Below are 53118 nucleotides of genomic sequence, written 5' to 3'. Positions count from 1 at the left end.
GGGTCATGAGCGCAAATGGCGTGCTGTCGTCGTCGATTTCGGCAAGCGACTGATCGACATATCCGGCCACCAGCGAAGGCGTGACCTTTATGCCGTCCTGTATTTGGCCTTCATCCATCATCGCCGCTTTCAGAAGCGAGATCAGCCGCGTCTTGCCGACGCCGTTGCGGCCGAGAATGACGATGCGGTCGCCCTGGTGGACAAATTGCCGGCCGGTGCGAAACAGCAATGTCCCGTCCGGCGTCGAGACTGGCACATCCTCCAGAGTGACCAGAACCTTGGCATGGGTACCGCGATTGGCGAGCCGGATCTTGCCGGCGGAGCGCTCGCTATGTGCTGGGCGCGCATTCTCCTCCAGTTTCTCGGCACGCTGGCGCAATTGCTTGGTCTTGACGGTCAGAAGATCGCTGCCCGAATTGATGCCGATATTGTTGAGCTTGGCGGCCTGCCGGCGCAATTGCTGCGCGGTTTTCATGTCGCGCTGGAAACGCCGCTCATCGGCGGCATCCTCCTCTTCGAGTGCCGCACGCGCATGGCCGTAAGGCAGCCGGAACAGCGCCGAATTTTCCGGCCGCAGGAACAGCGTGGTCTTCGTGACATTGTCGAGAAAGGCGCGGTCATGGCTGACGATGACGACCGCCGTGTCGCGCGGCAATTGACCGAGCCAGCTTTCCAGCACGTTGATTTTTTCGAGGTCGAGATGGTTGGTCGGCTCATCGAGCAGGAGAACGTCAGGCTCGGTGATCCACGCCCGCGCCAGCATGGCAAGTCGCTGCCAGCCACCGCTCAGCTCTTTCAAATGGCGATGACGATAGGGTTCCGGCACCAGCATGGCATCAAAAATAATGTCGGCGCGCCAGCTCTCATTGTCGATCTCATCCACCGGCAGGGCGGAAAGCACGGCGTCCCGCATCGTCTTTTCCAGAAGCGGGGAGGGCAGGTGCTGGTGGACGATGGACTGCGTCAGCCCGCGCAGCCGGGTGATATCACCGCTGGTAGCGTCCAGTTCACCGGCAAGGCAATTCAGCAGGGTGGATTTGCCGTGGCCATTCGCGGCGACGATGCCGATGCGGTCTCCGGCATTCACGGTGAGGCCAAGATTGGAAAAAAGCGGCTTTCCCAGAATGATTCCGAGGTTTCGAAGCGTGATAAGGGTCATGAAATTGTCTCTGGCAAAACGGATCTGTGACGAACCGTGGTCTGCGACAATGCAGTACGGGATATCGGTTCGAGGTGATCCGTCGTGAAAACATGCGCAACGGCAGACAAGCTGCATTCTGCGCGGCCTTTTGGGCAAACCAGAGTTTTGGTGTTCCGGTCAGCCCTGCAAACGCGTCTGCAGGGCAAAAAGGTGGCAGATCTGGCGGTTGCGCCAGAAGCAGGAAATATCCATGCGAAGCCTCCTTTCTTGATACGTGTTCAACCGTTCAACAATTAACAGCGGCAGGGGTTCGAGGCAATGGCTTTTGAAGAGGCGGGTGGTGCCGGAGAATACGGCGACCCGCATTCTCCAGCCCTCAAGCGCGGCGCCCTTACTGTTTTGCCACGCGCTCGCGCAGTTTTTCCACATGTTCGGCGATTTCAGGTGTCACCGCGTCGCCGAAATCCTCCATTTCGAACATCGGGCGGATTTCGATTTCGCTGCGCTCCAGCATCGGGTTGGGGCAACGCTTCACCCACTCCACGGCCTCATCCATGTCCTTCACCTTCCAGAGCCAGAAGCCGGCAACCAGCTCGTTGGTGTGCGGGAAGGGGCCGTCGATCACGCTGCGGCTGTCACCATCGAAAACAACTCTTTTGCCTTTGGAGGAAGGGTGGAGGCCATCACCGGAAAGCATGATGCCGGCATTGACCAGTTCCTCGTTGAACTTGCCCATGGCTTCCATCAGTTCGGTGGTCGGCATTATGCCATCCTCGCTGCTGCGGGTGGCCTTTACGAAAACGATAACACGCATGGTTTCCTCCCTTGTTGCGTCTTCCTCGTTAGTTTCGCCGCCCGGCACGACGGGTAGATGACATTTTCACGGGTAAAAGTGGCAATACGCCGCTTTCCCGTCAGCCGAGATCAATGAGGTCGCGGCGCAGCCGGTCGGGGTCGCCGCTGCCGATGCGGGCCTCGATTTCGGCGTGGGTCTGTTGCCAGATAGGGAAGGCCGCGGTGAGTACGGCCATGCCTTCCACTGTCAGCCGCAGCCGCTTGCCGCGCTTGTCCTTTGGGTCTTGCTCGATACTGACCAGCCCACGCCGCTCCAGTGGCTTCAGCGCTGCCGTCAGCGTCGTGCGGTCCATCGCCAGAAGATTGGCGACCGGCCCCATCGGCGGCGGCTCCGGCCGGTTGAGCGACATCAGCAGGGAAAATTGGCCGTTGTTGATGCCCACGGGCTTCAATGCGTTATCGAACAGCCGCGCCAGCGCCCGCGCTGCACGTTGCGCATGCAGGCAAAGACAGGAGTCCCGCACTAAAAGAGTTGCCGAAAAAGGAATCACGCTGGCGTTTGACATGGACTATATATGTTGATATCAACGTAATTAGTCAAGCGGAACCTGTAGCCTTGCTGACGGTTTCCTGGCTTTCAATGCAGACACAGGCGGCGCCCACCATGGAGGCGGAGCGGTGCCGTGGTGAAAGACGGATCCAAGGAGGAAAGATCATGTCTCATCCCGTCGTTTCTAATGAGGAGTGGCTTGCGGCCCGCCGCGATCTGCTGGTGAAGGAAAAGGAATTGACCCGCGCGCGCGACAGGCTGAACGAGGCGCGCCGCGCATTGCCATGGGAAGAGGTGACGAAAGATTATATTTTCGACGCGCCGTCCGGCCCGAAATCGCTGAAGGAACTCTTCGGCAATTGCAGCCAGCTCATCGTATACCACTTCATGCTGGCACCCGACTGGGAGGAGGGCTGCACCGGCTGTTCCTTTTTCGCCGACCATGTCGATGGTGCGATGGTTCACCTGAAGCACGGCGATGCGGGTTTCGTTGCGGTCTCGCGCGCACCGCTCGAAAAGATCGAGGCCTATAAAAAACGCATGGGCTGGAAATTCCCTTGGGTCTCGGCCAACGGCAGCGACTTCAACTATGATTATCAGGCCTCCTTCCGTGATGAGGATATCGAGAGCGGGGCGATCACCTACAATTACCGTGAGATCGAGCCGATGGGCGACCTGAAGGACCTGCACGGCGTCAGCATTTTCGCCAAGGGCGAGGACGGCAGGATTTACCATAGCTATTCCGCCTATGCCCGCGGCATGGAAGAGACGCTCGGTACATTGATGCTGCTCGATCTGGTGCCAAAAGGCCGTAATGAAGACGGTGTAATGGATTGGGTGCGCCGGCACGACCAGTACGAGGACGAGCCCAAGGCCGCGTCTTGCTGCCACTGAAATAGGACGAGGAGGAGGAGACGACAATGGAAAATGCCAAGCCGCAGAAGGAACACGCGTTCCTGGGCAGGATCGTCGGCGACTGGGTCATGACCGCCAGTTCCGGGCATGAGGGATACGATCCCGATGACCCCGCCCAGCGGTTCACCGAAACCGTCAGCTCCATCGGCGGGCTGTGGATCATCGGGCACGGCACCGGCAAGATGCCTGACGGGACGGAGATGACGGCTGTCATCACCGTGGGTTTCGACCCTGCCAAGGGCCATTTCGTCGGCACCTGGGTGGGGTCGATGATGACCAATCTCTGGGTCTACAAGGGCTGGCTGGAAGACGACGGCAAGACCCTGACACTCGAAGCGGAAGGACCGGCCTTTGACGGTTCCGGCCGCATCGATACCTATCGCGACGTGCTGGTGCTGCACGACGACAATAACCGCAGCTTTTCCGGCAGCGTCCGGCAGCCGGATGGCAGTTTCAAGACCTTCATGACATCGGAGTTCCAGCGCAAGGCGTGACGCCCCGCCGGAATTTGCCCGATCGCGCCGAATAATGCGCTGCCGCGTCCTGCGGCGGCCGATCGCCAGAAAAATGACGCCATAACCCCGGAGAGATTCAATGTCCGATAGACACGGAAAATTCATATGGGTTGAACTGATGACGCCTGACATGGAGCAGGGTGCCCGCTTCTATGGTCATGTCGCCGGCTGGCAGACCAAGGATTTCGGTTCGCCGGAAATGCCCTATCTGGTGCTGGAGGCCGATGGTAAAGGCATGGGCGGCATCATGGAACTGACCGAAGAACACAAGAGCCAGGGCATTCCTCCCAACTGGACCGGTTATGTCGGCGTTGACGATGTGGACGCCACGGCAAAACTTTTCGCGGAAAAGGGCGGTTCGGTCAGGCGCCCGCCGCAGGATATCCCGGAGATCGGTCGTTTCGCCGTGGTGGCTGATCCTTCCGGTGCGGTTCTGTGCATCATGACGCCGCTGCCGATGGAAACCGGCGGTTTTCCGCAGGAGACGCAGAACCTGCCGGGTCACGTCGGCTGGTACGAACTTGCCACCAACAATGTCGACGACGCCATAGCCTTTTACGGTGAGGTCTTCGGCTGGACCAAGGACCATGATTTTGACATGGGCGCAGAAATGGGCCCGTATCGCATCTTCGCCCATAACGGCAAGGTCGTCGGCGGCATGATGAAATGTATGGCGGGTGCGCCCACCTGTTATTGGGGTTATTATTTCAACGTCGACGGCATCGATGACGCCATCACCCGGGTCAGCACCGGTGGCGGCAAGGTCGTCAACGGCCCGATGGAGGTTCCCGGCGAGAGCTGGATCGTCAATTGCCAGGACCCGCAGGGCGCTTTCTTCTCGCTGCTGTCGCAGAAGAAGTAACCCTTCTGGGCTGATATACCGATCTGCCGGAGGCTGCTCCGGCAGATTACCGGTTTCTCGGTAGCCGAACGTGATCGATAAAGGCGCGGAGCTTCGGCGCAAGATGACGTCGATTCGGATAATAGAGATAAAAACCCGCAAAAGTCGGAGAATGGTCCTCCAGCATGGAAACAAGTTGGCCGCTCTCCAGGTAGGGACGGAAGGTCTCTTCCATGCCGAATGTGATGCCGGCGCCGGCACAGGCCAGCTTTATCATCAACTGCATGTCGTTGGTGGTGAAGTCCGGCTGGACAGCGACCGCGAATTCCCGGCCGTTTTCGGCAAATTCCCACCGATATGGCGCCACGTCCGGACGAGGCCGCCAGCCGATACATTTGTGATGGATCAGTTCGCGCGGCTGCGTCGGTAAGGTGACGCGATCTCGATATTGCGGGGAACAGACGGCGAGCTGCCGCTGCGGCCCGGAAACCGGAACGGCAATCATATCCTGCGCGATCAGCTCCCCCAGACGCACGCCGGCATCGTAGTGTTCGGCGACGATATCGAATTCCTCGTCCGTCACGACAATATCGAGTTGCACTTCCGGATGGATTTCAGCAAAGCGCGCCAGCAATGGCCCGGACAAGAAGCGCTCCGCTATCGAGGAAACAGCAAGCCGCAATTGCCCCCGAGGCGTTCCACTCAGGGAAGAGGCGGCCTGTGTCGCTTGCATGAGGTTGGAGATGGATGGCGAAACATCGGCGTAAAGCTGTTGCCCCGCTTCCGTCAGGCTGACGCTGCGCGTTGTGCGCTGAACGAGCGCTATCCCCATCGTTTCTTCAAGCCTGCGGATGGTCTGGCTGACGGCTGACCGTGTTACGCCGAGCCTGTCCGCCGTAGCCCGAAAATTGCGTTCCTCGGCAACCATGCAGAAGGTGGAAAGCGCGTTGAGATCAACATTCATTGGTTAGTAAATCTATCCATGGAGGTTATCATTGAGGTAATTATCACGACAATGGCAAAGCTTTATCTTTCCTGCAACGGCCTCCTCTCGAAAAAGCGGGCCGTAAAGCCAAGGAGAAAGCCATGACATTGAACAAAGTTATTCTCATAACAGGTGCGTCGAGCGGGATAGGTGAGGGTATCGCCAGAGAACTTGCCGCTGCAGGCGCGAAACTGGTTCTGGGTGCGCGCCGCATGGACCGTTTGCAGGCTTTGGCCGACGAACTGCGCCAAACGGGCGCTGAGGTTGTCGTGCATCCCCTTAACGTCACGGAAAGGCAGAGTGTCGAGGATTTTGCCGAGGCGGGACGCAAGGCGTTCGGACGGATCGACGTTATCGTCAACAATGCCGGCATCATGCCGCTATCGTTGATGTCGTCCCTCAAGGTCGATGAATGGGACCGCATGATCGACGTCAACATCAAGGGCGTGCTTTATGGCGTCGCCGCCGTTCTGCCTGAGATGACCGCCCGCGCATCCGGCCACATCGTCAACATCGCTTCCATCGGCGCACTGGCCGTTTCGCCCACCGCTGCCGTCTATTGCGCGACGAAATTTGCGGTGCGGGCGATTTCGGACGGGCTGCGACAGGAAAACCGCGACCTGCGGGTCACCTGCATTCATCCCGGCGTGGTGGAAAGCGAACTTGCCGACACCATCACCGATCCGGCCGCTGCGGAGCTGATGCAAAGCTACCGAGCCATAGCATTGAAGCCGGACGCCATTGGCCGCGCAGTCCGCTATGCCATCGAACAACCCGACGACGTGGACGTCAATGAAATCGTCGTCCGCCCGACCGCCTCATAGGGAGGATCGGGCCAATGAAGATTGTTTCGACATCGCTTGCCCTTGTACTCGCAACGGCCGCCGCCGATACCGGCCACCATCAGGAGGATCGTGCCTTGAAAGGGAATATGGACAAGATGGCCCAGACCGAAAGCCACCCCTATATCGGCATGTGGGTCACCGGCGACGGCCATATCCGTCAGGAGCTTTTGCCTGATGGCCGCTACGACGAGGCGCGCGGCCAACGCAAAAGCGCCTATCAGGGGCGTTACGAGGTGAGGGGCAACCATATCGACTATTGGGATGATACCGGCTTTACCGCCGATGGCGAGTTCATCGACGATGTGCTCTACCACGGCGGCATGATTTTCTATCGTGAGCCGTGAACCGGCACGCTAACAGGAAAAAATCCGCCCGGCTGATCGAGGCCGGGCGGCTTATCTGTTTTAACGCTTCAGGCTTCCCAGTATGCCGCGCACGATGGCGCGGCCCACAGATGTGGCAACCGAGCGGGCGGCACTTTTCATTGCCGCCTCGATCACGGTTTCGCGCTGATAACCGCTCGTCTTGCGGGCGCCGGTGGTGGAGGCCTTTGTGGGTTCCTCGTCGCCGAAACCGGGCAGGCGCCAGCGTCCCGAGGCACTGTCGGACTGGCTGGAGGCATTTTCCTCTTCCGCGCGCTTGGCGGCTTCGGCTTCCGCAGCCTTCTGGGCGCGTGCGTTGAGGATTTCAAAGGCCGATTCCCGGTCCACATCCCTGTCGTATTGACCGGCAAGCGGGCCGGTATCCATCAGCAATTTGCGCTCGGCATCGGTGAGCGGCCCGACGCGGCCCGAGGGCGGCCGCACAAGGGTGCGCTCGACGATGGAGGGCGCGCCCTTGTCATGCAGGGTCGAAATCAGAGCCTCGCCCGTACCGAGCGTGGTGATGATGTCGGCTGTGTCGAAGGCGGGGTTCTGGCGGAACGTATCGGCTGCGGTGCGCACAGCCTTCTGCTCGCGCGGCGTATAGGCGCGAAGCGCATGCTGCACGCGGTTGCCCAGCTGCGCAAGAACGGTTTCCGGCACGTCCAGCGGGTTCTGCGTCACGAAGTAGACGCCCACACCCTTGGAGCGGATAAGCCGCACCACCTGCTCCACGCGCTCGACGAGCACCCTTGGCGCGTCGTTGAACAGCAGATGCGCCTCATCGAAAAAGAACACCAGACGCGGCTTCTCCGGGTCGCCCACTTCCGGCAGTTCCTCGAAGAGTTCGGAGAGCATCCACAACAGGAAGGTGGCGTAAAGGCGCGGGTTCATCATCAGCTTGTCGGCGGCGAGAACGGAAACCGTGCCACGCCCGTCCGTGCCGACGCGCATGATGTCGGCAATATTCAGCGCCGGCTCGCCGAAGAAGTTTGCGGCACCCTGCTGTTCGAGAACCAGCAGCCCGCGTTGCAGCGAACCGACAGAGGTCTTGGAAATCAGGCCGAACTGGCTGGACAGCGCACTTGCATTCTCGCCCATGTAGTTCAGCAGCGATTGCAGGTCTTTGAGATCGAGCAGCGGCAACCCGCCCTGATCGGCGATCTTGAAGGCAATGTTGAGCACGCCTTCCTGGGCTTCCGAAGCATCCATCAGTCGCGCCAGCAGCAGCGGGCCCATTTCGGCAATGGTGGCGCGCACGCGATGGCCTTTTTCACCGTAGAGATCCCAGAAGATCACCGGCGATTTGCCGTAGGAAAAATCCGTGAAACCGATCTGTTCGGCACGTTTCTGCACCCAGTCCTTGGCTTCGCCCTGGGCGGCGATGCCGGAAAGGTCGCCCTTGATATCGGCGCAGAAAACGGGAACGCCGGCTTGCGAGAAACCTTCGGCAAGAACCTGCAGGGTCACGGTCTTGCCCGTGCCCGTTGCGCCGGTGATCAGGCCGTGGCGGTTGCCGAATTTCAGCTCCAGATATTCACCCTTGTTCAGGCTGTCGTCCGGATTGCGGCTGGTCCCGATATAGATCTGTCCGTCCTGCAACATCGACCATTTTCTCCTGCGACTGATGCATGCCCCTTAAATCGCGATCGATTTGAAGATGGTCATGTCCGAATTGAACTTTTACGGCACCCTCTAGCCGCTACTGCCAAAGCGGCCTTTTCATAGTATGGTTGTGATGATCTTATAAGGACAGTTTCAAGGCGCAACAACTGCTTGATGGCGATGAAGAAAAACCGCTTCATGAAAGTTGTCGCACCCGCCTGCCGCCCGCTTGAATGCGGCATGAGATTGTTTTACGTTGACGTTAACGTCAGTTATTCGGTGTTGGCGTCGTTTTTCAACAGGAGGCAAGAATGAACGAAGTCGTTGACCAGATCGCCGCAAAGGCGGGCATAGACCCTGCGCTGGCCGAAAAGGCTGTTGGCATGATTCTGGGTTTTCTCCAGCGCGAGGCGGCAGATGGTCCGATCGCCCGCATGATCGAAGCCATTCCGGGTGCCAGCGATCTCGTGGCACAGTATAATGGCGAGGGCGCTGGTGGCGGCGGTCTGCTGGGCGGATTGATGAGCGCGATCGGCGGCGGCGGCATCATGGGTCTCGGCCAGCAATTGATGAGCCAGGGCATCGGCATGAGCGAAATCACCACGCTCGCCAAGGAAACCATCGCCGTTGCTCGCCAGCACGCGGGCGATGAGACTGTCGATCAGGTGATCGCTTCGGTTCCGGGCCTCAGCCAGTTCGCGTAAGGCGACATTTTATTCGATAGCGGGGCGCGGCGGCTGTTCATTGAACCGGCGCCGCGCCTCTTCTATTTCCGCATGGTGGGTTTCCGCCCATATCCAAACGCCGCAAAAGGCGCTGCCAAGGGTCTCTCCGAGAGACGTGAGGCCATAATCCACATGCGGTGGAATGACGGGGTGCACGGTGCGGCGCACCAGTCCGTCGCTTTCCATCTGCCTCAGCGTTTTCGTCAGCATCTTCTGGCTGATGGTGCCGACCAGCCTGCCGATCTGCGTAAAGCGAAGCGTGCCATGCTCTTCCAGCACCTCAAGGATCAGCATCGTCCATTTGTCCGCCACTTTCGCGATGATATCCTCGACCAGCGCCTCGATGACCGGATCGGTTTCCGTGGGCGGCGGAGACTTGCGCCTGTTCTCGATCATGGGATCGGCGGCATACCGTTTCATCTAACACTCTCCTTTGGGTAAGTATAATTCTTTTGGGTGCCTACTTACGAATAGAGAGTATAGCCGCTAATTTCCCGTCATCCAACAGGCAAAGGATTTTTCGATGAAAACGACAGGCAACACCATTCTCATCACCGGTGGCGGCTCCGGCATCGGCCGGGCGCTGGCGGAAGCGTTTCACCGGCTGGGAAACAAGGTCGTCATTTCCGGCCGCCGTCAGAATGTGCTGGATGAGGTAACGGCCGCCAATCCCGGCATGGCCGCGATGGTCATGGACGCGACCGACGCCGAAGGCATCCGCTCTTTCGCCGACAATCTCATCAAGACACATCCGACGCTCAACGCCGTCATCAACAATGCCGGCATCATGCGGCCGGAGGACATCGCCTCGGCCCCGGACTATCTGGACACGGCAGAGGAAACCATCGCCACCAACCTTCTGGCGCCCATCCGCCTGACGGCGGCGCTGCTGCCGCATTTCCTCAAGCAGCCTGAAGCGACAGTGCTGACGGTATCCTCCGGCTTGGCCTTCGTGCCCATGGTAGTCACCCCAACCTACAGCGCCACCAAATCGGCCATCCATGCCTACTCGGTCGCACTTCGCGAACAGCTGAAAGAAACCTCAGTTGAGGTCATCGAAATCGTGCCGCCCTATGTGCAGACGACGCTGATGGGGGAAGGCCAGGCAAGCGACGAAAGAGCCATGCCGCTCGAGGCCTTCATTTCGGAAGTGATGGACATTCTTGGCGGTCGCCCGGATGAGAAGGAAGTGGTTGTGGAACGCTGCAAGCCGCTGCGTTTCGCCGCGCAGAACGGCAATTTCGATCAGGTGTTTTCGATGGTCAACGGCATGCATCCGTAAGACTCGGCCCTGTCTCGGACGCATCGCCTGTGATAGCGTGGCGCTCTTTAAAGGGAGCGCCAGCTTTTTATGGGCAGCCGTCAATTCCTCATGCCGAAAACCGCCATGCCCGGTATTGCTGCCGTGGTTGCGGATAGCGACCGCTCTTTTCCACGTCACATGCACGATCAGTTCGGCATCGGCCTTGTGGAGCGCGGCGCGCAGAAATCGCTGAGCGGGCGCGGCATGGTGGAGGCTGAAGCCGGCCATGTCATCACCGTCAATCCGGGTGAGGTTCATGACGGCATTCCGCTGGGAGAGGGCGGGCGCGCCTGGCGGATGATCTATCTCGACATCGATATCGTGCAGGCCGCCATTGCCGATATCATCGAAAAGGATCACGGCTTTTTCGAATTTGCCTATCCCGTCGATACAAGGCCTCTGGCGGACCGGTTCCGCGCGCTTTTTTCAGCCGTGACGGCAACTGATCGCCCGGGTAAGACCCTTCGCTGCGACGAGACCCTCCTTATGCTGCTCGTGGGTGCAATGGAAACAGTGGCAACACCACGCCAGACGGCAGCGCCCGATAGCATAAGACGGGCGAAAAGCAGGATCGATGACGATCCTGCCCGGCCATTGCGCCTAACCGATCTGGCGCAGGAGGCCGGCATGAGCCAGTTCCGCTTCCTGCGATCCTTCAGCAAGACCACGGGGCTGACGCCGCACAGCTACCTTTTGCAGCGACGCCTGCATCTGGCACGGGGTGCACTGGCCAAAGGCGCACCGCCCGCCGAGGTGGCGTTTTTCGCCGGTTTCTCCGACCAGAGCCATTTGAACAGGTTTTTCGTACGGCAGTTCGGGGTGACGCCTGCGGCGTATAGGGCAGCCGTTTCGTAGGGCAGGTTGGGGTAATAGGGCTACAGACGCGAGCCTCCAAGCCTCAACGCTGCAATTTCATCCAAGACCCCCGCGTCGGACACAGTCACGCTCCTGTTCTCCATTCAACGGGACTTGCAGAATCCATGACGCCCGAATTCCTCGTCACATCCCTGATCATTGCCGCTTCTCCCGGAACGGGTGTGGTTTACACGCTGGCCGCCGGCCTGTCCCAAGGGTCGAAGGCGAGCGTCGTCGCGGCTTTCGGCTGCACGCTCGGCATCGTGCCGCATCTGCTGGCCGCCATCACCGGACTTGCCGCCATTCTGCACGCGAGCGCCCTTGCCTTCGGCGTGATCAAATATCTGGGTGTCGCCTACCTGCTCTACATGGCGTGGAACACGCTTCGGGAAGATGGGGCGCTGAAGATCGACGACAAGCAGGAGCACCGCAAGGCAGGGCGGGTCATCGGCGAGGCTATCCTCATCAATCTCCTGAACCCGAAACTGTCGATCTTCTTTTTTGCTTTCCTGCCGCAATTCATCGCGCCGGAGGAGGTTTCTCCGACGTGGCGCATGGTCAATCTCGGGCTGATCTTCATGGCCATGACGTTTCTGGTCTTTGCGCTTTACGGCTGTTTTGCCGCCTCGGTCAGGCGGCAGGTTGTGGCACGCCCGGCCGTGCTCACCTGGCTGAGACGCAGTTTCGCCGCCGCGTTTGTGGCGCTCGGGGCGAAACTGGCGTTGACGCAGCGGTGAGACCGGACCGGGTTCACGCAGTCAATCGTCCCAGTCGGGCGCGAGGTGACCGGGGTTGACGATGCGGCCATCGGGTTTGGCAAGCGCGTGGATCGCCTGCATTTCCTCTTCCGAGAGCGCAAAATCGAAAATGTCGAAATTCTCCTTGAGGCGGCTTTCGGTTGCGGTCTTGGAAAGCGCCACGACATCCGGCTGCTGCACCGCCCAGCGCAGCGCCACCTGTGCGGCCGTCTTGCCGTGCCTTGCACCAATATCCTTCAGAACCGAATCATCAGGCACCTTGCCATCCGCCATCAGATAATAGGCAGTGACCGAAAGCCCGTGTTTGCGCGCGGCCGCAATCACCTTCGTCTGGTCCAGATAGGGATGGTATTCGATCTGGTTGGTGGCAAGCGGCGTGTCGGAGAGTTTGACCGCCTCTTCCGTCAGCGCCACGTTGAAGTTGGAAATGCCTATATTGCGCACCTTTCCGGCCTTGCGCACGTCGTTCAGCGCGCCGATCCTTTCCGCCAGCGGCACATCGCTTTTCGGCCAGTGCAGCAGCAGGAGATCGACATAATCCGTCTTCAGCTTTTGCAGGCTTTCATCGACGGAGGCGAGAAAATCAGCGTGGCGGTAGCGGTCCACCCAGACCTTGGTGGTCAGGAAAATATCGTGCCGGGAAATGCCGGACTTTGCGATCACTTCGCCAACCGCACCTTCATTCTTGTAGATCTGGGCCGTATCGACATGGCGGAAACCGAGTTTCAGCGCCTCCGGCAAAATGCGCCTGATATCCTCTTCCGGAATGCGGAAGGTGCCGAAACCGAGGGCGGGAATGTTCGCGCCATTCGCGTTGACGTCATACATGCATGTCTCTCCTGTTTATTGCAAACATGGCCGGCAAGGACTGCCGGATGGGGAAGCGGTCTTTTATTAACTGGTGTCCGCGCCATTGGTTTCAAGCGTCTCGCCATTGCGAGGCGCTGTGCGCGAGGCTACCAGTCGATGGCGAAACGTCGTAGATGGCATGATCGGAATGTGGAGGAACCACGCGTGTCGCGCTCACAACGGCTTCTTGATCTGTTGCAAATCCTGCGCGCCCACCGCATGCCGGTCAGCGGTATGGCGCTGGCCGCGCAAACCGGCGTCAGCCTGCGCACGCTTTACCGCGATATAGCAACGCTTCAGGCGCAGGGTGCTGACATCGAGGGCGAGGCGGGTGTGGGTTATGTGCTGCGTCCCGGTTTTTTGCTGCCGCCGCTGATGTTTTCGCAGCAGGAGATCGAGGCGCTTGTGCTCGGGTCGCGATGGGTCGCGGGCCGCGCCGATGAGGGGTTGGCGCAGGCCGCCCGCGCCGCACTCGTCAAGATCGCCGCCGTTTTGCCCGATGCCCTGCGTGAGGAACTCGATAATTCCACCCTGCTTGTCGGCCCCGGGCAGGCCATGGCCACCATCCACGTCGATCTCGCCGCCATTCGCGATATTATTCGCAAGGAAAGTAAGGTCGTGATGACCTATCGCGACGAGAAGGGAGAATTGACGGAGCGGGTGATCTGGCCCTTCGCGCTCGCTTTTTTCGATCTGGTGCGGGTGGTGCTGGCATGGTGCGAGACGAGGCAGGATTTCCGCAGTTTCCGGGCCGACCGCATCGAGAGCTTCAACCCTCTGGACAAGCGTTATCCCCGCCGCCGCCATTCCCTGCTGAAGGACTGGCGCGAGCGGGAAAAAAAGCGACGGCAACAAAATCATGCTGACAAAAACTGACAGCACGGGGGTCTAGAACCTGTTCATCCGCAACTCAAGGAGAACAGCCATGACCCACCCCGATTTCACCATTCTCTACGTCGACAACCCGCCGGCCAGCACGGAATTTTATAAAGCCCTGCTCGGCGCAGAGCCGGTCGAAGCCTCTCCGACATTCTCCCTTTTCGTGCTCCAAAACGGCATGAAGCTCGGCCTCTGGTCGAGGCATACGGTGGAGCCGAAGGCATCGTTAACGGGCGGTGGCGGCGAGCTTGCCTTCCGCGTCGAAAGTGATGCGCAGGTGGATGAAGCCTTCGCCGACTGGAAGACAAAGGGCATCGCCATTTTGCAGCAGCCCGGCACGATGGACTTCGGCTACACATTCACTGCGGCCGACCCCGACGGCCATCGTCTAAGGGTCTACGCCTTCGCGGGTTAGAGATAATGCGTTGAGGCCGATTGGCTAAATAGTGCCGTAGCCATGTCGTACTCTAAGCTCCCCTCATCCCTGTGACAGGCACAGGAATGAGGGGAGGCGAAAACTACGCTACTTCTTCACCGCCACCACGAACAGGCGCGGAAAACGCAACAGCAGCCGGCCGTCTGCCATGGGCGGATAGGCGGCTGCGATGCGCCTGGTATAGTCGTTGAGGAAGGCCTCGCGGTGTTCCTCCCCGGCGGCGGCAAGATAGGGGCGCAGACCCGTGCCCTTCACCCATTCCACAATGCTTTCCGCATCCTTCATGGGGTGGTTGTAGATGGTGTGCCACACATCCACCCGCGCGGATTTCGGTGTCAGCGCATCGAAATAGGCTGATGGCGCGGGCAGGGGTTTGCGGCGTAATCTGCCATCCGCAAACTTGTCCTTCCAGGGGCCGTCTGCTCCCGTTTCCTCCATGGCGCGATGTGTCGGCTCCTGCAGATTGTCAGGCATCTGCACGGCAAGAACGCCGCCGCTTTCCAGCTGGTCCATCAGCTGCGAAAGAACGGCAAGATGATCCGGCACCCATTGGAACACCGCATTGGCATAAAGCAGGTCCGCCTTCTGGCTGGGCCGCCAGTTGCCGAGATCGGCCTTGCCGAAACGGGTGTTGGGCAGCCGGTCCGCCGCCTTTTCCAGCATGTCGTCGTCGCTGTCGATGCCGGTGATGACGTTGACGCCGTAACGATCGGTCAAAAGCTCGGTGGAATTGCCCGGGCCGCAGCCCAGATCGTAACCGTTCAGCACGCGCTCCAGCGGCACCTGCGCCAGAAGATCCCTTGCCGGGCGTGTCCGCTCGTCTTCAAATTTCAGATATTGCTGGGCGGACCATGCCATGATTTTCTCCTGCTGACGTGTTGCATTCGGATCGGCGAACAAGAATGGTAAGGGGCGTTGCAAGCGCCGTCAGACTGCCAGCATCGCATGGGCGAAATCCCCCCGCCATCATCCAACGCATGAATTATTGTGATGGATCTATTCATCAACCTTTTGTTTCGCCTCACAAAACGTCTTTGTCAGGGCATGCATTTGTTATTTTCCATCAAAATAAGACATGGCGGCAATTAAAACTTGACCTCACCCGGTCAGAGGCATTCACTCCCGCCGATTTCAGAGCATTGCCAGCAAAAGTGCGGAGCGGTTTTGCGTGCGGCAATGTGGCAGGACGAAAAAGATGGAGCTCTTTCGCTTTTTGCAGAAAGGCGGAGATGCTCAAGACAGGAGACAGTCATGACCGTCGATACCGCACCCCGATCAACCACCTGGACCTATGTTGATGGTCAATGGCTGCCCGGCAATCCGCCGCTCATCGGCCCGACCTCGCATGCCATGTGGCTGGCCTCCACGGTGTTTGACGGCGCGCGCTGGTTCGATGGCGTGGCTCCCGATCTCGATCTGCATTGCCAGCGCGTCAACCGCTCGGCCATCAACATGGGCATGAAGCCGACCATGACGGCGGAAGAGATCGAGGCATTGGCGCTGGAAGGCGTCAATAAATTCGACGGCAAGACCGAAATCTACATCAAGCCGATGTATTGGGCAGAACACGGTTCGCCGGGCAGCGTCGTCGCGCCCGATGCCAATTCCACCCGTTTTGCGCTGTGCCTTTTCGAAGCGCCGATGAATGCCGGCGCATCGCTGACACTCACCGTCTCGCCGCTGCGCCGTCCTTCACCGGAAACCGCGATGACGGATGCCAAGGCCGGTAGCCTTTACCCCAATAGCGGCCGCGCCATTCTGGAAGCCCGTGCACGCGGTTTCGACAACGCCCTGATGTGCGACATGAACGGCAATGTCGCTGAATCGGCATCGTCCAACGTCTTCATGGTCAAGGACGGCGTCGTCTTCACCCCGGTTCCGAACCGCACCTTCCTTGCGGGCATCACCCGTTCGCGGGTGATGAGCCTTCTGCGCCAGGCCGGTTTCGAAGTGCGCGAAGCGACCCTGTCGGTCGAGGATTTCCGCGGGGCGGATGAAATCTTCTGCTCGGGCAATTATTCCAAGGTTTCCCCTGTTGTGAAACTGGATGACCGCGCATTGCAGGCAGGTCCGGTCGCCCGCAAGGCGCTCGATCTTTACATGGATTGGGCACGTCTCGGCGCAGACGTCTAGAGCGCCGTGCGTCCTGCCGGACGCTCTGACTCTCTTTAATCTGCGCATCGTTACGGACGAAAATCGAATGTGATTTTCTGTCTGGTGGGCAAAGCTGACACGTATTTCGATCAGGGCCATGGCAGGCGTTCGGCTTGCCGTGGCCTTTTGTTTTTGCAGTGCAGTATTTTCCCGCGAAAACTGAGGGGAATTTAATCCAATTTTAGACAAACCACACGTAGTTTGCAGCATCTTCCCTTCCGGCTAACGAGGGCCGCCAGATGTCTTTCAGCATTCGTAATGTACTTGTAGGATTTTTTCTTACCATCAGCCTCGCGCTGGCCGGTTTGGTCGGAAACGAGTTGTGGCGGTCGGCCAATCGCGCCGGCACCTTTTCAGAGGTTGCGCAACTCGTCTCGCTCGACAAGCTTCTTTTCAACGCTCTTTTGAATTTCCGCAGTGAACGCGGCGACAGCGCCACGGCACTGACGCTCGATCCGTCGAAATCGACGGGCAGCGTCGCCAGCGTGCAGGCCGCACGCCAGAAGGTGGATGCTGCCATGACGGCATTCCTCACGCAGTCTTCGTCGCTTGAAGACACGCAGCTTCAGGCACCGCTGAAGCGCGTTAAAGATGTCTACGCGCAGTTCGTCGAATTGCGAAAGAAGGTTGACGCCAACGTTTCGCTGCCGCTCGACCGGCGCGAAGGCGGGCTCGACAAGACGGTAATGGCGCTCGGCGGCGATTTCCTCGCCTCGCTCGAGGCGGGCTCGACGGCGCTTGAAGGCACTGTTCGCTCTCTCGATCAGGGTCAGACCGGTTTGATCCAGTTGCGCTCTTACGGCTGGTCTGCCCGTGCCCTTGGCGGCAGCGCCACCGTCATTCTCAACGCTGCCGTTGCCCAGAACCGTCCACTGACGGCGCAGGAGATGCAGCAGCTCGGCGCATTCGATGCGGGTGCGGCTTTCGCCTGGAAAGCGACCGGCGATCTGGTTACGCATGAATCGACGCCGCAATCGCTCAAGGATATCTACGCCACGGCGGACAAGACTTACTTCAAGGGCGATTTCAGCACGCAGCGCGCCAAGCTCATCGACGATCTCATGAATGGTCGCACGCCTGCCTTCACCATGGACAGCTGGCGCACCACCGTCACCGAAAACCTCGGCACAATTGCGAAAATCGCTTCTGCCGCCATGGATGTTCTGGACGCAAATGCCGCACAGGCCAAACAGGACGCCTTCATCGATGCGATGATCTATCTCGTCGTCTTCATCGCGACACTGGCGCTCTGTATCCTCTCGCTTGCCGTCATCGTCGGCCGCGTCACCCGCCCGATCAGCCGCCTGACCAACGCGATGATGGAGCTTTCGGGCGGCAATCTTTCGATCGATGTCGCCGGCGCAAAACGCGGCGACGAGATCGGCGAGATGGCCCGCGCGGTGGAAATCTTCCGCGAGGCGGCAATCCGCAACAGGCAGCTGGAATCCGAAGCCCTGGCCAACCGCGAGCGGGCCGAGCGGGACCGTATCGAGTTGCAGCAGCGCGCCGAGGCCGAGGCCGAAGAACGGCTCAATCAGGCCACGGGTTCGCTGGCGGGCGGTCTTCGCCGTCTCGCTTCCGGCGATATGGTCTGCGAGATCGCCACGCCGTTCGCACCGCAATTCGAGGCGCTGCGGCACGATTTCAACAGCTCCGTCGTTCAACTGCGCGAAGCGCTGACAAGTGTCGGCCAGTCCGTGCAGACGGTAAATGGCGGCGCTCACGAGGTTTCGTCGGCATCCGACGATCTTTCCCGCCGCACGGAGCAGCAGGCTGCCTCTCTGGAAGAGACCGCTGCCGCGCTGGAAGAGATCACCGCCAATGTTTCGGCCACCTCCAAGCGGGCAGGCGATGCGCGTGACACGGTGCGTGAGGCAAGGGCAAAGGCCGATCTTTCCGGCAAGGTGGTGCGCGATGCCGTTTCCGCCATGGAACGCATCGAGCATTCCTCGCGCCAGATCGGCCAGATCATCGGTGTTATTGACGAAATCGCCTTCCAGACCAACCTTCTGGCGCTGAATGCGGGCGTCGAGGCGGCGCGGGCGGGCGATGCGGGCAAGGGTTTTGCAGTCGTTGCACAGGAAGTGCGCGAACTGGCCCAGCGTTCCGCCAAGGCCGCCAAGGAAATCAAGCAGCTCATCAACACGTCAGCCGTTGCGGTGGGTGAAGGCGTGAAGCTTGTCGCCGATACTGGCGTCGGGCTTTCCGAGATCGAGCAGCTCGTACTGTCCGTCAACACGCATATGGACGCCATCGCCACCGCGGCGCAGGAACAGTCCGCCGGTCTCTCCGAGGTCAACACCGCCGTCAACCACATGGATCAGGCTACGCAGCAGAACGCCGCGATGGTTGAGGAAATGAATGCGGCCGGTGCTGGTCTTGCGCAGGAATGTGCCAACCTCCAGGCTTTGTTGGCGCAATTCCAGCTCGGTCAGCAGACTTCCGCATTGCGCGAGACGGCAAGGCACATGCGAGAGGCAAGCCCCGCACGTGCACCTGTCTCCCAGCCGTCCAGATCCCGCCCGGTCACTGCTTCGCGTGGCAATGCCGCGCTGGCCGTGAAGGGTGATGACTGGACCGAGTTCTGAGGACGAGATTGCCTTTGGCTCCGGGGTCCAGCGCGGTCAAGTCTCTGATCGCGCACGACTCTTCTCACGGCGCAGACGCGCCGTGGCTGGATGCCGGATCCAATCCGGCATGGCGAAAGAAAAAAGTCGCAAGCATCAACAGATCGAAGCCCGCGTCCGAAATCGACGCGGGCTTCATCGTTTCTGCAGGTTTGGCAATGCAGCAGCGAGCGCCCTTAGTGGCGCGGTCATGTGCTTGTCGCGTCTGAGGGCAAGGGCGATCCGCCGTTCGAGCGGCGGCTCGAGCGAGCGCCATTCAAGCCCCGATGCAGCACCTTCATGCTCCATCGCCATGCGTGGCACGATGGCAAGGCCAAGGCCCGCGCCGGCCAGTTTCTTGATGGCCTCGACGCTGCCCAGTTCCATGGCGGGTTGCACGGTGCGGCCGCTTGCCGAAAACCATTGATCCACGAGCTTGCGCGTATTGCCGCCCTCGTAAAGCAGCAATGGCTGTGTCGAAAGCGTCTCGGCATTCAGGATTGTTGCATCGCTGATGGTGCCAAGCGGGAAAACCGCAACCAGTTCATCGAGATGGATGTCGCTGATATCGAGGCTGCGGCCGCTGGCCGGCAGGGCCACCACCGCCGCATCGATCGTATTGGCTTCGAGAAGCCTCAGTATATCGTGGGTATTGCCGGTCTGCACGACGATGTCTATCCCCGGCATCACCTGGCGGATTTTGCCCAGCACTGGCGGCAGAAGATAGATGCAGGCGGTGGCGCCCGTGCCGATGCGCAGGCGTCCCGTCACGCCGCTGCGATGAGGGGCTACGGTATCGATGGCATGCGCCACTTCTTCCGCAATCCGTCTTGCATGGATGAGAAAGTCCCGGCCCGCCGCCGTCGGCTGCGCGCGCCTGCCGACCCGTTCGATCAGCCGCACACCGAGCTGCTTTTCCAGCAGCCGGATGTGCAGGCTGATGGCCGGCTGCGTCAGCCCCGCCTTATCGGCTGCGGCGGAAAAGCTGCCGAGTTCGGCGACATCCATGAAGCTGCGCACCTGCCGCAGATCGAGGTCCATCATCAAAGAAAACCTTATCGTTTGTATAAGACAGATAATCTTTATTTTGACTGAGCCGCAATGCACAATAATGCCGTGAATGACCACAGGACACGAGAATGACCCTTCCCACAATTTCCAGCCTTACCATCCGCCCCTGCGAGGAGGCGGATATTCCAGCCATTACCGAAATCTACCGGGATGCCGTGCTGCATGGCCGCGCCAGCTTCGAGATCGATCCGCCAAGCGTGGATATGATGCTTGAGCGCCGCCGATTGCTGGTGGAAGGCAACTACTCCTATCTCGTCGCCGAAATCGACGGAAAGGTAGCCGGATATGCCTATGCCGGCGCCTATCGTCCGCGCCCGGCCTATGGTGCTGCTGTGGAGAATTCCGTTTATATCGATCCGGCCATGAAGGGCATGGGAATTGGCCGCAAGCTGCTCGATGCGCTGATCGAGGATGCGACTTCGCGCGGCTTTCGGCAGATGATTGCGGTCATCGGCGATAGCGCCAACGCCGCCTCCATCGGGGTTCACCGCGCCGCCGGTTTCGAGCATGTCGGCACATTCAAGTCCATCGGATGGAAACACGGCCAGTGGCTGGACACGGTGCTGATGCAGCGCGCGCTGGGCGATGGCGACACCACGCCCCGTTTCTGAAACCTCAGGGCTTGGTGGAGCCGGGGATTTCAACCTTCAGCGTATCGCCGGCAAGCTCGCTGCCGAGTTCGACGGCCTTGGTCTTCTTGTCGTAAACGCAGATATGGCTGATCGTCGCATCCGCGCCCTTGGCCTTGCCGGTGAGGACGGCGAGGCCATAATTCTCGCTGCCCACCGGATCGACCACCACCTTGGCGTCCTCGATCATGTCATTGCCGGCGCCAAGGCACGCCGTCTGCACATCCGCCACGAATTCCTTCCAGGCATCGTCAGACGATGCGACGGCGGGTAGCGCCAGCGAGGAGAAGACGGCGAAAAGCAGCGCGCGATGGATCATGGGGCGGGTCATGGAATTTCCTTCCTGCAATTTCATCAAAAGCGAACCGATAGGGTGGAAAACAGTACGCCAGGGTTGTGAAACAAATGTGGTGGCGGCTGGCTTGAGAGGAATTTTCTCTTTTGTCGGAACATTTTGATATTTCACAGGTTGCCCAAACAGAGGTTCGCTCCTATGGTCCGCTCACACGGTTTCTAGGAGCGGTAACCCGCTGCAAAAAGGAGTAAAAACCATGGCCTTCGAACTTCCTGAACTCCCCTACGACTACGACGCGCTTGCACCATACATGTCGCGCGAGACGCTCGAGTTCCATCACGACAAGCACCACAAGGCATATGTCGACAACGGCAACAAGCTGGCGGCGGAAGCCGGTCTTTCCGACCTTTCGCTTGAGGAAGTCGTGAAGAAGTCCTTTGGCACCAATGCTGGTCTCTTCAACAATGCTGCCCAGCATTACAACCACGTCCATTTCTGGAAGTGGCTGAAGAAGGACGGCGGCGGCAACAAGCTGCCGGGCAAGCTGGAACAGGCGTTCGCCTCCGATCTCGGCGGTTACGACAAGTTCAAGGCTGATTTCATCGCTGCCGGCACCACGCAGTTCGGCTCGGGCTGGGCATGGGTTTCCGTCAAGAACGGCAAGCTCGAAATCTCCAAGACCCCGAACGGCGAAAATCCGCTGGTTCATGGCGCAGAACCGATCCTCGGCGTCGACGTATGGGAACACTCCTACTACATCGACTACCGCAACCTGCGTCCGAAGTACCTCGAAGCCTTCGTCGACAACCTCATCAACTGGGACTATGTCCTGGAGCGTTACGAAGCCGCTTCCAAGTAAGTTTTGCGGATTGTAATTTTTTGAGCACCCGGCCCCCCAAAGGCCGGGTGTTCTGCTTTTGAGGTCGACAATCCAGCGTGTCGCTCCCATTTGTCACAAGCCTGTCATCCGCCCGGTTTATCGCGGCGCATCATGACTGAAAAAACCACACCGCTATTCTCATTCGGCATTGTTGCCGATCCCCAATATGCCGATGCCGAACCCCGCCCGGATATGGGCCGGTATTATGCCGAAAGCCCGAAAAAGCTTGGCGAAGCGATCGACGCCTTCAATCGCGAGGAACTGGCCTTCGTGGTAACGCTGGGCGATATCATCGATCGCGGTTTTGAAAATTTCGATGCGATCCTTGGCGTCTACGAGCAGCTTCGCCACCCTTCGGTGATGCTGCCGGGAAATCACGATTTCGCCGTTGCCGCCGAACACCTGTCCGCCATCCATGCCCGCCTCGGCATGGCGTCGCCCTGGCACGATTTCACCATCGATGAGATACGTTTCGTGGTGCTTGACGGCAACGAGGTCAGCCTGTTTGCCCCGCCGCCCGGCGATCCACGCCGCACGCTAGCGCGAGAGCGTCTGAAGCACCTGCAAGAGGTGGGTGCGATCAATGCGCAGGACTGGAATGCGTCGCTCAGCGACGAACAGTTCGAATGGCTGCGGACCGTTCTGCAAAAGGCGGATGCGGCGGGTGAAAAAGTGGTCATTCTCTGCCACTATCCGGTCTATCCGAACAACGCCCATAATATGTGGGACGCGCCCCGCATCCTCGATCTTCTGGATGTACACCCTTCGGTCGTCGCATGGTTCAGCGGCCATAATCATGAGGGCAATTACGGGGTGCAGGGCAACACTCACTTCGTCAACTTCAAGGGCATGGTGGATACGCCCGACCAGAACACCTTCGCCATTGCCGATGTGTTTGCCGACCGAATCGTCATCCGCGGTTTCGGGCGCGAGGACGATAGGGTGCTGGAGCATTTGCGGCATAACGCTGACGTGCTTTGAAGTCAGCACCACCCTCTCAACCGTCATTACTGTCCCTGTCACAGGAATGACGGTTGAGACGGAGGCACCGACACACAAAGAAGGTTGAAAGACGCGCTAAATCAGTTGCTTTACGCGCCGGCTTGATTCGTCGTTCGTTCCGAAGTCCCCAGCTGATTGCTCTGCCAGCCGCTCATCCACAATAGCCGCAACCTTTCGCCTTCCATCTTGAAAAAGCTGCCGGTTGTCTTGCAGGTCAGAACGCGGTCGGAGCGGAAATTGCGGATCGCTTGCCTTAGCTCGCACCAAGCGACGATGTTGGTCGTCTCCGAATAATAGATCATGGCGATGGGCCGGATCTGTCGCCGGGTCTCGGTGCCGGTTTCATCGCCATAGGTTATGTCCAACCGCTCCTCGTCGCGCACCGCCCGCCTGACCATGGCAAGATCGACGCCGGCGGGTGAGGGCGCGATGCTGCCCCAGGCGTGCAGAGCATTGGCCGACAGGGTTTTCGACAGGGGTTCGGGCAGGGATGCGGCAATCTTGTCGCTGACCTTTTTGGCCGCCTGCCGCAATTCAGTATCGCCCGTGCGCGCGACCATGGCGAGCGCAAGCACGATCGCCTCCGTCTCCTCGATGGAAAACATCAGCGGCGGCAGGTTGAAGCCGGGACGCAGGATGTAACCGACGCCGCGTTCGCCTTCGATCGGCACGCGCATGGTCTGAAGGGCCGAAATATCGCGATAGACCGAGCGCACCGTGACCTCCAGTGCCTCGGCAATGGTCTGCGCGGTGACCGGCCTGCGCGCCACCCGCAGGATCTGGATGATCTCGAACAGTCTCGATGCCTTGCGCATTGCCGTTTTTCCCGGTGGTTTCCCAACGCAACTGACACAACGCTGTCAGTTGGCTTTTCCTATAAGCAGCAAAACACATTGAGAAACATGAGTTTTCCCGAATGTGTCGAAAACTGTTTTGGGAGATACTGACATGAGTTACGCCGAAAATCTCTGGCTTTTCTTTCTGGTCCTGTTCGGCATCATCATCCTGCCGGGCATGGATATGCTGTTCGTGCTGGCAAGTGCGTTGACGGGTGGCAAAAGAACCGGGCTTTCCGCCGCAAGCGGCATGAGCGCCGGCGGCATGGTGCATTCACTTTACGGTGCGTTGGGCGTCGGCATGCTCGCCGCCTGGATGCCGTCGCTGTTCCTGCCGCTGCTGGTCGCCGGCGCCGCTTACATGGTCTGGATCGGCGTCGGGCTGATGCGCAGCGCCATCACCGTCAATGGCGATGAGGCGCAGGCGAGCGCCTCTGTCAGAAAGGCGTTCTGGCGGGCCGTTCTCACCTGCCTTTCCAATCCGAAAGCCTATCTCTTCATGATGGCGATCTATCCGCAATTCCTCAAACCCGACTATGGTCCAATCTGGATGCAGGGTCTGGTAATGGGCGCGATGGTGGCCATCACGCAGTTCACGGTCTATGGCGCTCTGGCGCTGACGGCGGATAAAAGCCGGGCATGGCTCGTTTCCTCGCCTGCCGCGACGATTTTCATCGGCCGCGCCGCCGGTTTCATGCTGATTGCCGCAGCCCTGGTTACGCTTTGGGAAGCACTCTCCTAGACTTCTGTTTTCTTGGGGAAATTCACTGCAATGTGACTTCTTTTCGCCATGCGGAAAGGGCATCCTCGCGCCGTTATCGCGCGTTCGGCATCTGCCGGAATCAAGGAGAGAGTGTATGAAACTGAAAACCATCGCGGCGGCCATGCTTTTCGGCTGTCTTTGCGCCGGAGCGGTCTACGCTGCCGGCGAAGTCGAAAAACGTGAAGGCATGATGAAGCAGATCGGCGGCTCCATGGGGGCGCTTGCTGCCATCTCCAAGGGCCAGAAGCCTTATGACGCCGAAGCCGTAAAGGCTGCCGTGACGACCATCAGCACCAACGCCAAGGCTTTCCCCGACCAGTTTCCCCCGGGCAGCGAGACTGGCAGTTCTGCGGCACCCGCGATCTGGGAAAATTTCGATGACTTCAAGTCCAAGGCCGCCAAGCTCGGTGCCGATGCGGACAAGGTCCTCGCCAGCCTTCCCGCCGATCAGGCAGGCGTCACCGCCGCCATGCAGACCCTCGGTGCCGATTGTGGTGCGTGCCACCAGACCTACCGTCTGAAGAAGTGATCCTATTAAGAACGCCGCTTCCCGGCGGCGTTTTTTTCATCGGGAATGATGCCTGATCTCATCAGGTGATAATGGGGAGAGGGGTCATGGCCTCCATTTGGACGAAGCTCGCGGGCGGGATCGCGGTGGCGGCCATTGCCGGTTTCGGCATTTTCGCCTGGGTCACCGCGCCTGTGCGTCAGGCACCCAGCCACTGGGTGAGCCTTGGCGAGCCGGACCTTGCCAATGGCGAAACGCTGTTCTGGGCGGGTGGCTGCGCAAGTTGCCATGCGGCACCAGATGCCAAGGGCGATGCGCTTTTGACGCTTTCGGGCGGGCAAGCGTTGAAAAGCCCCTTCGGCACCTTCCATGTCCCCAATATTTCCTCCGATCCGCAGCATGGCATTGGCGGCTGGACGCTTTCGGAATTCGGCGATGCGATGACGCGCGGCGTCGGCAAGAACGGCGAACATCTCTACCCGTCCTTCCCTTACGCCTCCTATGCCCGCATGACGCAGAAGGACATCAACGATCTCTTCGGTTATTTGCGGGTTCTGCCCGCCAGCCAGAATGACGCGCCGGATCACGAACTGCCGTTCCCCTTCAACATGCGCATGGCATTGGGCGGCTGGAAATTCCTCTATTTCGATACATCCGCGCCACCCCGCGTCGAGCTTGCCGATGCCAATGCCGAATTGCTGCGCGGCCAATATCTGGTGGAAGGCCCGGGCCATTGCGGCGAATGTCACACGCCGCGCAATGCGCTTGGCGGTTTTCTCGATGGCAAATGGCTGGCCGGTGGTCCCAATCCCGAAGGCGAGGGCCGCATTCCCGATATTACCCCCGGCTCGCAGAGCGTCGGAAGCTGGGAGGCGGCCGATATTGCCAACTATCTGGAAACCGGCTTCACCCCGGAATTCGACAGCGTCGGCGGCTCCATGGTCAAGGTGCAGCAGAATATGGCGCATCTGACGGCCGAAGACCGCAATGCGATCGCCGCCTATCTGAAGGCCATCCCGGCACGGTAGCCCTTTGCCGTCATGCCGGACTTGATCCGGCATCCAGCCACGGCGCGCAATTCTCACGCCGGCCTGCCATTGACTCGCACCCGCACCCATCGGATAACGATCCTGTGATGGTTCCTTCCGGGCGTTCCGGAAGGTGAAAAGGGAACACGATAGGGAGACATCCTCATTCGTGGCTGCCCCCGCAACTGTGAGCGGAGAGCCTGAAACGAAATGCCACTGGTAAGCATCTCGCCGGATATGGGCGAGGGCAATGCCGGGAAGGTGTTTCAGGTTTTGACCCGTAAGCCAGGAGACCTGCCATCACGGAAATGTCCATGCCGGCGGGGTGTCCGGAAGAGCGGAATTTCAGGGTGGTGGCGCTTGAACGTGCCGCCCTGTGTCAGTCTCGTATCCCCGTGGTGAAGTGTATCGCATGCGGCTGCACGGCGTTTGCCGTTCCGCCGCGTCTAAAGGCGCGGGGTCGCGCCGTAAGAGGGGTCACCATGTCCATCAACCAGAATACGGCAAATGCCGCCGTTTCAGCAAAAACGGGGAGCTTGGCGCAATCGCTGACGGCGATCGTGCTTGGTCTGTTCGTCGTCGGTTTTGTCGGCTTTTCGCATGTGGAAGCCGTTCACAACGCTGCGCATGACACACGTCATGCCAATGCTTTCCCTTGCCATTGAGGGAAAAAGCATGTCGTTCTTTCGCAGTATAGTTTTTACCGCCGTCCTCGTCGGCATCGTTGGCGGCTTCGCCGTTTCGGCCATGCAGGCTTTCGGCACCACGCCGCTGATCCTGAAGGCGGAAACCTATGAAAATGCGGGTGGCGAAGCGCCCCACAGCCACGATGCTCCGGCCACGACCGGCGCTGCCGTTCCCGCGCACGAACATAATGAGGAAGCCTGGTCTCCGGCCGACGGCTTCGAGCGCACCGCCTATACGGTCGCCGCCAACGTGCTGACCGCCATCGGTTATGCGCTGGTGCTGACCGGCCTCATCTCGCTGCGCGGCACCGATGCCGGCTGGCGCGAAGGCCTTTTGTGGGGTGTGGCCGGTTTTGCCGCCGTCATGCTTGCGCCGATGATCGGCCTGCCGCCGGAACTGCCGGGCAGCCCGGCGGCCGCGCTTGAGGCGCGTCAAATCTGGTGGCTTTCGACGGTTGCGGCGACCGCAGGCGGCATCGCGCTGATCGCATTCCGGCGCGAACCCTGGGCAATCGTGCTCGCACTGGTGTTGATCGTTGCTCCACATGTGGTGGGCGCGCCCCTGCCGCCGGAAGGTGAACATGCGCTGGCACCGCTGCCGCTGGAACGACAGTTCATCGTCGCCGCCACCGTGACCAGCTTTGTCTTCTGGGCCTTGCTCGGAACATTGAGCGCGTTTTTCCTGAAGCGCTTCCAGCAGGCTTAAATCCATGCAGGACGCAGCCGAATGGAGTGAGGAACTCGACGCGCTGCGTTTTGCCGTTCCCGGTCACGGCGCTTCCTGCGCCGTGCACCGCCTTGCCTTCAAGGCAGTCCTTGGCGTCAGCCCGGAACGGGAAGCGGCGCTCGCCTATTTTCATGAGAATGAGGCTGCCTTTACGGCCGCAGCCCTTGCCAAGATAAAACGCTCGGCTTTGCCGGCCGGTCGCAGTCTGCATCTCAACAGCCGCGATATCCGCCGTGCGATTGCGGGGGAGGGCGGGGATGTCGCGCCCCGTGTCTGCCGGGTGCTTGATCAGGGGTGATTTGTGATGGTCTCGCGGCTTAACTTCCCCACCACCCTCATTCCTGTGACAAGCACAGGAATGAGGTGGGAGGATCCGCAAAACTCCCAACACCAAGGTGAGCCTCACCGGTGCTCCGCCGCAAAAACCTGAAGTTCCGCCTCGGCTTCCGGACCAAAGAGGCCGAGGTGTTTCAGAATTTCCACTGCGAAACTGACGGGTGCACTGCCGGCTGCGGTTACGATTCCGCCATCGCTGACCGCCTTCGGCTGGTCGCGATAGAGCGCTTCGCCGCGATAGGACGGATAGGCCTTGTGAGAGGCGAGCGAATTTCCGGTATGGGCGACGTCATCAAGGGCGCCCGTGCCTGCAAGCGCGCTGGCAGCCGCGCAGATGCCGGCAACCAGTCGGCCCTTCTCGCGAAACCGCTGTACCAGCCCGCCAAGATCGACAGCCGTTCCCTTTTCCCAGCCGAGGCCGCCGGGAATGACGAGCGCATCGATGTTAGCAGGATCAAGCGCATCATAGGATGTGTTGGGCGTAACGTTGAGCCCGCCCATTGAAGCCACGGGCCGGCCGTCCGGGGTTGCGTAAACGATCTCGACGCCGAGATAGCCGCGCGCGGCGGCGGCAAGCAGCGCCGGTTCCCAGTCCGCAAAATCCTGCGCAAGCGCAATGGCAATCCGTGTCATGGCCGTCTCCGAAGGTTGCAATCAGGCGATAGACTGCATGTAGCGCATGCCGGTGACCGGGCGCGGCGCGAAATCCATGCTTTCGTAGAAACGATGCGCGGCGACATTGCCGGTCGTGGCGCTGACGGAAAGATAGTCGCAACCGAGGCGCTTGGCGATATCGCGGGCGCGGGAAACCAGGTGCTGGCCGGTGCCATGTCCGCGGTGACCGTCACGCACGAAAAGATGGTGCAGCTCAAGCCCGCGGCGGCCTTCCTGCGCCCTGTAGAGCGGCAGCATCAGGGCGTAACCGATCAATGCGCCGTCGGCTTCCGCAACCAGCCCATGCACCCAGGGAAGCGGGCCGAACAGGTCGCGTTCCAGTTTCGCCGGCGTAATCGCCGCCGCATCGCCATGAAAGGTGGCAAGCAGGGTGATCATCTCATTGAGCTCAGGCAAATCGGTCTTGCGTGCGCCACGAATGATGACGACGGGCGGTCTTTCCAGTGTAAGGGAACTATCTTCGGTCATTTTTCTGGTCCTTCGGTTTTATCGGTGCCGTCAGGACGCTTGAAAAACAACAAAGCCGCCTGACGGCGGCTTGTTGACAAAATGATCTGTCGAGCCGCCCTTTACAGGTAGGCCCAAAAGTACGAGCAGGAGATGGGTGCGCGTTCGTTGATCATTTCCATGCAATGCGCTCGAATCTGAAATCTGTCAAGCCTGCTGTTTAGCCTCAATGCTCGCCTTCGCACATGCCATGGTCGGAAAGTGCGCGGATGACGTAACAATCCTCGATCGAATGACCATGGCAATGGGAGACGATACGTTCCAGCTCATGCTCGAGCTTCTTGAGGCTGCTGATTTTTTCGCGCACATGGGCGAGGTGTTCGGCGGCAATGCGATCCGCACCCTCGCACGGCATTTGCCGGTGCTGGCTGAGCGCGATCAATTCTCTGATGGCGTCGATATTGAGCCCGATATCGCGGGCATGGCGGATGAAAGCCAGCCTTTCGAGATCGGATTTTTCGTAACGGCGCTGGTTGCCTTCCGAGCGGTCTGCCTCGCGGATGAGGCCCATCTGCTCATAATAGCGGATCGTCGGAACCTTCACGCCGGTACGTTTGGACAATTCACCGATGGACAGCATTGCCTTCTCCATATCCTCAAGAGCAGCCGGGACAAGAACGAACCGGATGCTCTAGTCTCTAGAGATATAGCTTTTCAGCCTGCCATACAATGGGTGTCAGGCGGCGGCATCCACGCCGAGTGCCTGCGCCAGGGCTTTGAGAACTTCTGTCTCGATGCTGGAGGCGGCGTCAGGCTGCGCTGATGCGGCGATCTCTACCGCCGGTTCGGCTCTGGCCTGTGCGCCGCTGTCCAGGTTCCAAAGTGCTGCGGCAAGTCCGGCGGAAACGCTGGCGGCGGCAGGTGCGGCGGAAACGGCAACGCTCTCGGCGCTGGAAATCGCGCGGTGTGCCGCCCGTGTCAGTTCCAGCAGGGCCTCGGTGGTTGCATTTGTTTCCCTGGTCTTTGTCGCCTCAAGGGTCCGGACCGGAGTTGCGTAATAGCTGCTGGTTGTTGCTGCGATAGTCGTCATGACTGAGTCCCCTAAGTTTCATGGGGTATTTTTAGGGGTCGAAACATTCGCGAAGATTGCGTCGCGCAGGGCTTGAACCAAAAAACATCGCAATATAGTATACCCCCCTATAGTATATGAGGTACTCATGTCCCATACGATCCGCAACAAGGAGAAGCTTCTCGCTCGCATCCGTCGCCTCAAGGGGCAGATGGAGGCGGTGGAGCGTGCCTTGGACGATTCCAAGCCCTGCGGCGAGGTGCTGCAATTGCTGGCCTCGGTGCGCGGTGCGCTTTCCGGCCTGACGGGGGAGGTGATGCAGGAACATCTGCATGAGCACGTCGTGCACGCCGAAAATGAAGACGAGCGGGCGCGTGCGGCGGAAGAGCTGGCCCAGGTGCTGAAGACCTACATCCGCTAACCTCTCTCCCAAAAGTGTCCGCGGCTTTGGGAAAAGACATGCGTGAAACAGAATATTCCAGGATCGAACAGGATTAGCGACATGACGACGACATCCGAATTTCCCGCAGCGTCCGGCCACGACCATGTTTTCCTAGGCCGTAACCATGAGCGCAATGAAAAGCGCGTGTGGATGGTGATTGCGCTGACCACAGTCATGATGGTGGCGGAGATCGTCGCTGGCCACTGGTTCGGTTCCATGGCGCTGACGGCGGATGGCTGGCACATGTCCACCCATGCGGGCGCAATGCTCATCTCGGCGCTGGCCTATCTCTATGCCCGGCGTGAGGCGCGCAATCCGCGCTTCACCTTCGGCACCGGCAAGTTCGGTGATCTCGCCGGTTTTGCCAGCGCCATCGTGCTGGCGGTGGTGGCGCTGCTCATCGCCGTTGAAAGTGCGATGCGGCTTTTCAATCCTGTTCAGATCGACTTCAATCAGGCGATCCTCGTCGCCGTCATCGGTCTTGCCGTCAATCTCGTCAGCGCCGTGCTGTTGAAGGATGACCACGATCATGGCCATGGCCATGGTCACGCACATGGTTCGCATGCCCATCACGGCCATGGCAGCCACGCCCATCACGATCACGGCTCGCACGCGCATCACGGCGAACATGGTGCGAAGGGCGGCAGGGACAATAATCTGCGCGCAGCCTATCTGCATGTACTCGCCGATGCGCTGACTTCCGTTCTCGCCATTGTCGCGCTGCTGCTCGGCAAGTGGAACGGCTGGTCCTTCCTCGATCCGTTGATGGGTATTGTCGGCGGTGTGGTGATTGCCCGCTGGTCATGGGGACTCATTCGCTCCACGGCAACGACGCTGGTTGATGCGGTTCCGCTGACGGAGGACTTGCCGCAGGAAATTCGTGAAAGCGTGGAAACGGAAGAAGATCGCATCACCGACCTGCACGTCTGGCAGGTGGGGCCGGGGCATCACGCTGCCATTGTCGCCATCCACTCGCAGGTGCCGAAGGCGCCGGCTTTCTACAAGCAGAAGCTTGCAGCCATACATGAACTCTCACATGTAACGGTGGAGGTCAGCCCGGCAAGGGCCTGATCGGAATCATCTATTCGTATTCGGAATAGGCGCTGCGCACCCATTCGGCCTGCGCTTCTGCCTTGTCTTCGGCGGAGGTCGCAGCCGGCGTGTGGGCCGGCGCGCTGCCATTGCCGACGGCCCACAGCACGTTGGCCAGCGAACGGGAAAGAACGGTGCTGGAAACGGTCGGGTTGCCGGGGCCGCGTTTAACGGCCTGTTCCTCGGGCGCGCTCTGCGCGCTGCCGGGTTTTTCAATGTCGCGGACACGAGCCTGATAATTGTATCCGCCAATATTGCTTTCGATCTGCATGCCAGTGATTCCGCGTTCAAAAGTTAACAAATGGTTAACGGCGGCGGCTTGCCCGAAGCTTGCGCTTGCTGCATTGCAATGTCGTTCCCGGCTTGACACGTGGCAAAGGGGTGCTTCGTTTTTGCATGGTTGGATGGGAAGGCGGGCATTGCCGGCCTTGCCCTCACTTCGCGTCGTGCTCGCCATGGCGACCCTGTTGTGCCGCTCAAACTCTGGCGCCAAACACCCCAACTCCCGTCATGCCGGCTCTAGGCCGGTATGACGAAAGAGCGTTTTGACGCAGCCAGGCAGCTCCGATGTCTTTTGCGCAGCGGGGCTGGGGCTGTTTCGGTCCTCTGAAAGAAAGGCAAATCCTGTTGGTGCCGGATTACGCGGTTTCCTTCTCCACAGGCGCCGCCGGTTCCGGGATTTTTTCCGCTTCCTCCGCGACTGCCACCCCGGCCTCCGTCTCCTGAGGTGCCGGCGTGACCATCGCCGCCACCAGCGTGTCGAGGCCGATGGCGCCGACTGGCTTGCCGTCTTCATCCACCACATGGGCGCTGGTTTCGTTCGCCTCCGACATATCGCGGGCGATGGTTTCCAGAGTCGCGTTTTCCGGCACCGACATGCCCTCGGGTTTCGCTGTCAGCGGCTCCATCACGGTGGTCGCCTGAAGCACGCGGCTGCGGTTGACGTCGCGCACGAAGTCGGTGACGTAACCATCCGCAGGGGAAAGGATGATGCTCTGGCCGTCGCCCTGCTGCACCACTTGGCCGTCTTTCAGAATGGCAATGTGGTCGCCGAGCCGCAAAGCCTCATCCAGATCGTGGGTGATGAACACTACTGTCTTTTTCAGCTCCTGCTGAAGGTCCAGCAGCATCGTCTGCATATCGACACGGATCAGCGGATCGAGAGCCGAATAGGCCTCGTCCATCAGGAGAATATCGGCATCGTTGGCAAGCGCGCGGGCAAGGCCGACACGCTGCTGCATGCCGCCGGAAAGCTGGTTCGGATAATAATCCTCATAGCCGGCAAGACCGACACGATCCAGCCAGTAACGGCCTTTCTCTTCGCTGTCCTTGCGTGGCATGCCCTGAATATCGAGGCCGTAGACGCTGTTTTCCAGCACGGTGCGATGCGGCAGGAGGCCGAATTTCTGGAACACCATCGCCGTTTTGTGACGGCGGAATTTCCGCAGCGCCGAAGTGCTCATGCCGCAAATGTCCTCGCCGTCGTAGAGAACCTCACCTGCGGTCGGGTCGATCAGCCGGTTGATGTGGCGGATCAGCGTCGACTTGCCGGAACCGGAAAGCCCCATGATCACGGTGATCTTGCCGCCCGGCATGGTGATGTTGATGTTGTTGAGGCCAAGCACATGGTTGTGTTTGTCGTTCAGCTCGACCTTGTCCATGCCTGATCGCACCGCTTCGAGATATTTCTCGGGATGCTTGCCGAAGATCTTGTAAAGATTCCTGATTTCGATGCTTTTAGCCATGGGAGACCTCGCGGTATTTCTGCAGGCGCTTGCCGAAAGCCTGGCTTGCCCGGTCGAACATGATGGCGATGGCGACCAGAGCGAAACCGTTCAGGAAGCCCACCGTGAAAAACTGGTTGTTGATGGCCTGCAAGACATTCTTGCCGAGCCCGCCGACACCGACCATGGAGGCGACGACGACCATGGCGAGTGCCATCATGATGGTCTGGTTGATGCCGGTCATGATGGTGGGCAACGCCAGCGGCAGCTGCACATTAAACAGCTTCTGGCCGTTGGAGGAGCCGAAGGCATCGGCGGCTTCCAGCACTTCCCGGTCTACCAGGCGGATGCCGAGGCTGGTCAGGCGGATGACGGGCGGAATGGCGTAGATCACCACTGCGATCAGGCCCGGTACCTTGCCGATGCCGAAAATCACCACCACGGGGATGAGATAAACGAAGCTTGGCAGGGTCTGCATCACGTCGAGCACGGGATTGATGATACGCTGCAACCGTTCGGAGCGTCCCATCAAAATGCCGAGCGGCAGGCCGATGACGATGGCGATCAGCGTGGCGATGGCGACGATGGAAAGCGTCGTCATGGCGTCGCGCCAGAGGCCGACTGCGCCGATCATGAGCAGGGAGATGGCCGTGCCACCGGTGATCTTGAAGCTGCGCCCGGCCAGATGCACGATCGCCAGAATGACCAGCATAGTGACGATCCACGGGGTCTGGATGAACAGCCGCTCCGAGGAGTTGAGAAAGAGCTGCAGCGGATGCACGATCACATCGATCGCATCGCCGTAATTGCGCACGATATCGCGAAAACCGTCATCGATGGTCTTGCGTGCCACACGCATCGTGCCGTTATCGATGGCCGGAAACTTGCACAGCATATCCGGCAGATAGTTACAGAGGGCCATTATTGTTGTTTTCCCTTTGGTTTGGATGAATGGGAGGGACAATGGAGTCGCTGGAGCGTGCGGGCACCCCCCTCTGTCCTGCCGGACATCTCCCCCTCAAGGGGGGAGATCGGCAAGACGCGCCACATCGCTTCATCCGCTAGGTTGGAGTGGAGCGAGGCCTTGCCGCAGGTCGATCTCCCCCCTTGAGGGGGAGATGCCCGGCAGGGCAGAGGGGGGTAAGCTAAGGATACAAACCCAAGCTTTTCCCTCCTGCGGATGCGTTACATCGAAGCCTTGATCTTCTCCGCCACCTCGGGCGAAACCCACTTCGTCCAGATATCCTCGTTGTTCTCGAGGAAATATTCTGCGCCGTCTTCGTTGGTGCCCTGGTTTTCATCCATCCAGGCAAGAACCTTGGCGACGGTCTCGTTGTCCCACTGCCGCTTGCGGATATAGTCGATGGAAGGACCGGCCTTCTCGGCGAAGTCCTTGGTGACAACAGTGAATACCTCTGCCACCGGATAGGCGTTTGGCTTGGGATCGGCGCAATCAGGCTTGGCGATGCAATTGTCGTAGGCCTCGCGGTCGAGTGCCACGCCATCGTCCAGTTTCACCATGTTGTAATTGCCAAGAATGGCCGTCGGGGACCAGTAATAGCCGAGCCAGCCCTGCTTTTTCTCATAGGCATTGGAGATCGAGCCATCGAGGCCCGCGGCGGAGCCGGTATCGATCAGGGCGAAGCCCTTCTCGTCGGCCTTGCGTGCCTTGAACAGGTTGGCGGTCGTTGGCTGGCAGCCCCAGCCCGGCGGGCAGCCAAACACGGCACCCTTGCTGGCGTCTTCCGGCGCGGGGAAAAGCTCGGGATGCTTGAGTGCGTCCTCAACTGTCTTGATATCGGGGTGTTCGTCGGCGAGATATTTGGGAATCCACCAGCCTTCAACGCCACCTTCACTCAGGATTTTGCTTTCCTGGATCAGGTTGCCTTTCTTGACGGCGTCCTCATAGGGGGCGCCAAGGGTATTCACCCACATTTCGGGCGCCATATCCGGCTGGCCCTTTTCATTCATGGAGGTGAATGTGGGAGTGGTGTCGCCGCTGATGACGTTGACCGTGCAATCATAGCCGTTTTCCATGATGAACTTGTCGACGTAAGCCGCAACACCGGCGGATGCCCAGTTCATTTCGGCGATGGTGACGCTGCCACATGTTTCTGCGGCGTTGGCGGAATTTGCTGCACCGGCAGCGATGGTAAAGCCCGTTACGAGAATGGTCGAGGCTAGGAGTTTCTTCATGGGAGACCTCCAAGTCTGATGCAGTGTTTTCAATTGGCAAAGCGGGAGCACTGCAAAGCCCGGATTGCCAAGGGCGAACTGACATGGCGCATGAAAAAGCCGAAAAAATCCGGCGATAAGATTATCCGCAAGACGTGCTGCAGGATTGCCGCGAGAAAGGCGGCGAAAAGGCGCATGAATATGTCAACGGCCCGGATAATACGGCCGAAAAGTGATATTGCAATGCGAAATGGCGCAACGCAGCCATGCGTTCGATTTCCGGAACATTTTTTCCGGTGACGTAATACATGGGAATTATTTGTGTTTGCGGAAGATATATTATGAGTTGCAGCAACTAGAAATAAAAATTCAATGTCGATAAAGATTTTATTTAAATAAAAGATGCGTATGATAATTTGTGGAAAAAATATTCAATAACGAGATTTTTGCAGGTATTTTAGTCCAAAATAAGATCGGGCGACGATTGGATCGCCGCCCGTTTCTGCATTCAGCGTGTCAGACGGTGTCCTTGCCCGCGACCTTCAGTGCGAAGGCATATTCGAAGGCAATTTCTTCCAGCCGCTGGAAACGGCCCGACTTGCCTCCATGGCCAGCCGCCATGTTGGTCTTAAGCAGGATCGGGGCTTCCCCCGTCGTCTTTTCGCGCAGTTTCGCCACCCATTTGGTCGGTTCCCAATAGGTCACGCGCGGGTCGGTGAGGCCGGAAAGCGCAAGCAGCGGCGGATAGGGCTTTTCCCCGACATTGTCATAGGGGCTGTAGGCGGCGATCCACTGATATTCCTCTTCCGATTCCAGCGGATTACCCCACTCCGGCCATTCCGGCGGGGTTAGCGGCAGCGTGTCATCAAGCATGGTCGTCAGCACGTCCACGAAGGGAACCGCAGCGATGATGCCGGCAAATTTTTCCGGGGCCATGTTGGCGACGGCGCCCATCAGCATTCCCCCTGCCGAACCGCCTTCCGCGATGATGCGGTCGTAGGAGGTAAAGCCTTCCTTGACCAGATGATCGGCAGCCGCGATGAAATCCTTAAACGTGTTCTGTTTGTCTTTCATCTTGCCGGTTTCATACCACTCGAAACCCTTGTCCTTGCCGCCGCGAATGTGGGCGATGGCATAGATAAAGCCACGGTCTGCCAAAGACAGCGTTGTGGTGGAGAAGGAAGCGGGAATGGTGATGCCATAGGCGCCGTAGCCATAAAGCAGGCAGGGGGCCGAACCGTCGAGCGCTACATCCTTGCGGTAAAGCAGCGAGACCGGCACCAACTCGCCGTCATGGGCAGGCGCCATGATGCGGCGGGTAATGTAATCGTCGGGATTATGGCCGGAAGGCACTTCCTGCGTTTTCAGCAGCGTGCGGTCGCGCGTCACCATATTGTAGTCGAACAACTGGCTTGGCGTCGTCATCGAGGAGTAGGAGAAGCGGATGACATCGGTGTCGTATTCTGCAGCGCCATGCAGGCCAAGCGAATAGGCTTCCTCTGCAAAGGCGATGGAATGCTCCTGGCCCGTGCGGCGATCACGGATAACGATGCGCGGCAGGCCGTCGCGGCGCTCCAGCCAGATCAGATGGCGGGCATAGGCATCGACGGAGAGAATGAGGCGACCCGGCTCATGCGGCACGACCTCCTTCCAGTTTTCCTTGCCCGGCGCGGTAACCGGCGCTTCCATGATGCGGAAATCCTTGGCATCGCCGTCATTGGTGAGGATGTAGAAGACATCGCCGCCTTCGCACATCGAATATTCGATACCTTCATCGCGCTCCGCAACCAAGACAGGCTCGGCCATCAGGTCCTTGGTGGAAAGAATGCGGTATTCGCTGGTCTCATGGTCGTGAATGTCGATGAAGATGAAGTCGTCGAGCACGGACGCGCCAACGCCCATGAAGAAGCCGGGGTCCTTTTCCTCATAGACCAGCCGGTCGGCCGACTGCGGCTCGCCGATGATGTGGTGGAAGACCTTCGAGGGGCGGTGGTTTTCGTCCTGCAGCGTATAGAAGAAGCTCTTGCCGTCAGGCGCCCATGCCCCGCCGCCGCCGGTATTTTCCACGACATCGGCAAGGTCTTCACCGGTTTCGAGATTACGGATGCGCAGCGTGAAATATTCCGAACCCTTGTCGTCATAACCCCAGATGCCGTGACTGTGATCGGAAGACTGGTCGAGGCCGGCAAGACGGAAATAATCCTTGCCTTCAGCTTCCCTGTCGCCATCAAGCAGCACGTGCTTTTCGCCGCCATCACGCGGGGTGCGGAAATAATGCGGTTGCTCGCCGCCGGTCACGAACAGCGTGCCATAGGCATAGGGTCCATCGTTGACCGGAACAGAGGAATCATCCTGCTTGATCCGGCCTTTCATCTCCTCGAACAGCTTTTCCTGAAGCGCCTTGGTGTCGCCCATTGCGGCTTCCATATAGGCGTTCTCGGCCTCCAGATGGGCGCGGATGGCTGGGTCGAGCAGGGTAGGGTCCTTGAACATGGCCTGCCAGTTATCGGCCCGGAACCATGCGTAGTCATCGGTGCGGGTGATGCCGTGATGCGTATCCTGGACGGGCCGTTTTTCGGCGGTCGGGGCGGCGGGCAGGTTCTTGAAAATCGGCAAGGGAAACTCGCTTTCGTATGAAAAATGCGTGGGCGGCACCCAAGATGTAGAGTGCCCCTCACCACCGATCAAGTTTCAAATCTCCACAGGTGAAATGAGGCTTGGGCACAATTTCGTCAGTTTTCGATCACATTTTGGCAATATCCGGCAAATCAGCGATGATACGCGCCTGCCACCGGCCTGCCGTGCATCGATAAGAACAAACGAAAACTGACAGGATCCCATGCGAAAGTTTCTTCCCGCTGCTCTTTCTGCGTTTTTCCTTGCCTTGCAGGCATCTACACCCGCTTTCGCAATAGACGCCAACGTCATGCGGCAGCTGAACGTGCTCGCCCCCGAGGAGCGTCTGGAGCAGCGTTGCGACATAGAGGCGATGGAGCGGATCGCGACGGAGCAGAAGGGCATGAAGCCGGATAAGGTCATTGCCTATACCTTCGGTGATCCCGAGGTTGGCAAGAATTCGATCAAGGCGTCGGGTGCAGTCTTCAGAAGCGCCGGTGAATGGTACAAGCTCAAATACAAGTGCCAGCTGAAAAGCGACAGCCTCTCCATCCAGTCCTTCGATTACCGTGTCGGCGACAAGATTCCCGAAGAGCAGTGGAAGAAGTTGTATCTTTATGACTGATCGGGGAATTCTTCGTCCGCGGTCGCCGGTTTAAACCCCGCTTTTCTTGCCGCCCTGCCAATGGGTCTGTAACGCTGTCCTTCGATCGAATTGAGGGGCGAGAACATGGCGAAGCAATTCAAGGGACTTTCGGCTTTTCCGATCACGCCCGCTGACGAGGCCGGGCAGGTGGATAGCCAAGCCTTTTCCGCCCTCGTCGAGCGGCTGGATGCGGCGGAGGTCGATTCCATCGGTATTCTCGGCAGCACCGGAACCTATATGTATCTGTCGCGTGCCGAGAGGCGGCGCGCGGTCGAGGCAGCCCATGCCGTCCTCAAGGGCAGGCGCACATTGATGGCAGGCGTCGGCGCATTGCGTACCGATGAGGCCGTGGCGCTGGCGAAGGATGCCGAAGCTGCCGGTGCCGATGCGCTGCTTCTGGCACCCGTTTCCTATACGCCGCTGACTCAGGAAGAGGCCTATCACCATTTCGCCGCCGTCGCCGGCGCAACCGATTTGCCGCTCGCCATCTACAACAACCCGACGACGACGCGATTCTCCTTCAGCGATGAGCTTCTGGTCAGGCTCGCCTATATCCCGAATATCCGTGCCATAAAGATGCCGCTGCCGGCCGATTCCGACTATGCGGGAGAGCTTGCGCGGCTGCGGCCGAAACTGACGGATGATTTCGCCATCGGTTACAGCGGCGACTGGGGATGTGCGGAAGCAACGCTTGCCGGTGGCGATGCCTGGTACAGCGTCGTTGCGGGCCTGCTGCCGGTTCCGGCATTGCGGTTGATGCGCGCCGCTCAGGCCGGGGATGCGGAGGAGACGCGCAGGCTCGATCTGGCCTTCCAGCCGCTCTGGGCCCTTTTCAAGGAATTCGGCAGTATCCGCGTGATCTACGCCGCCGCCAGTGCTTTGTCGGTAACGGCATGCGAGCCGCCCCGGCCAATCCTGTCGCTCACCAGCGCGGAGCGCCAGCGGGTGGAAGAGGTGCTGAACGCTCTGTCAACGCTGGAAGCCGCGCCATAATTCGGGCGTTTTGCAGGCGGATTGCCACATCTTACCCTTCGGAAACTGAAAAATGCTGCGTAGCCTGCCCTTTGCCGCTCTCTTCCTGTCGCTCTCCACTGCCGCCTTCGCGGGGACGGGTCTCGTCGAGCCGACGCTGAAAATGACGCCGAGGCATGACGGCAGGGTGCGGGTGGCGATGACTCTGGACGCCTGCATGGGCAAGACCGACCATCGCATTCTCGATACGCTGGTGCAGGAAAAGATACCGGCGACGATCTTCGTCACTGCCCGCTGGCTGAAGCACAATAGCGAAGCGCTTGCCGTAATGATGGCGCATCCGGATTTGTTCGAGATTGAAAACCACGGCGAAAACCATGTGCCAGCGGTGGACAAGCCCGTTGCCATCTACGGCATTGCCGCTGCCGGTTCGGAAGCGGCAGTCGAGCAGGAGGTCGAGGGCGGCAGGCAGGCAATTGTCGCCATGACCGGTCTTCAACCGCAATGGTTTCGCGGTGCGACGGCGAAATATACCACCTCGTCCATGGCTACCATCAACAGGCTCGGCATGCGGGTGGCGGGTTATTCCGTCAATGGCGATGGCGGCTCGCTTCTGGGCGCGGCCGCCACGGCAAAGCACATCGCTTCGGCCAGGGACGGCGACGTCATCATCTCCCACATCAATCAGCCTACCCACGAAGCGGGTGAGGGCGTGGTGAGGGGACTTCTGGCGCTGAAGGCGCGCGGCGTGGTGTTCACAAGGCTGGACGACCCGTCGTTTACGCCGCCGGGTAATTGAGCGGGGCGGCTCTCTCCTCATTCCTGTAACAAGCACGGGAACGAGGGAAATGAGCATCCCACATCCACGCCCGTTTTTCGGCGGCATACCGCTCAAATTTGCGCTAGCATCCTCCCATGCTGTTCAAACGCCCCGACACCGAAACCCTATATTCCGCCCTTGTGAACAAGGACCCCGCCTATGAGGGCGTGGCCTATGTGTGCGTGACCTCGACGAAGATTTTCTGTCGCTTTACCTGTACGGCGCGAAAGCCGAAGATCGAAAACTGCCGGTTTCGCGAAACCATCGCCGAATGTCTGGAAGCTGGCTTCCGCCCCTGCAAGCGCTGCAAGCCGATGCTTTCCTATGGCACGGCGGATGAAACCGTCACCACCCTTCTGACGGCACTGGAAAACGAACCGGCGCGGCGCTGGCGTGAGGAGGATGTGGTGGCGATGGGCCATGACCCTTCCACCGTGCGCCGCACCTTCAAACGCCGTTTCGGCATGAGTTTTCTGGAAATCGCAAGGTTGCGGCGGCTGGGAGATGCGGCGACAAGCCTTGCATCAGGAGAAGCCGTGATCGGCGCTCAGATCGATGCCGGATATGAATCCGGCAGCGGTTTCCGCTCGGCCATCAACCAGTTCTTCGGCACCTCTCCCGCCGCCATGAAGGGTAAGGGGTTCCTGAAGGGCGACTGGATCGACACGCCGATCGGTCCGATGCTGGTGGTTGCCGATAATCATGCCCTGCATCTTCTAGAATTTGCCGACCGGCCAGCGCTTCCGGCCGAATTGAAGCGGCTGAAGGCCCGCACCGGCGCGGATATGGTGCTGGGCAGGACGCCGGTCACCGGCCAGATCGCAGCAGAACTCGCGGCCTATTTCGCCGGGCACTCGGCTGACTTCGAAACCCGGCTTGCCGGACACGGCACACCCTTCGAGCGCGATGTCTGGCACGCATTGCGGGAGATACCGGCGGGAGAGATCGTCAGCTATTCTTCGCTTGCGACGTCGATGCAACGGCCATCCGCCGTGCGTGCCGTCGCCCGCGCCAATGGCGCTAACCAGATTGCCATCGTCGTTCCCTGCCACCGGGTGCTGGGCGCAGATGGCAGCCTGACCGGGTATGGCGGTGGGCTGTGGCGCAAGAAATGGCTGGTCGAGCACGAGCGGCGCATGGCCGATAAGCTCCGCATTCCTCTCGCCTCCTGACCGGCCTTCAGGCCGGCAGGTTTGGAACGATGCGGCGTGAAGGAAACAGCTCGCGCGTTACTGTCATGGCGATCAGCGACAGCGGCAGTGCCAGCATGGCGCCCGCAGCACCCCACATCCACGTCCAGAAGATGATCATCACGAAGACGAGGAAGGGGTTGATCTCCATGTTGCGGCCCACCACTGCCGGAAAGGCCAGGTTTTCCATCAACAGGTGAATGGTGAAGAAGATCGCGGATGGCAGTAATGCCAGCACCATGTTGTCATGCGTGATGATGCCTGCCACCGCCAGCGACACCGTCATGGCGGTGATGCCGAGAAACGGCACGAAGCTGGAGAGGAAGGCGAAGAGCCCCCACAGAAGCGGCATGGCCAGCCCGCCGAAATAGGCGATCGCCACCATCGTCACGCCCAGCGCCGCATAGATCAGCGCTGCCGTGGCAAAATAGGTGCCGAGCACTTCTTCCACCGAAGCGATGATCCGAATGGCCCTCAGCCGCTGGTGCCGGGCCGGAAAGGCCATGATTATCGCCTTGCGCAGCCGCAGGCGGCTGTAGAGGAACATCAAAAGCGCGGCGAGGAAGATCATGCCCTGAACGACTGCGGGGGTGACGTTGGAACCGAGCAGGGAAATTATCTCGCCGCTGCGCGAAATCAGCGACTCCATTGAAATCGACCCCATGCTGAAGGTCGCTGCCGAAATGTTCAGCCATCGGATGCTTTGAAGATAGGGCAGGAAGCGGTCCATACTGCGTTCGATCAGCGCTGGTCCTTCGGAGGCGAGCTGCGACAACGGGTCGATCAGCGAATTGATCACGAAAAACATCACGGCCGCGACAAGGCCGGAGAGAATGACCGCCACACCGGCACCGGGAATGCCATAGGAACTGAGCTTTTCCGCCGCGATGCCGAGGATCATGCCCACGACAATCGCCAGCACCACGGGTATGAGGATCAGAGACAATTCATGAATGACCGCCATCATGACGACGAGAAAAATGCCAATCACCGACCATGCAACGGCCACATCGAGCGCTTCTCGGCCGAGCGGCTGCTGGCTGCGCGCGTCGTCACGGTGCGACCCGGACGCCAGACCCTCGAAAGGGTCGGCCTTCGTCGACGGAGCGTTTGCGGCGCGCCGCCCGATATTGCCCAATATGCCGGTTTTTTCCGGCCTGGCATTCTCATTCATCGAACTGTCCCCCAATAAGACATCAAACGTTCGAAAAATGAGGCGGTTCCGGAGCGGCAAAAATTTCTGCCGCCCCGTGGTCTTTACGCGGAAAGCTTCAGGCCTATGCCCCACGGATCTTTGAGAACAATACCGTCGCTCTGCCGTTCCGTAGCTATTTCCAGCCGGTCGAGAGCAGCCATTGCAGTATCGAGCGCCGCACTGTCGTTGAACTTCAGCGAGTAGCCCGAAAGGCCCGTCATGTTGTCCTTGCGGGCCGTGGCGCCGCGGCTGTTCCAGATATTGGCGGCCACATGGTGATGATAAGCGCCCGAGCCGAAGAAGCTGGCACCCGGATAACGCGCCATGATCTTCAACCCCAGCACATCCTTATAAAACTCATCCGCCTGCGGAATATTGCCGACCTGCAGATGCATGTGGCCGATGGCCGTTCCATCGGCAGCGCCCTCGAACGCCGTTTTCGGCGCACTGTCATACAGCGCCTGTAGGTCGAGGCGGAGCGTGGCCATCTCCACCGTGCCGTCCTGCTGGTAGGTCCATTCCGAGGGCGACCGGTCGCGATAGACCTCGATGCCGTTGCCTTCGGGGTCGGCCAGATAGATCGCTTCACTCACCAGATGGTCGGATGCGCCCTGAAGCTGGATATTGTTGTGCGCGGCATGGGCCAGCCAATGAGCCAGATCCTCGCGGCGCGGCATCAGGAAGGCGGTATGGAACAGGCCTGCGGCATTGCGCGGCGCGCGTTCAACCGTGCCGGAGGTGGAAAGTGTCAGGAGCGGCTGGCCGTTGACGCCCAGAACCTCGCCGCTCGGGCTTTTTTCGATGACGGAGAGGCCGATGATTTTCTGGTAGAATTCCGAAATGCGCGGCAGATCGTGAACGACAAGATGAGCCTGACCGACATAAGCCGGCCGCGTCAGGGCGAATTGTTTGATTTCACTCATCATAATCTCCATATTGAATCCGGCGTGCTGACGACGCGGGTTTGCGCGTCTGCATCAGCCGACGCCGCTTTGCGGCGTTCATTTGTGGTGAATATGGGCGGGTTTTGTCGTTCAGCAAAGATCGCCATCTGGCGATTGACCGTCCACTATTCGTTGACAATGCCCCTGTTGCTGCTCCGACGCAGCTTTGACTTCAATCAAGGCGAAGGGCGCATCGGCAGGGAAATATGAGCCCGACACGTGAACGGCAGATTACGCCAAAGGAGATAGCCATGTACAAGAAAATCATCGTACCGGTAGACCTCAGCGCCATCGACAAGGGAGAGAAGATTCTCGCCAAGGCCAGGGCGCTGCTGGATGCCGATGGCGAGATCGTCCTCATCAATGTGGTTGAGGAACTGCCCGGCTATATGGCGATCGACCTGCCGGTAGACCTCATCGAAAATGCCATCAAGGATGCCAAGACGAAACTTGCGGATATTCAGGCGAAGGCCGGCTTCAAGGGCAAGCACGAAATCAGAAGCGGCGCGCCGGCGCGTGAAATCATTGCCGCTGCCGAAGAGCACAAGGCCGATCTCATCATCATCGCATCGCATATGCCTGACTTTACCAATTATTTCATCGGCGCCACCGCCGACCGCGTGGTGCGCCATGCCAAGTGCTCGGTGCTGATTGACAGGTAAAGTGAGTTGAAATCTTGGGGTTGCGGGCGATTTTCGCCCGCACCGGCTGGAGGAGAAGACCATGAATGTCGACAGTTACGAGAAAATCCTGCGCGACCGCCAGCGCGAGCTTTACAGCCGCCTGCACAAAATCGAGGCGGATTTCGAAGAACCGCGCAACCCCGATGACGACGATCGCGCCGCTGAACGCAGCAATGACGAGGTGCTGGATGAAATTGGGCAGGTGGGCCAGGACGAGTTGCGCGCCATCGACGCCGCACTCGACCGCATCGCGAACGGTACCTACGGCACCTGCGTCAAATGCGGCAAGAAAATTTCGGAAGACCGCCTGAAAGCCGTGCCCTATACGCCGTTCTGCCAGGAATGCGCTGCGGCCTTGTGAGGGCGCTCCTTTTTCCCTCCTCATTCCTGTGACAAGCGCAGGAATGAGGGAAACGGCGAGGCCACCGATCAACCTCTCCTTTCGCAACAGCCCGGAACGCAATTTGATCGCCGTTAACCGGCTGCTGTCTTGTTCCTGTCTAATATTGCCGTCATGCTTGGCCACAAGCAGGCAAACGGGAATGGACTATGAGTAACGTGTGGCGGTTTGGTCGCCAGTATGATTTTCACGAGATTGTCGCCGATGGTATCGTCCACGGCGTGGGTATCGTTTTTGCGCTGGTGGGCGCCACGGCGCTGATTTTTTACGCGACCGTCTGGGGCAGCCTCAGCGCCATCGCGGCCGCCTGGATTTACGGACTCGGCCTTGTTGCCTGCCTTTCCGTGTCCTTCACCTATAATATCTGGCCGCATTCCAACGTAAAATGGTTCCTGCGCCGGCTGGACCACTCGGCGATCTTCATCCTGATCGCCGCCACCTACACGCCGTTCCTGATGCGCGGTATCCACGAGCCGCTGATTGCCACCATGCTGGCGCTGATCTGGCTTGCCGCCATCTGTGGCATATTGCTCAAATGCCTGTTTCCCGGCCGTTACGACCGGGTCGCCATAGGCCTTTATCTCGCCATGGGCTGGAGCGGCATCATGGTGGTGCAGCCACTCTCGACGCATCTGGCCCCCGTCACGCTCTGGCTGATTGTCGCTGGCGGTGTCATCTATTCGCTCGGCGTGGTCTTCCATGTCTGGGAAAAGCTGCGATTCCAGAACGCCATCTGGCACGGTTTCGTCGTTGCCGCCGCCGTTGTCCACTATTTTGCCGTGGTCACTTCCTTCAGCCTCGTTCCCATGTCTTCCTGAGCTAGAGAGCACTGGACAGCCATCCGCGTCATCGCCTAATGCTCGCCTGAAGGTCGTGCCCCGGAACGTTGGGCGCGCGATGCAGACAAGAATGAGGGCGAACGATAATGAGTTTGGAACTGCGCGATGCCACCGTGGACGATCTTTCCGGCATCATGGAGATTTACAACGACGCGGTCCTGAACACGACGGCGATCTGGAACGAAGTGCTGGTCGATCTGGAAAACCGCAAGGAATGGTTTTCCGCCCGCAAGTCACGCGGCTTTCCTGTGATAGTCGCGATTCTTGACGGCAAGGTTGCCGGCTACGCTTCCTATGGCGACTGGCGCGCCTTCGACGGCTATCGCCACACCCGCGAACATTCGGTTTATGTCCACAAGGACGCGCGCGGCCACGGCATCGGCAAGCGGCTGATGCAGGCGCTCATCGACCACGCCTCCGGCAACGATGTGCATGTGCTGATCGCCGCGATCGAATCGGAAAACGCCGCCTCCATCCGCCTGCACGAAAGCCTCGGTTTCACCGTTGCCGGCCGGTTTTCGGAAGTGGGCACCAAGTTTGGCCGCTGGCTGGACCTGACCTGCATGGAGCTTAAACTGAACTAGTATGTGAGCCGGGATTTCTCTTAGGCAGGGCGCCGGGCGAAGGCCAGCATGACACCGAAAGCCATCATCATCGAGCCGCTGATCCGGTTGACGCGCTTCAGGGCGCGCGCATTGCGCATAAGACCGGACAGTCGCGAACCGACAAAGGCATAAACGGTGATCGCCACCACCTCGAGCAGCAGGAAAATTGCGCCGAGCGTGGCGAAGCTCTGCCAATAGGCGTCCTGCTGGATGAATTGCGGGAAAAAGGCCGTGAAGATCAGGATGGCCTTCGGATTACCGGAGGCGACAAAAAACTCCTGCCGCAGATAGGTCTTGAGAATATTTCCGTTGCCCGAGGAGATATCGGGAGCGGTGACATCCGCCCTTGAGCGGATGAGCTTGAAGCCGATCCACAGCAGGTAGAGAACGCCGATCCATTTGATCAGCGAAAACATCATTTCGGAAGCCATCAAAAGTGCGCCGAGGCCCAAAGCGGCGATCGCGATCATGCCCGCAAACGCAACCAGCCGGCCGCTCGCGGCCATCACTGCCGTTGCCATGCCGTATCGCGCACCAACCGTCATCGACAGGAGATTGTTGGGCCCGAACGCCATGTTCAGGGCAAAGCAGGCGGGAATGAATATGAGGATGGTTTCGAGCGCCATGATGGTGATCCGGAAGGAGTGAGATCGCGATAATCTCACTCTCCGGTCCGGCTGTCGAGACGGTCATTTTCTTCGCAAAAACGGCCGGCAGGCAGCCGGCCGTTATCCGTCTCTCATCAGATCGGTTCGAACACCATCGAATGGCCGTTGATGCAATAACGCAGGCCGGTGGGCGGTGGGCCGTCCGGGAAGACGTGGCCGAGGTGGCCGCCGCAATTGGCGCAGCGGATTTCGGTGCGCACCATGCCAAGCGTCGCATCGCGATGTTCCGTCACCGCACCCGGTTTCACCGGTTCGAAATAGCTCGGCCAGCCGCAACCTGCATCGAATTTGGTATCGGAGAGGAACAGCGGCTCGTCGCAGGCGGCGCAGCGATAGAGGCCTTTCTGGAACGTGTCCCAGTAGGGACCGGTAAATGGGCGCTCGGTGCCGTGTTCACGCAGGATGCGATATTGCTCCGGGGTCAGCTGCTCGCGCCAGTCGGCATCGCTCTTGTTCACTTTCGGGGATGTCAGATCGCTCATGGAATGATCCTTTCTGTTCCTGCCAGAAATAGGCATCGGCGCTGCAGATTGAAAGAGGGCAGCTGTCATAACGAGTACGTTATGGGCAGGTATGAGAGTCGATTTGGGTTGAGATGGCGGTGTCTATGCCTTAACTGAAAAATACGATTTGAAAAGAACGCCATTCATGGGCGTACAGGGGTAGGGGAAGCCCTGGGAGATGTGAATGACATCAGATGTCACGCAGCTGACATTCCTGTCGCTGTTTTTGCCGTTTCTGGCAGCGCTTGCCGCACCGATGCTGGTGAAAAGATTAGGTCACAATGCCGTCTGGATATTGGCGATCGCTCCCGCGCTGGCTTTTGTCCACTTCGCACTGATGCTGCCGCAGGTGGCGGCTGGCGGCGTGGTCACGGGCGGTTACGTCTGGGTTCCAAGTTTCAACCTCAGCTTTTCGTGGTTCATTGACGGCCTGTCGCTGACCTTTGCACTTCTGATCACCGGTATCGGTCTGCTGATCGTGCTTTATGCCGGCGGTTACATGAAGGGGCATCCGCAGCAGGGCCGCTTCCTGTCTTTCCTGCTTCTGTTCATGGGCGCGATGCTGGGCGTCGTGGTTTCGGACAGCCTGTTGATGCTGTTCGTTTACTGGGAACTGACCTCGATAACCTCGTTCCTGCTGATCGGATTCGACCATGCGCGCCCGGCCGCACGCCGAGCCGCCTTACAGGCGCTGGTGGTAACGGGCGGCGGCGGTCTGCTGCTGCTCGCCGGGTTGATCTTCATCTGGGACATGAGCGGCATGACGCAATTGTCCATGCTGGTGCGTGGCGGCGATATATTGCGCGACAGCCCGTTCTATCTGGCTGCGCTACTGCTGGTTCTCGGCGGCGCGTTCACCAAATCGGCGCAGTTTCCGTTCCATTTCTGGCTGCCCAACGCGATGGAGGCACCGACACCGGTTTCGGCCTATCTGCACTCGGCAACCATGGTGAAGGCCGGCGTCTATCTTCTGATGCGCCTCAACCCCGTTCTCGGCGATACCGCTGCCTGGCAGATCCTGCTGCCGTTCTTCGGCGGGTTGACCATGCTGACCGGCGCGCTGCTGGCCGTGCGCCAGACCGACCTGAAGCTGATGCTGGCCTATACCACCATGTCCTCGCTCGGTCTGCTGGTGATGCTGACCGGCTTCGGCTCTGACCACGCTATCGAGGCGGCTGTGCTTTATCTGGTGGCGCATTCGCTTTTCAAGGGCGCACTGTTCATGGTTGCCGGCATCATCGACCACGAGACCGGAACCCGCGATGTGACGAAGCTCGGCGGCTTGCGAAAAGCCATGCCGATCACCTTTGCGGCAGCACTTGCCGCGGCCATCTCCATGGCCGGCCTGCCGCCCTTCTTCGGCTTTCTCGCCAAGGAAGAGATTTATTATGCGCTGGCGCATGGCAATCCGCGTGCCGTGCTGTTCACCGGCATCGCCATTCTCGGCAATGCGCTGATGTTTGCCGTCGCTTTTGCCGTGGCGCTGAAACCTTTCCTCGGCAAGCCCGTGAAAACCCCGAAACACGCGCATGAGGGACCACTGCTGCTGTGGCTCGGCCCGGCGCTGCTGGCGATAAAAGGGCTGACCATCGCTCTCTTCGCTGGCCTTTCGCATTTTTACATTTCGACGCCGATGGCAAGCGCGATCGCGGGTGAGGCGCGCCCGGTGGAAATCTCGCTCATTCCCCATGTCGGCGTGCCGCTCGGCCTGTCGCTGCTGACGATCGCGCTCGGCATCCTCCTCTATATGCAGCTTTCCGCCGTTCGCGGCCTGATGGTGCGCACCTTCAAGGCGCTGGGTGCAGGGCCGGACAAGGGCTTCGATGTTTTCATCGAAACGCTGGTCAAAATCTCGTTCCATGTTGTCAGGCTTATCCAGCCCGGCAGGCTGGAATTTTACGTCACCGCCACTTTCGCCGTCATTGCCGTCGTGCTGCTTGCGCCGCTGTTTCTCTATGGCGAAATGCCGTCCATGCCGGCGTGGCCGCACGACATGAAAATCCATGAGCTGACCTTCATTGCCATTGCGGTTGCGGGCCTTGTCGCTGTGCTCACGGCGTCCAGCCGGCTTACGGCCATCATCGCGCTCGGCATTCAGGGGTTTGCGGTGGCGGTCATCTTCCTGCTGTTCGGCGCGCCCGATCTGTCGTTTACGCAATTCATGGTCGAAACCCTCTCCGTGGTCATTCTGACGCTGGTGATGACAAGGCTTCGCCTGTCGCCGTCAGACCACCGCGGCCCTGGCCAGAAGCTTCTGGACAGCACCATCGCCATTGCCTGCGGAACCGGCTTTGCCCTGTTCCTGATGCGGGCGACGGAAGCGTCGTTCGATAATCGCCTCACCGATTTCTACAACACCTATTCCAAGGTCATCGCCCACGGGGCGAATGTGGTGAACGTCATCATCGTCGATTTCCGCGGCACGGATACGCTGGGCGAGATTGCGGTGGTGATGATAACAGGCCTGGCCATTCTCGCGCTCATCCGCATCCGCCCGGCTGCTGCCATCAAGGGACCAGCAAAAATAGCGAAGAAGAAGGGAGCGCGGGCTTGAACACGCTTATCCTGCGCACCGTCGCCCCCGTAGTCACCAGCCTCATGGTGCTGTTTTCCATCTTTGTATTGCTGCGCGGCCATAACGAGCCGGGCGGCGGTTTCATCGGCGGGTTGATCGCGGTCTCGGCGCTGGCGATCTACGGCATCGCTTATGGTGTGGCCGCAGTCCGGCGCGCCATCGTGTACCATCCGCTGTCCATTGCCGGCGCGGGGCTGCTGTTGGCGATGTTGTCTGGTCTCGTCTCGATTGCATCCGGCGTGCCCTTCATGACCGGGCTGTGGGTCTATCCGAGCCTGCTCGGTGTGGAAGTGCCACTCTCCACCGTCATGTCCTTCGATATCGGCGTTTATCTCGTCGTGGTCGGTGCCATCACCTCCATTGCGCTGGCTCTGGAAGAAAGGGATAGCGACTGATGGAAGCTGTTTTCTCCATTCTCGTCGGCATCTTTTTTTCGGTGGCGATCTATCTCATGCTCTCGCGTCACAGCATCCGCATGCTGCTCGGCATCGCCATTCTCGGCAACGCAGTCAACCTCCTGCTGTTCACGGCGGGAAGGCTGACGCGCGAAGTGCCGCCGATCATTCCGCCCGGCATGGACACGCTGCCGGCGGGCGCCGCCAATCCGCTGCCGCAGGCGCTTATCCTCACGGCAATCGTCATTTCCTTTTCCTTCTTCTGTTTCCTGCTGGTGCTGACCTGGCGCGCGTTCCAGGAATTGCAGACCGACGACACCGACGAAATGCGCACCGCAGAACCGGCAGGCGAGCCTTTGCCGCCGCTCGGTTATTGAGCGGGGCGGGGCACAGACACATGGCTTCATCCACCACCTCTGCAATATCAGATCTTTCCGCAGCGCTTGTCACGGCACCCGTGCCGCTATCCGACTGGCTGATCATCCTTCCCGTCGCGCTCTCAATCGGCGCAGGTGCGGTGCTGATGATGCTGCGGCACACCATGCGTCTGCAGGCGCCCATCGCAATCACGGCACTTGCTCTGCTGGTATTGCTCGATGCTGCGCTTCTGTGGAAGGTCGTGACCCAAGGGCCGTTCACCATGGTGATGGGCCGCTGGCTGCCACCCTTCGGCATTGCCTTTACGGCTGATCTGACCGGCACGCTGCTGTCGCTCGCCGCCGCCATCGTGGCGCTGGCCGGTGCCATCCATGCCAGCGCCGATATCGACGCCAGCGGCAGGCGATACGGTTTTTATCCATTCCTGATGTTGTTGATGGCGGGTGTCACCGGTGCGTTCCTGACCGGCGACCTCTTCAACCTCTATGTCTGGTTCGAGGTGCTGCTGATCTCGTCCTTCGGCCTCATCGTGCTGGGCTCCACGCGCGAGCAGATCGATGGCGCGCTGAAATACGCCATCCTCAACCTCATCGGTACGACGCTGTTCCTGATCACGGTCGGTTATCTCTATGCCATCTTCGGCACGCTCAATATGGCCGATATCGCGCTGAAGGCGACGCAGCTGCGCGGCACGGCTCCGCTGATGACGCTTGCCAGCCTGTTTGCTCTCGCCTTCGCCATGAAGGCGGCGGCCTTTCCGGTGAATTTCTGGCTGCCCGCCTCCTATCACACGCCGCGCATCGTCGTTTCCGCCCTGTTCGGCGGCCTGCTTACCAAGGTCGGCATCTACGCGCTGCTGCGCGTCATGGTCATGTTGTTTCCGGTCGAGCGGGAGGAGCTGAGTATTGTCATCGCCATCTCTGCGGCGCTGACAATGGTGCTCGGCGCCATGGGTGCGCTGGCACAGAACGATATCCGCCGCATGCTCGGTTACATCGTCATATCGGGCATCGGTTACATGATGGCGGGCATCGCCATCGGCACGCCCTCCGGCGTTGCCGGCGCGATCTTTTACGCGCTGCACTCCATGGTGCTGATGACGGCGCTTTATCTCGCCGCCGGCCACGCCGCCCGCCTTGGCGGCAGTTTCGCCCTGACTTCGCTCGGTGGCCTTTATCGGCAGGCGCCGTGGTTTTCGGGCCTCGCGCTCGCCTTGTTTTTCGCCGGTTCCGGCCTGCCGCCGTTTTCCGGCTTCTGGCCGAAGGTGGTTCTCGTCAAATCGGCGATCGATATCGGCGCCTGGTGGCTTGCCGCAGCCCTTCTCCTGTCCGGCTTCATCGCCACCATCGCCTTCGGGCGGGTCTTCCTCTTATGTTTCTGGCGCCCGGCAGTGGGCTCAACCGGCCAGGCGCCGTCGCTGCCTGCGTCGCCTCTGGCGGCCCCTTCTTTCGTCCCGCTGGTCGGGCTGACATTGCTGGTGGTATTCTTCGGTCTGTTTCCGGAAAGCCTGCTCAATCTCAGCCAGCAGGCGGCTGCGGGGCTTGGCAACCCCGAAGCCTATATCCAGTCGGTGTTTTCCGAGGGGAGCAGACTATGAGCCGCTACATCCTGTTACTGCTCTTCGTTGGCGTATGGCTCGCCGTAAGTGGCAGCGTCACGCCGGCGAACATTCTCTTCGGCCTCATCGTCTCGGCGCTGGCTCTGGGCCTTATCCGTCACCAGATCCCCAAGGGCGGCCGTCATCGGCTGCGTCCGGTCCGCGTGCTGTCGCTGCTTATGCTGTTCTTCAAGGAGCTGGCGCTATCGGCCTGGAAGGTGGCGGTGATGGTGACGCGGCCGAAGCTCGATGTGCAGCCCGGTATCTTCGCCTATCCGCTCAGGCTGACGACGGATTTCGAGATCACGCTGCTTGCCAATCTCATCACGCTGACCCCCGGCACACTTTCGGTCGATGTTTCCGAGGATAAAACAACGCTCTACGTCCACGCGATCGATTGCAGCAATATCGAAGCCGCAAAGAATGACATCCGAAACGGCTTCGAAAAAAAGATCATGGAGGCGTTTCAGGGATGACGCCGGAACTCATAGTTTCATTTGCAACTGTACTTGCCACGGTTGTACTGTCCGCTGCCTTTTTGCTGACAGTATATCGCGTCGTCGTCGGTCCGACCTTGCCGGACCGAAT

63 protein-coding genes and 1 riboswitch (2 of these 64 running past the window's edge) are annotated in these 53118 nt (G+C 59.7%); of the genes, 38 read left to right on the top strand and 25 right to left on the bottom strand.

Annotation, left to right across the window (positions count from 1 at the left end; all coding sequences use genetic code 11):
- The 4 genes from J5276_RS10560 to J5276_RS10545 form a co-directional block, all read right to left on the bottom strand.
- Window positions 1-1159, bottom strand: partial view of an ABC-F family ATP-binding cassette domain-containing protein gene (locus tag J5276_RS10560; protein WP_112155228.1) — the 5' portion only. The gene continues 356 nt to the left of window position 1, outside the view; 1159 of the gene's 1515 nt are visible here — the first part of the coding sequence; it begins with the start codon at window positions 1157-1159; its stop codon lies off the left edge, out of view.
- Window positions 1160-1318: 159 nt separating this feature from the next.
- Complete coding sequence (locus J5276_RS10555; protein WP_112155229.1) at window positions 1319-1507, bottom strand: hypothetical protein; 189 nt, start codon at window positions 1505-1507, stop codon at window positions 1319-1321.
- 25 nt (window positions 1508-1532) lie between these two features.
- Window positions 1533-1955 carry a YciI family protein gene (locus J5276_RS10550; protein WP_038490203.1) on the bottom strand — a complete coding sequence of 141 codons (423 nt, stop codon included), beginning with the start codon at window positions 1953-1955 and terminating at the stop codon, window positions 1533-1535.
- Between the two features lie 100 nt (window positions 1956-2055).
- Entirely contained in the window at window positions 2056-2502 is a 447-nt protein-coding gene (locus tag J5276_RS10545; RefSeq protein WP_013635660.1) for a MarR family winged helix-turn-helix transcriptional regulator, read from the bottom strand.
- A gap of 149 nt (window positions 2503-2651) precedes the next feature.
- Between J5276_RS10545 and J5276_RS10540 the strand changes: the two genes are divergently transcribed.
- The 3 genes from J5276_RS10540 (at window position 2652) to J5276_RS10530 (ending at window position 4778) form a co-directional block, all read left to right on the top strand.
- Window positions 2652-3380 carry a thioredoxin family protein gene (locus J5276_RS10540; RefSeq protein ID WP_025592728.1) on the top strand — a complete coding sequence of 243 codons (729 nt, stop codon included), beginning with the start codon at window positions 2652-2654 and terminating at the stop codon, window positions 3378-3380.
- 26 nt (window positions 3381-3406) lie between these two features.
- Complete coding sequence (locus tag J5276_RS10535; protein WP_003511919.1) at window positions 3407-3895, top strand: DUF1579 domain-containing protein; 489 nt, start codon at window positions 3407-3409, stop codon at window positions 3893-3895.
- Between the two features lie 100 nt (window positions 3896-3995).
- Window positions 3996-4778 (top strand): VOC family protein, encoded by a 783-nt coding sequence (locus tag J5276_RS10530; protein ID WP_112155230.1) that lies wholly within the window; start codon window positions 3996-3998, stop codon window positions 4776-4778.
- Between the two features lie 46 nt (window positions 4779-4824).
- Here J5276_RS10530 and J5276_RS10525 read toward each other — a convergent pair whose 3' ends face one another.
- Window positions 4825-5721, bottom strand: coding sequence for a LysR family transcriptional regulator (locus tag J5276_RS10525; RefSeq protein WP_003511921.1), 897 nt, complete (start codon window positions 5719-5721; stop codon window positions 4825-4827).
- Between the two features lie 122 nt (window positions 5722-5843).
- On the opposite strand from J5276_RS10525, the gene J5276_RS10520 reads away from it, so the two are divergent.
- Window positions 5844-6566, top strand: coding sequence for an SDR family oxidoreductase (locus J5276_RS10520; protein WP_112155231.1), 723 nt, complete (start codon window positions 5844-5846; stop codon window positions 6564-6566).
- Window positions 6567-6580: 14 nt separating this feature from the next.
- Window positions 6581-6931 carry an Atu4866 domain-containing protein gene (locus J5276_RS10515; protein ID WP_162632933.1) on the top strand — a complete coding sequence of 117 codons (351 nt, stop codon included), beginning with the start codon at window positions 6581-6583 and terminating at the stop codon, window positions 6929-6931.
- Between the two features lie 60 nt (window positions 6932-6991).
- Here the strand turns inward: J5276_RS10515 and J5276_RS10510 are convergent, their stop codons facing one another.
- Window positions 6992-8554 carry a helicase HerA-like C-terminal domain-containing protein gene (locus tag J5276_RS10510; RefSeq protein WP_065661258.1) on the bottom strand — a complete coding sequence of 521 codons (1563 nt, stop codon included), beginning with the start codon at window positions 8552-8554 and terminating at the stop codon, window positions 6992-6994.
- Between the two features lie 311 nt (window positions 8555-8865).
- Between J5276_RS10510 and J5276_RS10505 the strand changes: the two genes are divergently transcribed.
- Window positions 8866-9258: a hypothetical protein gene (locus J5276_RS10505; RefSeq protein ID WP_003511926.1), complete on the top strand. Its 393-nt coding sequence runs from the start codon at window positions 8866-8868 to the stop codon at window positions 9256-9258.
- 9 nt (window positions 9259-9267) lie between these two features.
- Here J5276_RS10505 and J5276_RS10500 read toward each other — a convergent pair whose 3' ends face one another.
- Window positions 9268-9699 carry a helix-turn-helix domain-containing protein gene (locus J5276_RS10500; protein ID WP_013635666.1) on the bottom strand — a complete coding sequence of 144 codons (432 nt, stop codon included), beginning with the start codon at window positions 9697-9699 and terminating at the stop codon, window positions 9268-9270.
- Window positions 9700-9802: 103 nt separating this feature from the next.
- Between J5276_RS10500 and J5276_RS10495 the strand changes: the two genes are divergently transcribed.
- The 3 genes from J5276_RS10495 to J5276_RS10485 all read left to right on the top strand — a co-directional run bounded on the left by J5276_RS10495 (window position 9803) and on the right by J5276_RS10485 (window position 12174).
- Entirely contained in the window at window positions 9803-10561 is a 759-nt protein-coding gene (locus J5276_RS10495) for an SDR family oxidoreductase (RefSeq protein ID WP_013635667.1), read from the top strand.
- Between the two features lie 69 nt (window positions 10562-10630).
- Window positions 10631-11437, top strand: a complete 807-nt coding sequence (locus J5276_RS10490) for an AraC family transcriptional regulator (RefSeq protein ID WP_112155233.1) — start codon at window positions 10631-10633, stop codon at window positions 11435-11437.
- 125 nt (window positions 11438-11562) lie between these two features.
- Complete coding sequence (locus tag J5276_RS10485) at window positions 11563-12174, top strand: LysE family translocator (protein WP_112155234.1); 612 nt, start codon at window positions 11563-11565, stop codon at window positions 12172-12174.
- A 21-nt stretch (window positions 12175-12195) separates the two neighbouring features.
- On the opposite strand, the gene J5276_RS10480 is transcribed toward J5276_RS10485, so the two are convergent.
- On the bottom strand, window positions 12196-13023 hold the full coding sequence (locus tag J5276_RS10480) for an aldo/keto reductase (RefSeq protein ID WP_013635670.1): 828 nt from the start codon (window positions 13021-13023) through the stop codon (window positions 12196-12198).
- A 186-nt stretch (window positions 13024-13209) separates the two neighbouring features.
- On the opposite strand from J5276_RS10480, the gene J5276_RS10475 reads away from it, so the two are divergent.
- Both J5276_RS10475 and J5276_RS10470 read left to right on the top strand, forming a co-directional pair.
- A complete protein-coding gene (locus J5276_RS10475; protein ID WP_112155235.1) occupies window positions 13210-13920 on the top strand; it encodes a YafY family protein in 711 nt (236 codons plus the stop codon).
- A 49-nt stretch (window positions 13921-13969) separates the two neighbouring features.
- Complete coding sequence (locus tag J5276_RS10470; RefSeq protein ID WP_019564132.1) at window positions 13970-14338, top strand: VOC family protein; 369 nt, start codon at window positions 13970-13972, stop codon at window positions 14336-14338.
- Window positions 14339-14446: 108 nt separating this feature from the next.
- Here the strand turns inward: J5276_RS10470 and tam are convergent, their stop codons facing one another.
- Window positions 14447-15217 carry a trans-aconitate 2-methyltransferase gene (gene tam, locus J5276_RS10465; RefSeq protein ID WP_003511945.1) on the bottom strand — a complete coding sequence of 257 codons (771 nt, stop codon included), beginning with the start codon at window positions 15215-15217 and terminating at the stop codon, window positions 14447-14449.
- A 393-nt stretch (window positions 15218-15610) separates the two neighbouring features.
- Here tam and J5276_RS10460 point away from each other — a divergent pair, with 393 nt between their 5' ends.
- A complete protein-coding gene (locus J5276_RS10460; RefSeq protein ID WP_111783242.1) occupies window positions 15611-16492 on the top strand; it encodes a branched-chain amino acid aminotransferase in 882 nt (293 codons plus the stop codon).
- 260 nt (window positions 16493-16752) lie between these two features.
- Entirely contained in the window at window positions 16753-19101 is a 2349-nt protein-coding gene (locus J5276_RS10455; protein ID WP_003511949.1) for a methyl-accepting chemotaxis protein, read from the top strand.
- Between the two features lie 174 nt (window positions 19102-19275).
- Here the strand turns inward: J5276_RS10455 and J5276_RS10450 are convergent, their stop codons facing one another.
- Window positions 19276-20163, bottom strand: a complete 888-nt coding sequence (locus tag J5276_RS10450) for a LysR family transcriptional regulator (RefSeq protein WP_065702667.1) — start codon at window positions 20161-20163, stop codon at window positions 19276-19278.
- 95 nt (window positions 20164-20258) lie between these two features.
- Here J5276_RS10450 and J5276_RS10445 point away from each other — a divergent pair, with 95 nt between their 5' ends.
- Complete coding sequence (locus J5276_RS10445) at window positions 20259-20801, top strand: GNAT family N-acetyltransferase (RefSeq protein WP_003511952.1); 543 nt, start codon at window positions 20259-20261, stop codon at window positions 20799-20801.
- A 4-nt stretch (window positions 20802-20805) separates the two neighbouring features.
- Here the strand turns inward: J5276_RS10445 and J5276_RS10440 are convergent, their stop codons facing one another.
- Window positions 20806-21150: a hypothetical protein gene (locus J5276_RS10440; RefSeq protein ID WP_174011270.1), complete on the bottom strand. Its 345-nt coding sequence runs from the start codon at window positions 21148-21150 to the stop codon at window positions 20806-20808.
- Between the two features lie 220 nt (window positions 21151-21370).
- Here J5276_RS10440 and J5276_RS10435 point away from each other — a divergent pair, with 220 nt between their 5' ends.
- Together J5276_RS10435 and J5276_RS10430 are read left to right on the top strand one after the other, a co-directional pair.
- Window positions 21371-21973, top strand: coding sequence for a superoxide dismutase (locus tag J5276_RS10435; protein WP_003511955.1), 603 nt, complete (start codon window positions 21371-21373; stop codon window positions 21971-21973).
- A 132-nt stretch (window positions 21974-22105) separates the two neighbouring features.
- Window positions 22106-22975 carry a metallophosphoesterase gene (locus J5276_RS10430; RefSeq protein WP_080799133.1) on the top strand — a complete coding sequence of 290 codons (870 nt, stop codon included), beginning with the start codon at window positions 22106-22108 and terminating at the stop codon, window positions 22973-22975.
- A 110-nt stretch (window positions 22976-23085) separates the two neighbouring features.
- Here J5276_RS10430 and J5276_RS10425 read toward each other — a convergent pair whose 3' ends face one another.
- Window positions 23086-23811, bottom strand: a complete 726-nt coding sequence (locus tag J5276_RS10425; RefSeq protein WP_112155236.1) for a YafY family protein — start codon at window positions 23809-23811, stop codon at window positions 23086-23088.
- Between the two features lie 133 nt (window positions 23812-23944).
- On the opposite strand from J5276_RS10425, the gene J5276_RS10420 reads away from it, so the two are divergent.
- From J5276_RS10420 to J5276_RS10395, 6 genes are all read left to right on the top strand, one after another.
- The gene (locus J5276_RS10420) at window positions 23945-24574 is read left to right on the top strand and encodes a LysE family translocator (protein WP_003511960.1); all 630 of its coding nucleotides are present in this window, start codon (window positions 23945-23947) and stop codon (window positions 24572-24574) included.
- 115 nt (window positions 24575-24689) lie between these two features.
- A complete protein-coding gene (locus J5276_RS10415; protein ID WP_003511961.1) occupies window positions 24690-25124 on the top strand; it encodes a cytochrome c in 435 nt (144 codons plus the stop codon).
- Between the two features lie 86 nt (window positions 25125-25210).
- The gene (locus J5276_RS10410; RefSeq protein WP_003511962.1) at window positions 25211-26131 is read left to right on the top strand and encodes a cytochrome c; all 921 of its coding nucleotides are present in this window, start codon (window positions 25211-25213) and stop codon (window positions 26129-26131) included.
- A gap of 91 nt (window positions 26132-26222) precedes the next feature.
- Window positions 26223-26448, top strand: a riboswitch (cobalamin riboswitch).
- Between the two features lie 165 nt (window positions 26449-26613).
- Window positions 26614-26796 (top strand): CbtB domain-containing protein, encoded by a 183-nt coding sequence (locus tag J5276_RS10405; protein WP_111796179.1) that lies wholly within the window; start codon window positions 26614-26616, stop codon window positions 26794-26796.
- Between the two features lie 10 nt (window positions 26797-26806).
- Window positions 26807-27523 (top strand): CbtA family protein, encoded by a 717-nt coding sequence (locus tag J5276_RS10400; RefSeq protein ID WP_038490258.1) that lies wholly within the window; start codon window positions 26807-26809, stop codon window positions 27521-27523.
- A 4-nt stretch (window positions 27524-27527) separates the two neighbouring features.
- Window positions 27528-27842 (top strand): hypothetical protein, encoded by a 315-nt coding sequence (locus J5276_RS10395; protein ID WP_111789385.1) that lies wholly within the window; start codon window positions 27528-27530, stop codon window positions 27840-27842.
- Window positions 27843-27946: 104 nt separating this feature from the next.
- Here J5276_RS10395 and J5276_RS10390 read toward each other — a convergent pair whose 3' ends face one another.
- From J5276_RS10390 to J5276_RS10375, 4 genes are all read right to left on the bottom strand, one after another.
- Window positions 27947-28513 (bottom strand): type 1 glutamine amidotransferase family protein, encoded by a 567-nt coding sequence (locus tag J5276_RS10390; protein WP_112155238.1) that lies wholly within the window; start codon window positions 28511-28513, stop codon window positions 27947-27949.
- Between the two features lie 21 nt (window positions 28514-28534).
- Window positions 28535-29023, bottom strand: coding sequence for a GNAT family N-acetyltransferase (locus J5276_RS10385; protein ID WP_003511975.1), 489 nt, complete (start codon window positions 29021-29023; stop codon window positions 28535-28537).
- A 205-nt stretch (window positions 29024-29228) separates the two neighbouring features.
- A complete protein-coding gene (locus tag J5276_RS10380) occupies window positions 29229-29642 on the bottom strand; it encodes a helix-turn-helix domain-containing protein (RefSeq protein ID WP_025592768.1) in 414 nt (137 codons plus the stop codon).
- Window positions 29643-29738: 96 nt separating this feature from the next.
- The gene (locus J5276_RS10375; protein ID WP_111789383.1) at window positions 29739-30092 is read right to left on the bottom strand and encodes a hypothetical protein; all 354 of its coding nucleotides are present in this window, start codon (window positions 30090-30092) and stop codon (window positions 29739-29741) included.
- Window positions 30093-30219: 127 nt separating this feature from the next.
- On the opposite strand from J5276_RS10375, the gene dmeR reads away from it, so the two are divergent.
- The gene (gene dmeR / locus J5276_RS10370) at window positions 30220-30492 is read left to right on the top strand and encodes a Ni(II)/Co(II)-sensing transcriptional repressor DmeR (RefSeq protein ID WP_003494395.1); all 273 of its coding nucleotides are present in this window, start codon (window positions 30220-30222) and stop codon (window positions 30490-30492) included.
- Between the two features lie 81 nt (window positions 30493-30573).
- Window positions 30574-31584: a CDF family Co(II)/Ni(II) efflux transporter DmeF gene (gene dmeF / locus J5276_RS10365; protein WP_112155239.1), complete on the top strand. Its 1011-nt coding sequence runs from the start codon at window positions 30574-30576 to the stop codon at window positions 31582-31584.
- A 10-nt stretch (window positions 31585-31594) separates the two neighbouring features.
- Here dmeF and J5276_RS10360 read toward each other — a convergent pair whose 3' ends face one another.
- The 5 genes from J5276_RS10360 to J5276_RS10340 all read right to left on the bottom strand — a co-directional run bounded on the left by J5276_RS10360 (window position 31595) and on the right by J5276_RS10340 (window position 38120).
- Window positions 31595-31876 carry a hypothetical protein gene (locus J5276_RS10360; protein WP_038490269.1) on the bottom strand — a complete coding sequence of 94 codons (282 nt, stop codon included), beginning with the start codon at window positions 31874-31876 and terminating at the stop codon, window positions 31595-31597.
- 367 nt (window positions 31877-32243) lie between these two features.
- The gene (locus J5276_RS10355; protein ID WP_112155240.1) at window positions 32244-33350 is read right to left on the bottom strand and encodes a glycine betaine/L-proline ABC transporter ATP-binding protein; all 1107 of its coding nucleotides are present in this window, start codon (window positions 33348-33350) and stop codon (window positions 32244-32246) included.
- The gene (locus J5276_RS10350; protein ID WP_003511991.1) at window positions 33343-34251 is read right to left on the bottom strand and encodes a proline/glycine betaine ABC transporter permease; all 909 of its coding nucleotides are present in this window, start codon (window positions 34249-34251) and stop codon (window positions 33343-33345) included. The genes J5276_RS10355 and J5276_RS10350 overlap by 8 nt, the downstream gene beginning before the upstream one ends.
- A gap of 263 nt (window positions 34252-34514) precedes the next feature.
- On the bottom strand, window positions 34515-35525 hold the full coding sequence (locus tag J5276_RS10345) for an ABC transporter substrate-binding protein (protein ID WP_112155241.1): 1011 nt from the start codon (window positions 35523-35525) through the stop codon (window positions 34515-34517).
- Window positions 35526-36020: 495 nt separating this feature from the next.
- Window positions 36021-38120 carry a S9 family peptidase gene (locus tag J5276_RS10340; RefSeq protein WP_112155304.1) on the bottom strand — a complete coding sequence of 700 codons (2100 nt, stop codon included), beginning with the start codon at window positions 38118-38120 and terminating at the stop codon, window positions 36021-36023.
- 223 nt (window positions 38121-38343) lie between these two features.
- Here J5276_RS10340 and J5276_RS10335 point away from each other — a divergent pair, with 223 nt between their 5' ends.
- The 4 genes from J5276_RS10335 to J5276_RS10320 all read left to right on the top strand — a co-directional run bounded on the left by J5276_RS10335 (window position 38344) and on the right by J5276_RS10320 (window position 41730).
- A complete protein-coding gene (locus J5276_RS10335; RefSeq protein ID WP_003511997.1) occupies window positions 38344-38745 on the top strand; it encodes a DUF930 domain-containing protein in 402 nt (133 codons plus the stop codon).
- Between the two features lie 105 nt (window positions 38746-38850).
- Entirely contained in the window at window positions 38851-39759 is a 909-nt protein-coding gene (locus J5276_RS10330) for a dihydrodipicolinate synthase family protein (protein ID WP_112155242.1), read from the top strand.
- Window positions 39760-39811: 52 nt separating this feature from the next.
- Window positions 39812-40537, top strand: coding sequence for a polysaccharide deacetylase family protein (locus J5276_RS10325; protein ID WP_019564112.1), 726 nt, complete (start codon window positions 39812-39814; stop codon window positions 40535-40537).
- A 116-nt stretch (window positions 40538-40653) separates the two neighbouring features.
- Window positions 40654-41730: a bifunctional transcriptional activator/DNA repair enzyme AdaA gene (locus J5276_RS10320; RefSeq protein WP_112155243.1), complete on the top strand. Its 1077-nt coding sequence runs from the start codon at window positions 40654-40656 to the stop codon at window positions 41728-41730.
- 7 nt (window positions 41731-41737) lie between these two features.
- Here the strand turns inward: J5276_RS10320 and J5276_RS10315 are convergent, their stop codons facing one another.
- Together J5276_RS10315 and J5276_RS10310 are read right to left on the bottom strand one after the other, a co-directional pair.
- The gene (locus J5276_RS10315) at window positions 41738-42922 is read right to left on the bottom strand and encodes an AI-2E family transporter (protein WP_003512001.1); all 1185 of its coding nucleotides are present in this window, start codon (window positions 42920-42922) and stop codon (window positions 41738-41740) included.
- Between the two features lie 83 nt (window positions 42923-43005).
- Complete coding sequence (locus J5276_RS10310) at window positions 43006-43866, bottom strand: VOC family protein (protein ID WP_112155244.1); 861 nt, start codon at window positions 43864-43866, stop codon at window positions 43006-43008.
- 272 nt (window positions 43867-44138) lie between these two features.
- Here J5276_RS10310 and J5276_RS10305 point away from each other — a divergent pair, with 272 nt between their 5' ends.
- The 4 genes from J5276_RS10305 to J5276_RS10290 all read left to right on the top strand — a co-directional run bounded on the left by J5276_RS10305 (window position 44139) and on the right by J5276_RS10290 (window position 46393).
- Window positions 44139-44549, top strand: a complete 411-nt coding sequence (locus J5276_RS10305; protein WP_003512003.1) for a universal stress protein — start codon at window positions 44139-44141, stop codon at window positions 44547-44549.
- A gap of 61 nt (window positions 44550-44610) precedes the next feature.
- Window positions 44611-44931 carry a TraR/DksA C4-type zinc finger protein gene (locus J5276_RS10300; protein ID WP_013635698.1) on the top strand — a complete coding sequence of 107 codons (321 nt, stop codon included), beginning with the start codon at window positions 44611-44613 and terminating at the stop codon, window positions 44929-44931.
- 188 nt (window positions 44932-45119) lie between these two features.
- Window positions 45120-45788 carry a hemolysin III family protein gene (locus tag J5276_RS10295; RefSeq protein ID WP_112155245.1) on the top strand — a complete coding sequence of 223 codons (669 nt, stop codon included), beginning with the start codon at window positions 45120-45122 and terminating at the stop codon, window positions 45786-45788.
- A 107-nt stretch (window positions 45789-45895) separates the two neighbouring features.
- Window positions 45896-46393 carry a GNAT family N-acetyltransferase gene (locus J5276_RS10290; protein WP_003512007.1) on the top strand — a complete coding sequence of 166 codons (498 nt, stop codon included), beginning with the start codon at window positions 45896-45898 and terminating at the stop codon, window positions 46391-46393.
- 20 nt (window positions 46394-46413) lie between these two features.
- Here J5276_RS10290 and J5276_RS10285 read toward each other — a convergent pair whose 3' ends face one another.
- Window positions 46414-47040, bottom strand: a complete 627-nt coding sequence (locus tag J5276_RS10285; protein WP_019564107.1) for a LysE family translocator — start codon at window positions 47038-47040, stop codon at window positions 46414-46416.
- Window positions 47041-47156: 116 nt separating this feature from the next.
- On the bottom strand, window positions 47157-47564 hold the full coding sequence (gene msrB, locus J5276_RS10280) for a peptide-methionine (R)-S-oxide reductase MsrB (protein WP_003512009.1): 408 nt from the start codon (window positions 47562-47564) through the stop codon (window positions 47157-47159).
- Between the two features lie 205 nt (window positions 47565-47769).
- Between msrB and J5276_RS10275 the strand changes: the two genes are divergently transcribed.
- The 6 genes in view from J5276_RS10275 to J5276_RS10250 are tightly spaced (at most 20 nt apart) and all read left to right on the top strand, a layout consistent with a single transcriptional unit that may run on beyond the window.
- Entirely contained in the window at window positions 47770-50139 is a 2370-nt protein-coding gene (locus tag J5276_RS10275) for a putative monovalent cation/H+ antiporter subunit A (protein ID WP_112155246.1), read from the top strand.
- Window positions 50136-50555 carry a Na(+)/H(+) antiporter subunit B gene (locus J5276_RS10270; protein ID WP_111789377.1) on the top strand — a complete coding sequence of 140 codons (420 nt, stop codon included), beginning with the start codon at window positions 50136-50138 and terminating at the stop codon, window positions 50553-50555. The genes J5276_RS10275 and J5276_RS10270 overlap by 4 nt, the downstream gene beginning before the upstream one ends.
- Complete coding sequence (locus tag J5276_RS10265; protein WP_003509263.1) at window positions 50555-50932, top strand: Na+/H+ antiporter subunit C; 378 nt, start codon at window positions 50555-50557, stop codon at window positions 50930-50932. Before J5276_RS10270 ends, J5276_RS10265 begins: the two co-directional genes overlap by 1 nt.
- Before the next feature lie 20 nt (window positions 50933-50952).
- A complete protein-coding gene (locus J5276_RS10260; protein WP_174011298.1) occupies window positions 50953-52530 on the top strand; it encodes a Na+/H+ antiporter subunit D in 1578 nt (525 codons plus the stop codon).
- Window positions 52527-53006 carry a Na+/H+ antiporter subunit E gene (locus J5276_RS10255; protein WP_003512024.1) on the top strand — a complete coding sequence of 160 codons (480 nt, stop codon included), beginning with the start codon at window positions 52527-52529 and terminating at the stop codon, window positions 53004-53006. The genes J5276_RS10260 and J5276_RS10255 overlap by 4 nt, the downstream gene beginning before the upstream one ends.
- Window positions 53003-53118: the start of a cation:proton antiporter gene (locus J5276_RS10250; RefSeq protein ID WP_112155248.1), read on the top strand. The gene runs 271 nt beyond the window's last position; the window shows 116 of its 387 coding nt (coding positions 1-116); its start codon is at window positions 53003-53005; its stop codon lies beyond the right edge, outside the window. Before J5276_RS10255 ends, J5276_RS10250 begins: the two co-directional genes overlap by 4 nt.

The organism is Agrobacterium sp. S7/73 (assembly GCF_019355535.1).
Lineage (GTDB): Bacteria > Pseudomonadota > Alphaproteobacteria > Rhizobiales > Rhizobiaceae > Agrobacterium > Agrobacterium tumefaciens.
Note: the sequence above shows the minus strand (reverse complement) of the source record. Positions and strands in the feature narration are given on the sequence as shown.

Bases quoted from the DNA above. Each gene is read 5' to 3' on its own strand.
- J5276_RS10555 (WP_112155229.1), bottom strand. From the start codon at position 1,507: ATGCGGGTCGCCGTATTCTCCGGCACCACCCGCCTCTTCAAAAGCCAT.
- J5276_RS10550 (WP_038490203.1), bottom strand. From the start codon at position 1,955: ATGCGTGTTATCGTTTTCGTAAAGGCCACCCGCAGCAGCGAGGATGGC.
- J5276_RS10545 (WP_013635660.1), bottom strand. From the start codon at position 2,502: ATGTCAAACGCCAGCGTGATTCCTTTTTCGGCAACTCTTTTAGTGCGG.
- J5276_RS10540 (WP_025592728.1), top strand. From the start codon at position 2,652: ATGTCTCATCCCGTCGTTTCTAATGAGGAGTGGCTTGCGGCCCGCCGC.
- J5276_RS10535 (WP_003511919.1), top strand. From the start codon at position 3,407: ATGGAAAATGCCAAGCCGCAGAAGGAACACGCGTTCCTGGGCAGGATC.
- J5276_RS10530 (WP_112155230.1), top strand. From the start codon at position 3,996: ATGTCCGATAGACACGGAAAATTCATATGGGTTGAACTGATGACGCCT.
- J5276_RS10525 (WP_003511921.1), bottom strand. From the start codon at position 5,721: ATGAATGTTGATCTCAACGCGCTTTCCACCTTCTGCATGGTTGCCGAG.
- J5276_RS10520 (WP_112155231.1), top strand. From the start codon at position 5,844: ATGACATTGAACAAAGTTATTCTCATAACAGGTGCGTCGAGCGGGATA.
- J5276_RS10515 (WP_162632933.1), top strand. From the start codon at position 6,581: ATGAAGATTGTTTCGACATCGCTTGCCCTTGTACTCGCAACGGCCGCC.
- J5276_RS10510 (WP_065661258.1), bottom strand. From the start codon at position 8,554: ATGTTGCAGGACGGACAGATCTATATCGGGACCAGCCGCAATCCGGAC.
- J5276_RS10505 (WP_003511926.1), top strand. From the start codon at position 8,866: ATGAACGAAGTCGTTGACCAGATCGCCGCAAAGGCGGGCATAGACCCT.
- J5276_RS10500 (WP_013635666.1), bottom strand. From the start codon at position 9,699: ATGAAACGGTATGCCGCCGATCCCATGATCGAGAACAGGCGCAAGTCT.
- J5276_RS10495 (WP_013635667.1), top strand. From the start codon at position 9,803: ATGAAAACGACAGGCAACACCATTCTCATCACCGGTGGCGGCTCCGGC.
- J5276_RS10490 (WP_112155233.1), top strand. From the start codon at position 10,631: ATGGGCAGCCGTCAATTCCTCATGCCGAAAACCGCCATGCCCGGTATT.
- J5276_RS10485 (WP_112155234.1), top strand. From the start codon at position 11,563: ATGACGCCCGAATTCCTCGTCACATCCCTGATCATTGCCGCTTCTCCC.
- J5276_RS10480 (WP_013635670.1), bottom strand. From the start codon at position 13,023: ATGTATGACGTCAACGCGAATGGCGCGAACATTCCCGCCCTCGGTTTC.
- J5276_RS10470 (WP_019564132.1), top strand. From the start codon at position 13,970: ATGACCCACCCCGATTTCACCATTCTCTACGTCGACAACCCGCCGGCC.
- tam (WP_003511945.1), bottom strand. From the start codon at position 15,217: ATGGCATGGTCCGCCCAGCAATATCTGAAATTTGAAGACGAGCGGACA.
- J5276_RS10460 (WP_111783242.1), top strand. From the start codon at position 15,611: ATGACCGTCGATACCGCACCCCGATCAACCACCTGGACCTATGTTGAT.
- J5276_RS10455 (WP_003511949.1), top strand. From the start codon at position 16,753: ATGTCTTTCAGCATTCGTAATGTACTTGTAGGATTTTTTCTTACCATC.
- J5276_RS10450 (WP_065702667.1), bottom strand. From the start codon at position 20,163: ATGATGGACCTCGATCTGCGGCAGGTGCGCAGCTTCATGGATGTCGCC.
- J5276_RS10445 (WP_003511952.1), top strand. From the start codon at position 20,259: ATGACCCTTCCCACAATTTCCAGCCTTACCATCCGCCCCTGCGAGGAG.
- J5276_RS10440 (WP_174011270.1), bottom strand. From the start codon at position 21,150: ATGACCCGCCCCATGATCCATCGCGCGCTGCTTTTCGCCGTCTTCTCC.
- J5276_RS10435 (WP_003511955.1), top strand. From the start codon at position 21,371: ATGGCCTTCGAACTTCCTGAACTCCCCTACGACTACGACGCGCTTGCA.
- J5276_RS10430 (WP_080799133.1), top strand. From the start codon at position 22,106: ATGACTGAAAAAACCACACCGCTATTCTCATTCGGCATTGTTGCCGAT.
- J5276_RS10425 (WP_112155236.1), bottom strand. From the start codon at position 23,811: ATGCGCAAGGCATCGAGACTGTTCGAGATCATCCAGATCCTGCGGGTG.
- J5276_RS10420 (WP_003511960.1), top strand. From the start codon at position 23,945: ATGAGTTACGCCGAAAATCTCTGGCTTTTCTTTCTGGTCCTGTTCGGC.
- J5276_RS10415 (WP_003511961.1), top strand. From the start codon at position 24,690: ATGAAACTGAAAACCATCGCGGCGGCCATGCTTTTCGGCTGTCTTTGC.
- J5276_RS10410 (WP_003511962.1), top strand. From the start codon at position 25,211: ATGGCCTCCATTTGGACGAAGCTCGCGGGCGGGATCGCGGTGGCGGCC.
- J5276_RS10405 (WP_111796179.1), top strand. From the start codon at position 26,614: ATGTCCATCAACCAGAATACGGCAAATGCCGCCGTTTCAGCAAAAACG.
- J5276_RS10400 (WP_038490258.1), top strand. From the start codon at position 26,807: ATGTCGTTCTTTCGCAGTATAGTTTTTACCGCCGTCCTCGTCGGCATC.
- J5276_RS10395 (WP_111789385.1), top strand. From the start codon at position 27,528: ATGCAGGACGCAGCCGAATGGAGTGAGGAACTCGACGCGCTGCGTTTT.
- J5276_RS10390 (WP_112155238.1), bottom strand. From the start codon at position 28,513: ATGACACGGATTGCCATTGCGCTTGCGCAGGATTTTGCGGACTGGGAA.
- J5276_RS10385 (WP_003511975.1), bottom strand. From the start codon at position 29,023: ATGACCGAAGATAGTTCCCTTACACTGGAAAGACCGCCCGTCGTCATC.
- J5276_RS10380 (WP_025592768.1), bottom strand. From the start codon at position 29,642: ATGCTGTCCATCGGTGAATTGTCCAAACGTACCGGCGTGAAGGTTCCG.
- J5276_RS10375 (WP_111789383.1), bottom strand. From the start codon at position 30,092: ATGACGACTATCGCAGCAACAACCAGCAGCTATTACGCAACTCCGGTC.
- dmeR (WP_003494395.1), top strand. From the start codon at position 30,220: ATGTCCCATACGATCCGCAACAAGGAGAAGCTTCTCGCTCGCATCCGT.
- dmeF (WP_112155239.1), top strand. From the start codon at position 30,574: ATGACGACGACATCCGAATTTCCCGCAGCGTCCGGCCACGACCATGTT.
- J5276_RS10360 (WP_038490269.1), bottom strand. From the start codon at position 31,876: ATGCAGATCGAAAGCAATATTGGCGGATACAATTATCAGGCTCGTGTC.
- J5276_RS10355 (WP_112155240.1), bottom strand. From the start codon at position 33,350: ATGGCTAAAAGCATCGAAATCAGGAATCTTTACAAGATCTTCGGCAAG.
- J5276_RS10350 (WP_003511991.1), bottom strand. From the start codon at position 34,251: ATGGCCCTCTGTAACTATCTGCCGGATATGCTGTGCAAGTTTCCGGCC.
- J5276_RS10345 (WP_112155241.1), bottom strand. From the start codon at position 35,525: ATGAAGAAACTCCTAGCCTCGACCATTCTCGTAACGGGCTTTACCATC.
- J5276_RS10335 (WP_003511997.1), top strand. From the start codon at position 38,344: ATGCGAAAGTTTCTTCCCGCTGCTCTTTCTGCGTTTTTCCTTGCCTTG.
- J5276_RS10330 (WP_112155242.1), top strand. From the start codon at position 38,851: ATGGCGAAGCAATTCAAGGGACTTTCGGCTTTTCCGATCACGCCCGCT.
- J5276_RS10325 (WP_019564112.1), top strand. From the start codon at position 39,812: ATGCTGCGTAGCCTGCCCTTTGCCGCTCTCTTCCTGTCGCTCTCCACT.
- J5276_RS10320 (WP_112155243.1), top strand. From the start codon at position 40,654: ATGCTGTTCAAACGCCCCGACACCGAAACCCTATATTCCGCCCTTGTG.
- J5276_RS10315 (WP_003512001.1), bottom strand. From the start codon at position 42,922: ATGAATGAGAATGCCAGGCCGGAAAAAACCGGCATATTGGGCAATATC.
- J5276_RS10310 (WP_112155244.1), bottom strand. From the start codon at position 43,866: ATGAGTGAAATCAAACAATTCGCCCTGACGCGGCCGGCTTATGTCGGT.
- J5276_RS10305 (WP_003512003.1), top strand. From the start codon at position 44,139: ATGTACAAGAAAATCATCGTACCGGTAGACCTCAGCGCCATCGACAAG.
- J5276_RS10300 (WP_013635698.1), top strand. From the start codon at position 44,611: ATGAATGTCGACAGTTACGAGAAAATCCTGCGCGACCGCCAGCGCGAG.
- J5276_RS10295 (WP_112155245.1), top strand. From the start codon at position 45,120: ATGAGTAACGTGTGGCGGTTTGGTCGCCAGTATGATTTTCACGAGATT.
- J5276_RS10290 (WP_003512007.1), top strand. From the start codon at position 45,896: ATGAGTTTGGAACTGCGCGATGCCACCGTGGACGATCTTTCCGGCATC.
- J5276_RS10285 (WP_019564107.1), bottom strand. From the start codon at position 47,040: ATGGCGCTCGAAACCATCCTCATATTCATTCCCGCCTGCTTTGCCCTG.
- msrB (WP_003512009.1), bottom strand. From the start codon at position 47,564: ATGAGCGATCTGACATCCCCGAAAGTGAACAAGAGCGATGCCGACTGG.
- J5276_RS10275 (WP_112155246.1), top strand. From the start codon at position 47,770: ATGACATCAGATGTCACGCAGCTGACATTCCTGTCGCTGTTTTTGCCG.
- J5276_RS10265 (WP_003509263.1), top strand. From the start codon at position 50,555: ATGGAAGCTGTTTTCTCCATTCTCGTCGGCATCTTTTTTTCGGTGGCG.
- J5276_RS10260 (WP_174011298.1), top strand. From the start codon at position 50,953: ATGGCTTCATCCACCACCTCTGCAATATCAGATCTTTCCGCAGCGCTT.
- J5276_RS10255 (WP_003512024.1), top strand. From the start codon at position 52,527: ATGAGCCGCTACATCCTGTTACTGCTCTTCGTTGGCGTATGGCTCGCC.